Consider the following 55363-nt stretch of genomic DNA (forward strand, 5'->3'; position numbering starts at 1 on the left):
GGGCCGGACCGACGTGCCGAAGTTCGTTGACTGGTACATGGACGGCAAGATCGAGATCGACCCGATGATCACCCACAGACTCAAGCTCGAGGAGATCAACCACGGCTTCGATCTCATGCACGAAGGCAAGTCGATCCGCGCGGTGGTCGAGTTCTGATCGCTCCGGACCTCCGGCATGAAATTTCTCCCAGCAGGCGCTTGGCTTGCCGGGAGTTCGACACATCCTTCCTATCCGGATATTCGGAGCCGAGCGCGTTCTCCGGGCAATGTGCCCATTCATGCGTCGCTCTCATGAGTGCCTTCCATTCTGAGCGGATTATCCGGTCGGGCGGTCTCGCCTAAATACCGGGTCATGAAGCGGACAGGGCCGGTGAGGCGTCAGCGACGTCTCGTCGGCTACAGCTGTCCGGGAACCCGGAACCGGAGTGACACAGATGATCCTCGAAGAAACGTTCACCCTGCCCAATGGTGTCGCCATGCCGAAACTCGGCCTCGGCACCTGGATGATCGAAGACGATGTCGTGGCCGAGGCCGTGAAGGCGGCCATCGCGATGGGCTATCGCCACATCGACACCGCTCAGGCCTACGGCAACGAGCGCGGCGTTGGCCAGGGCATCCGCGAGAGCGGGGTGGCCCGTGACCAGCTGTTTCTGCAGACCAAGCTGGCGGCTGAGGTCAAGGACTACGATGGCGCCAAGGCGGCGATCGACGGCTCGCTCAAGACCCTCGGGCTCGATTATATCGATTTGATGATCATCCACAGCCCGCAGCCCTGGGCAGAGTTCGGCGGCGAGGACCGCTGCTTCGATGGCAACCTTGCCGCGTGGAAGGCGCTGGAAGAGGCCTACGACGCCGGCAAGATCCGCGCCATCGGCGTGTCGAACTTCAAGCAGGCCGACCTGCAGAACCTGCTGGATAACGCCACCGTCAAGCCGATGATCAACCAGGTCCTCGCGCATATCAGCAACACGCCGTTCGAGCTGATCGACTTCTGCCAGCAGAACGGCGTGATGGTCGAAGCCTATTCGCCCATCGCGCATGGCAAGATCCTCGACAATGCCGAGATCAAGGCGATGGCAGAAACATACGGCGTCACCGTCCCGCAACTCTGCATCCGCTATGTGCTGCAACTGGGTCTCGCGGCGCTGCCGAAGACCGGCAACCCGGCGCACATGAAGAGCAACGCCGAGCTGGACTTCGTGATCTCGGACGCGGACATGGACGCCCTGAAGAGCGCCGAGGAGATCAAGGACTACGGCGACGCCAGCATGTTCCCGGTCTACGCCAAGGGCTGATCCGCAAGGGCGAAGCGGGACGCTTCGTCCCGAGAGACGTCGCGCCATTGGCGCGGCGTCGTCGCAGGTTCGAGGCGGCAGTCAGGAACGCGCGGACCCTTAGCGCGGCCGGTTCGGAAATCGCCGGGTGCCGAACGGGCCGCAGGGCCGGTCGGGGTCGCGGCGATCAAGCGCCGGTGGATCGGTCTGCCGGGGAGCGCTCGTCGAGCGTCAGCTGCAGGAAAGCGAGGTCGAGCCAGCGGCCGAATTTCGTGCCGACGTGGCGCAGCAGCCCCGCCTGTTCGAAGCCAAGTCTTTCGTGCAGGCGGATCGAGCCGATGTTGCCCGCCTCGATCCCGGCGACCATCACATGCTTGCCGGCGGCACGCGCGCGATCGATCAGGGCCGTCATCAGGGCCTTGCCGATGCCGGCGCCGCGCTGGTCGCCTTGGACATAGACGGAATGTTCGACGGTATGGCGATAGCCCTCCCAGGCGCGCCAGTCCCCGAAAGAGGCGTAGCCCAGCACCTCGCCTTGCGCCGAGATGGCCACCAGCACCGGATATCCGGCCGCTTGCCGATCCGCGAGCCAGGCCCGGCGGTTGTCTATGCCGACCGTGGTTTCGTTCCAGATCGCGGTCGTATGCGCGACGGCATCGTTGTAGATCGCCGTGATCCCTTCGAGGTCACGATCCTCGGCGTCGCGAATTTGCATCTTCGGCTCCGTTGTCGGCACTATGTTGGCCGCGATATCCAATATACTGGATATGCCGTCAATATGCCTGAGCCGACGCGAGGCCGGGTTACCCGTCCCTCAGCACTGCCACGACATAGGTGCACGGCGGATGCCCCTCGTTTCGGAAGACGCAGTCTTCGGGCGCGCCCAGATGGAGGCAGTCACCGGGGTGAAGCTCGTGGCGGACATCGCCTTCGACAAAGACCAAGACGCCTTCCAGAACCCAGATCATTTGCCGGATGAAGGCATAGGCCGATGCTGGCATGGCAACTTCCTTGCCGCCGGGAAGGGTGACCTGCACGAGGTCGAGCGGCATCTCGGACTTCGGCGAGACCTGACGGCGGATGTACCCGGTTTCCGGATCGGTCCAGACCGGCTGGTCGTCCCGGCGCAGGAGCGCGCCGCCCGCGGCCTCGGCGCGGGCGAGCAGGGTGGACATGCTGAGTCCGAAGGCCCCGGAGAGTTTCCCGAGTAAATTGGCGGTCGGCGAACTGTCACCGCGTTCCACCTTGTGGATCATGGCCCGAGAGACCTGAGCCCGCGCGGCAAGGTCGGTGAGCGACCAGCCCCGGCTTTCCCGCTCGGCGCGGATGCGGGCGCCCAGTCTGATGTCGATGTCTGCATGCGTCATCGTGATAACATAGTAGACATCTCGCGGATCCAGCAAGATCATGTTGGACGCTGGGAAACGCGCGCCTTCACCGATGCACGGCAGTGGCGAGGAGAGGGTGGCTTCCGCTCAAACAGAGTTCCGGCGCGGGCTATGTCAATCGGCGCGGCGTGTCCTGGTAGTGATGCTGATCATCCTCGGCGTCACCTAGAAGCCCCCGACCCAATGTCTCGCGTGTTTCCACGGCCTCAAGCTCGCAGACCTGAAGCTTTCTGAGGTCGCCCAAAGAGGAGCCCTCGCGAGATGTCTCGGGTATCAGAGGCAGAGCGCCGGACTCCGCTGCAACGGCCTGGTGAGCCATCTGGGCATGATGACAGGCGTGTTCATGACGCGAGGCAATCAGGGCCGCTTCCGTGCGGTTCTTCGCGCCGAGTTTGCGGATCACCTGACGCACCTCCAGTTTCACCGTCGCCTCAGAGGTGCAGAGAACCTTGGCAATCTCCTTGTTCGACCGGGCTTTTCTGAGGTTCATCAGGACGGCAGATTGACGTTCTGTCAGCCCCTCCAACTGCGGTGCGCCATTCTGCACGGAAGCCTTTGCGCGCGGCATCAGCAACTGGCCATTGCGTTTGGTGGGGGGTGGCCCGCTGGGCGTGGTGTCCGTATCATCCGGAGAGCCTTCGGGCTCTTCCCGTTTTGCGGTAGGGGCGTTCAATCGAGGAACGCTGTTGCCCTGTTCCAGCACGGACGGTGGAACGACGATGCCTCCATGCAGCAGCAGTTCCAGCGAGCTCAGAACCTGGCTTGGGTCCATGGATGCCGGAATGACGCCGCGCGCGCCGGCCCGAAGGGCGGACTGGACGAAGTCTGCGCTCGCGGTGTTGCAGAGCAGCAGGATGGGCTCGATGACTCCGAGGCGATTTATGTCCCTGACGATCGCGAACCAATCCATTTCACAGGCATTCGTCCTGGCATTTATGATGCACATTCCGCGCTGAAAAATCTGATCGATGCATCCTGAAGCGCTGGGTTGGACTTCTTCTATCCGCATGTTGTGAAGCTGCGCGAACCCCGCAAGGAAGTGAGAAAGCTGCGCTCTGGTCAGTGGCATTTCGTCCACAAGATACAGGATGCGATCCTTAGCTCTGGAAAATCTCATCCTTCCCCCCTTTCGATAAGTCCGGGCCGATGCACGACGGCCGCAATTCTTCGTAAATTCGCGTCTCACAAGTGTTTGAAAACCCTCCGGTTGATTGCGCTGAACCCAGGTGGACCGACTTCGGGTCCTTGGGAAAATGGCTTCATGGTGATCGCTATCCTTCGCGCATGCCGTTCTGCAAAAGAGCCTCGAAGGGCTCCCAGAGGTAGCTCAATACCGATCTCTCTCGCGTTACGACCAGGACACTGACCAGCATCCCCGATCTCAGTTCAATGTTGAGGTCCGAAAGTTCAGAGGCATCGACCTCGACGCGGATCGGGTAGTAGGTCGTATTCGAATTCTCGGCACGCGCCGTGTCGGCGGACACCATCGTCACCGTGCCGACGATCTGCGGCATGCTGCGCCCGGAGAATGCCGAAAGACGGATGTTCGCGGGCATTCCAATCTCGACGGCGTCGATGTCATTCGGCGAAATCCTTGCGTCGATGAGCAGGCGCTCCCGCGCGGGTACAACATCCAGGATCGCCTCACCGGGTTGGATGATCGCACCGGCGTTTCTGATCCTGATATTCGAGACGATCCCATCAACCGGAGAGCGCAGCTGTTCGCGACCAAGCACAGCGTCGAGCGCCAGAAGCGACTTCTCTATTTCCGCGATCTCGCTGCGGATTTGCACGGCGCGCACTGCGAGCGTCTCCACGTCCTCGGCCTCGCGGGCCTTGAGGTCCATTTCGATTTCCCCGATTTCCTTGCGTGCTTCCGCCACCGCCGTGACCTGGCTGCCGCGCAATCCCTCCATGTCGGCAATGGCGCGGCGCAGCCGGAGCACCTCGCCCTTGGCGGCGAGCCCCTTGCCCAGCAGAGCAAGCTTGTCCTCCAGTTCCTCGTGCATGAGCGCGAGTTGCTCGGCGGCGCTGCGCACCTGAAGCGAATGCCCCGAAATGGTTTCCTCGAGTTGCGCAATGCGTTGGCGAAGCAGGCGCTCGCGCAGGTTGCGGAAGTCGAGCTTCGCGTCCAGGGCGCGTTGCTCGACCTGGAAGGCGCTCGCGACAACCGGGTCCTGCGGGCTGAAATCCTCGGGGATGGCCAAGGCCTTTGAGCCGGCGATCTCCGCCGCGATCCGCGCCTGTTCGGCGATCCGCGTCAGGCGCCGGTCTGCAAGTGCCTCTGCCTCGCTTCTACGCGCGGTCACGTCGAGCGTCATCAGGACGTCGCCTTCGTGGACAGTGTCACCGTCGCGGACAGTGATACTTTTGACCAGGCCCCCTTCGAGGTGTTCAATCGTCCGCACGCCGCTGTCCGGGCTGATCTGGCCGGCAGCAATTGCTCCGCCCGAGAGCGGGGCGAGCGCGGCCCAGCCCCCAAGACTCCCGAGGAAGGCGAGGAGAACGAGGAAGCCGAACCGTCTTGGGGCCCGAATTGCGTCGGAGATCGTGCCGTGGGGGTAGGGCGCGTGCGCTTGCCCCGGTCGATTTGGCCAAGCGGCACCATCCGAAGCGAGCTGGGGGGCGCGCGGCGCATTGCGAGGGTTGAGAGTATGCAGGGTGTGTCCGGCAGCAATCGACATCTTTTCAGGTTCCCCCGGACTCTGCGCGCCCCGAATCTGGGACGGGCCGCTCCCCTTCGGTTGAAGACGACTGGGCCTGCGCCCTGCTGGCAGCCGTTGCCTCGCGCATTCTGCCAAGCACCTCCTGGCGCGGTCCGAATGCCTGTACCATCCCGCCTTGGAGCAGCAGCACCTTGTCGCTTTGGGCGAGCGTTGACGGGCGATGCCCCACGATCAGCAGCGACGCCCCGGCCTCCTTGAGTTCCAGAACCGCGGCCGACAGCGCGGTCTCACCGGCCTGATCCAGATTTGCGTTCGGCTCGTCCAGCACGATCAGGGCCGGTGACCGGAAAACGGCCCGCGCGAGGCCGACGCGTTGCTTCTGTCCGCCCGAGAGGCCGGCACCGCGCTCCCCAAGCCGGGTTTCGTAGCCCTGTGGCAGCTGCGATATCATCTCGTGGACATGGGCGCGCCTGGCGGCGGACACCACCTCCTCCGGCGTGGCCTCGCCCATGCGCGCGATATTCCTGCGGACGGTCCCTTCAAAGAGGCCCACTTCCTGCGGAAGGAACCCGATGTGGGGCCCCAGAGCATCCGGGTCCCAATGTTCGATCCTGACACCGTCGAGGGAGATCGTGCCCGAGTTGGGTTTCACAAGCCCGACGATCGCGCGGCAAAGCGTGCTTTTGCCTGCAGCAGATGGGCCGATCACCGCAACGACCTCGCCCGGCGAGATGTCAAAGCTCACGCGGGCAAGCTGCGCACCATTCGGACCGATCACCGTGAGGTCCTTCACCTGGAGTCGCCCCGCGGGGGCCGGCAAAGCCATCCGCACCGGGTCACTCGGGAAGGCGCTGACCAGGTCTTTCAGCCTGCCATATGCGAGCCGGGCTCCGGAAAAGTTCTTCCAGGCTGACATCGCATGATCGACCGGGGCGAGGGCCCGGCTCAGGAGGATCGATCCGGCAATCATCGAGCCGGGTGTCGTCAGCCCCCTGATGACCAGGAAGGCACCTGCGCCAAGCATCAGGCTCTGCGAGAAATACCGCAGGAACTTCGCCGCGCCGGTGAAATAGCTGCTCAACTCGCTGGCACGAAGCGTTTCGGTCAATGTCTGGGCATTCTGGGTTTGCCAGCGTGCGAGCATCGCGCCGATCATTCCCATGGCCCGGACCACCTCGGCATTTCCGATCGTGCCTTCGGCCAGGGTGTTTCCCTTGATCTGGCTGGTGTTCGCGGATTTCAAAAGACTGCGTGTGGCAAGTTCGTTTCCCAGGCTCAGCATCAACAGAAGCACAGCCGCGCTGAGGGCGATGGTCCCCAACAACGGGTGCAACAGCCAGGTCACGACAATGAAGAAGGGCGTCCAAGGCAGGTCGAAAAAGGCTGTCATCGCCGGGCCGCCCATGAATGACTGGACTTGCCCGAGGTCGCGAAATGCCTGCCCGCCTGCGGATTGGCCGCTGAGCTTGGACTTCAGTCCGACGCGCAGGAGCTCCGGTCCGAGGGTCTGGTTGAACCACACGCCGATCCGCAACGCGACCGCGGTTCGGGCGGTCTCTAGCATGGCCATTGCGAGCAGGGCGACGCCAAGAATGCCCGTCAGCAGGAACAGCGTCTCATTTCGCCCGCTGCTCAGGACCCGGTCATAGACCTGAAGCATGTAAAGCGGCGAGGCCAGCATCAGAAGATTGATGGCGAGGCTGAAGACTCCGATCGTCAGGAATCCCCCGCGGCACTTTCGCAATGTTTGCACGAGAATGTTGCCGGGCTCAGAACGGCGATGGGACGACAGTGCCATGGGTGCGCGCTCCTCGGTTCAGACCAGGTAGGTGCCCGGATCGCTGAAGAGGAAGAAATCGATGAGGTTGGCGCGTTCTTCGGCAAGATCGTCATCGGCGGTTCCCATGATGACCCAGGTTTCCTGCCCGCCGGTCTCGAAGACCAGCGCATGGCTGCCGAACGCCGCGTCCCATCGGTAGTCCCAGTCGGAATGGATGCCGATGCTGTCCTGCCCGCCGGTCGCGGTGAAGTTGTAGTCGATGATGAGGTTTATGCCGGACACACCGATGAATGTATCGGAGCCTGTCTGGCCGTACATGTAGTTCACGCCGCCATTCCCGACCAAAAGGTCATCGCCGGTGCCCCCCGCCATCGTGTCCTGGCCAGCTCCGGAGATCAGCTTCTGGTTGCCGTCCTGGCCGATCAGGCGGTCGTTGAACGCGCTGCCCTCGATGCCTTCGACCGAGACAAGCACGTCCCCAACCGCATCACCCGTGCCGCCCTGCTGGTAGATCGCGGATTCCGACAGGGTGACGCTGACTGCGGCCGAAGAGGTCGCGTAGCTGACCACATCGAAGCCGCTCTGGCCGTAGATCAGATCCGCACCCTCGCCGCCGGCCAGGTAATCATCCCCGCTGCCGCCATCCAGCGTGTCGTTGCCCAGGCCGCCGAAAAGACTGTCCTCTCCCGCACCGCCCCCAAGCGTGTCGTTTCCGGCCATCCCGTAGAATGTGTGGTTCCCGATATCGCCGACCAGATAGTCGTTGTAGGCGCTGCCGATCGCGCCGTTGATCTCCTCGTAGAGATCACCCAGGGCGCCGCCTCCGCCGGCGGTGCGACCGGCATCGGTCAACTCGACAGTCACCGCCGAGGCGCTGGTCTCATAGGTGACAAAGTCATAGCCGGTATCGCCGCCGCCCAGGTCGCCATACATGAGGTCGCCGCCGCCGCCGCCGTCGATCGTGTCATTCCCCGACCCGCCGTAGATGAAATCGTCGCCAAGCCCGCCGTTCAGGACATCATCGCCGGCATCGCCGACAAGCGAGTCCGCGCCTTCGCCGCCGCTGACCGTGTCATTGCCGCTGCCGCCAAAGCCGAGATCGTTTCCTGCGCCAAGCACCAGCTCGTCATCGCCCTGGTCGCCACTGGCGAAGTCATTGCCGCCGCCGGTGAGGATCGTGTCGTTGTCCTCGCCACCTTCGGCGAAATCCTCGCCGCCCGATCCTTGCAGCATGTCATCACCGGCCCCGCCCATCAGATAGTTGCTGCCGGTTTCCCCGATCAGGGTGTCGTCGCCGTCGCCGCCGTAGAGCGTGTCGTCGCCCGACGAGCCGGACAGCGTGTCCGACCCTGCGCCGCCAATCATCGCGTCATTGCCGCGCCCGCCAAGCAGAAGATCGTCACCCGCGCCGCCATCCATGCTGTCGTCGCCGTCGCCGCCATCGAGCGTGTCATCGCCATCGCTGGACGCCTCGGAGCGGGGATCGTTGAAGTCCGCCCGGCCAACGTCTCCGTAGAGCACATCATTGCCGGCATCGCCCCTGAGCAAGTCAGAGCCAGCACCGCCGACGGCCGTGTCGTCGGTTCCGGCCGCCATGACGGTATCGTCGCCATCGCCGCCATCGAAGTAGTCGGCCAGATCACCGGCTGCGTCGCGGCGCGAGACGTAAACGCGTAGAAAATCATTGCCGCCGAGCCCAAGAATTCGATACGCGCCCGCAGTCCTGATATACAGGGTGTCATTCCCCCCGGTGCCAATCTCGTCCATTTTTATCTCCTAATGTTTGGTGCGTGGCCGCCATATTGAGTTTTTCGAAATGTACAGAAAGGCTGGGCGCATTTCTTGGGTGTGGACTTTGAGAGCGGAAGTGGCGAGCGGCCAAAATAAGCCGCTCGCCATTCTTGTTCAGTCTACGGCCGAGGTAATGCTGCCGGTAATGCTCGACAGCTGATCCTCAAAAGTGAGAACCGAGATATCCAGCGACGTGAAGGTATCGGTCCCCACCGCTTCGATGTCGAAAATGACATCAGCGGTGTTGCCTTCAATGCAAGTGACCGCCGTGACATAGGAATCGATGTTGGTGGTGTCCGTATGGGTGGTCGTCGATTCCGTGGTGAGCGTCACGTCGACAGTGACGTCGATGTCCTTGTCGAAATCGACATCGATGCTCGGAGGGGCGGGGGGTTTCGGCTTGGGAAACATGATCTTCAACTCCTCTGAATTCGTTGGATAAATTTATTTAATTGCGCCAAGTCATCTTGACGTGAGTAGACGATCAACCAGGACTAGATGGAAAACAACAGATATATTGGATAATATCCATAAGATCTTGGAATTTATTCTCAATCCATTTTCATGGTTACCGTCAGGGTATCTTTCTTATTCTATCCTGGCGTATGGCGCTATTGGTCTCGGCCTATTTCGGGTGTTGAGATTATATGAAGTCCAGAAAGAACGAATATGTGAACTGGCTGGGCGCCGCGTCCGATTCCACGGATTCTTCGGTCGTGGGCGGGGTGACAATGCCCGATCGGGACTGCACCTTTATGCTAAGATGCGCTTCGAAAAATCCTTCGTTTTCACCTGAGCCGACCTCTATCGTATTTGAGATATAGAGTTCCTGAGTCGCATCATCTCCGGTCGCCAACTCAAGTTGGGAGCGCCATGTTGACTCAGTTTCATCTATGGAAGTGATTAATTCTCCATCCGCGGGGGAGTCTTCGCTCCAGTCGGAAAAATCCAGAACATTCCTCGCCCTTATCCCCCTGATGCCAAAATCGAACACATCCTCGTATTCCAGGATATCCAGACCCTGTTCGTTTGGCCATTCAATGGGAACTTTGGTCTCTTCGAGCACCTCTGGTGAACTGGAAGAGGTCGAATATGCGCTCAAGTTAAGCATTTTGTCCTCCTGCGTGTGTGTATATTCTACACCCGATCGATCCCCCGGAGGGTTGAAATTGCGATACCTATTCCTTTGGTGAAGAATTCGCATGGCACGTGGCGACAGGGGGATCACCGAAAGCGCGCCGCATCCAAAATTTCGCGAGTCAGGTCAAGGCCGTGCCGGCGGTCCGATAGAGCTATCCAAAGGAGCGGGACGCTCGGTCAAGGGAGTCCCTTGTGGGGATTGCGATAAACTGCATGCGGCGTTCGGTTGCGGCAAGAGCAAGAGCTGGTCACAAAGCGCTGCAAACGCAGACGCGAAATGAGATGCGATTATTACCTAGTTTTTTCAGGAGTTTGGTGGTGTGAAGTCAAAAGTGCTTATCCATTTTTGCGCCTGGCGTCGCGAGCTGAAGAGGTGAAGCAATTTCGAGATCGGGGCGGCGTCCAGGTGGGCAAGGATTTCTCGAAAGGATGGCGCCGTGTTGCTGTCCACGCCCCCATGCGAGGACAACTGGTCAGTTGGGGTGCGGTCCCAAAACCCTCATGGCTCTGTCGTGACGGGTGCCCGACGTGTCGTGTGAACCAACGGTCGGGCGCATATGCGCGTTTGAAACATGGCTGCGCCCCATATCACATCCCTAGAGTTGACTTGAATTCGATGTTGACGTCTGGCGAGTATCCTCTCTTTCTCAAAAAAGGTTAGGCGCGCCATCGGCGCGCCGCGAAAAGTGAAGAGCCAGAAGCGATGGTCGTCAGGGTGCTTGATCCAACTATGATCCGTGTCCTGCACTCCATTCAGTGAAAGTATTTGGGACCAAATGGGACGTAACTTCAGCCGATGGCCAGGAACGCATCAATTGCCGATCCGGAGTATGTGTCCTCGATGGCGAGCACCCCGGCGTAGACATCTACAAGTGAATCCTCGGCATTTGCCGTCACGTCGAATTCTGCCGTCGCGACGTTTCCGTCTGCGACGTTGTGATAGCTGTGCGTGTGATGGTCCGAGTCCGGCGCGACAATAACCGGTTCGTTGCTCTCGTAAAATGCGAAATCGACGGCAAGAACTTTTGTGGTGGTCGTCTCCCAGTTTTTTCCGGAAGTTGTGCCGGTCCAGCTGAGAACGAAATCCGCGCCACTCACATTGCTATAGGCGTCCGTCGTCACGAATTCGGCCCCACCTTCGGCGGCGGCTTGAAATGTCGCGTTGCCGACGGCGATAGACGCGTTGTCTGTATCGGTAATTTCTGCGCTGAGGTCAGCGCTGGCAATAGTGTGTTCTCCGGCCGCTTGAGCGCTGCCTCCTATTTCCATGTCGATGGCGGAATCAAATGGTCCGCTATACCCATCATTATCGCTTATCCTGCCAGATAGATGCTCTACGCGGTCGGCGAGCCTCTCCAGCATGTCCACGGCCCGATCCATCATTCTGTCGGACCAGTTGTTGCTATTGAGCATCTTGGCGATGCTGGAAATTTGGGAATAAATAAATTTCGACAGCATGAACCTGCCTCCGCCCTTGATGAAAGACTGTATTGGGGTCACGTGGGTAATGGTGGCATTTTTCACAGAAGAGGCACAGGTCTCCTTAGATACACTGGCGGCCTAAAAGGGGTGCATTGCTAAGCGGTCGTGGAGGAAGGGAAATATCCTTCGGATATAGATATCACATCTGGGGTTTCTCGGTAATTGATAAGAGTGCAGCCCATCGGATATGCCTTGGATCCGGAATCACTCATCTTGGGTATTCCGCTCCAATTAAGTCGCGCCCGGTGGGACCCATCGCAGGAACTGCGCCTTGCGCCCTAGACACGCAAAGCAGGAAAGCCGTGCAATCTGCGCGATTTTCAGGGCCCCCGTGGCAATCGTGGCAATCGCGGCAATCGCGGCAGGCGGCGCGGCGTCACACTCCGGTGACACGAAGAAAGCCGGTTTCCAAAAGCTGGTGCTGCAGGTAAGCACATCGCCACGGCCACAGGGCCGCTGGCAGCTGACGGACTCGCGAGAGCAGCAGCCAGAAATCCTCCGTCGCTTTGCCCGCAGCCTCTCAACCTGACAGTCTGACCATGATCCCATCCGCCCGCCTTCAAGCCGCCCTAGAACTGCTGGGGGACGTAGACAGTGCCGCACGTCCCGCGGATGCCGTCATTTCGAGCTGGCTGCGCTCCAGGCGAAAGATGGAGGACAGCGACAGGGGGAAAGTCCTTGACCTGCTGGCCGAGTTGCTGCGCGCGCGGGCGCGGCTGGATTGGTGGCTGGACAGGCTGGGGCGGAGCGATACGTCGCGCAACCGGCTGCTGGCGTTCCTCGTCCTCGCGGAGGGCAGGACGCCCGAGCAGGTGAAGCGGCTGTTCAATGGCGGCAGGTTCGCGCCCGCTGCCCTGACAGAGCGCGAGCATGCGCTGCTGGTCAAATTGAGGGGCAGCACGTTGGTCCATCCCGCCATGCCCGACGACGTGCGCCTGGAATGCCCCGACTGGGCGTCTGAACCGCTGCGTCAGCGTTTCGGAGACAGTTTCGAGACCGAGATGGCGGCGCTCCTGAGCCCGCCGACGCTCGATCTTCGGGTCAACACGCTCAAGGCGAGTCGCGACGGCGTGTTGCGCGAGTTGACGGACATCGGGGTCCGGGCGGAGACCTCGACGCGGGCGCCGCAGGGGCTGCGCGTTCGGGAAAGCCTTTCGCTCGCCCGTCTGGCACCGCTGAAACGCGGCGAGATCGAGATTCAGGACGAGGGGTCTCAGCTGGTTGCCCTGCTGGTCGATGCCCGGCCCGGCGATCGCGTGGTGGATTTCTGCGCCGGGGCCGGGGGCAAGACCTTGGCGATTGCCGCCCAGATGAACAACAAGGGCAGGATCATTGCCTGCGACGTCAGCGAAGGCCGTCTGAAACGCTCTGCGGAACGCTTCCGCAAGGCGGGCGTGCACAATGCAGAGACCCGGCTGCTGGCCAGCGAAACGGATCGCTGGGTCAAGCGGCACAAGGGCGGCTTCGATCGGGTTTTGGTGGATGCGCCGTGCAGCGGCACGGGCACCTGGCGCCGAAACCCCGATGCGCGCTGGCGCGCGACGCAGGAACAGGGGCTGGACGCGCTCGTGGCTCTGCAAGCTCGCATCCTGGCCAGTGCGGCGCGCCTCGTGAAGCCGGGTGGTCGCCTCGTCTACGCAACCTGCTCGATGTTGTCGCGGGAGAACGAGGAGCAGGTGGCAGCCTTCCTCGCGGCCCATCCGGATTTCGAAGCGCTGCCGCTGCGCGACACCGCTCCGCATCTTGCGACTCTGGCCGAGGGCGACCACCTGTCGCTGACGCCCGCGCGCCATGACACCGATGGCTTCTTCGCGGCCGTCTTGCAGCGCGCGGAAACTGCCGCGACACGGCACCCGGCTCAGGAGCCCGCCTGATCATTCGGGCGGAGCGCTGTCTCAGCCCTACCCGGCCGTGATCGGCGTCACTCGGCAAGGAGCGCCACCGGCCGGCAGCAGCCAGCAGAACCTCGAGCGACCTTGATCGGGAGGCAGATGACCTCGAAGCCGTGGTCCGGCAGCAGATCCAGGCTCGCAAGCTTTTCCAGGTGGCAGGAGACCGTCTCGGCCCCGGCCTTGTGGCCTTCCCGGAAGCTCTCCCGTTTCACGGCGGCCTTGGCCCTCTCCGCCACCGCCTTCAGCGGTGCGTCCCAGCTCCAGGCGTCGGTGCCGCAGTAGGCAGCGATTTAGCCGGGCTGGCCATGGACGCCGGCGCCTGTGTCGACCAGCACGATCTTTCCGGGCTGTAGATCGTGCTCGAGACGGGCGAACTCGGCCGCCATCTTGGCGGCGCTGACCACGTGGCCGTCGGGCAGGTGGCGGAAGTCAAGCTTCACGCCCGGTCCCATGCACCACGCGAGCGGCACCTCGTCGATGGTGATGGCGCGCTCGCCGTGGTTCATCGTCGGGCGGCAGTGCCAGGGCGCGTCGGGATGGGTGCCGTTGTGGGTTGTCAGCGGCAGCCGCCCCACCGCCGCAGCCGCGCCGTCCATCTGGTGCGCGACCGGGATGCCGATCATCTGCTCGTCGTCGCGCGCGCCGCCCGAATGCTCCATGTACTCGATCTTGGGACACATGCCCGGCGGGTCGGCGGGCACCTCGTCCGTCAGCGTGACCGATAGGTCGATGATCCTGCGGCTCACGTGCGGCCTCTCTTGGTGACCTGCTGGTCGATGGCGCCGAAGAGCGCCGCGTGATCCCGGCTGCGGGATTCCATGAACGCCCGGTCGCCGTAGCCCATGTAGGGCGTGCGCGGCGCGCCGTCGTCGAGCAGCTCGATCGCCCGGCGCTCGGCAAGACAGGAGGAGTCGACCTCGCGATAGCTCTCGTTCGATACGGTGCCCGACCCGAGAACCGTGCCCGCCACCAGATCGCGCGAGCGCGAGGGCGCGCAGCGACCAGTCGTTGATCTGTACCACGAGGCGAATGCGCGCGGCGGCCTCGGCGGCGGTGCTGCCCATGGCGACGTGATCGCAGATCACCTCGAACTCGCCCTCGAAGTTGATGCCGTCCGCTTCCGTTGGCAGCGGCACGTCCTGCGTCGCGCCGAGGAAGCGGTCCGACATCCCTTGGTACATCAGCGGCCGACCCACGGGATTGGGCTCGAGCCCGAAGACCTCCCGCATCAGCTCGCCGTGGCTGCCATGGGCAGAGCCATCGAGCCATTGCCTGGCGCGGGGCAGCGTGGCGTATTGCTCTTCGAGGGCCGGGGCGAAGGTGTCTCGGTCCTCCATCAGAAGGCGCAGGCTCTCTACCCCCTCGGCCGGGGTGCAGCGCGTGTTGTTGCGGGAAACGAGGTGCGGTCGTCCGTCGGGGTTGCGACCCGGAAGCGTGGCGAAGCGCATCTCAGCCCTCCGCCTTCAGCCGACCGCCGAGCGTCTCGGCGAACCACTCGGCGATGAAGTTCCGGCCGCAGGTCATGTTGTCGGCGCCCACATGCTCGACCCCGCCCTCGCGGTCGGTGAAGATCTTCAGCGCGCGGCGCGCGGAGCTCACCAGCAGGTCGTAACTCTGGTGCGCGTGGTCGAGCGCGATCTGCCGGTCGTTCGCGCCGTGGGTGACGAGGAAGGGGACCTTGATCTTCTCCATCTGCCCGTCGAGGCAGAAGCCCGCCGCCTTGCCTAGGAAGTCGTCCATATCCTTTGCGCCGGAAACCCAGATGATGTGGTTCCAGTAATCTGGCACCGGGTTTTCGCCCTCGCGCTTGAGGCGCTTCTGCTGCACCTCGGCCCAGTTGTGGTTGGCGCCCCAGACCGCGCCAGAGGCGAAGCGCGGTTCGTTGGCGCAGACCCGCGGCGCGTAGTAGCCGCCGAGCGAGATACCAGTGACGCCGATGCGCGCCGCGTCCACCTCCTCGCGCGCGGCGAGCCATTCGTAGACCGGGGTGCCCCATGCCTCGCTGTCGAAATGCGCGGGCAGGTCCTGCAGGCGCAGGCTCTCGCCGGTGGCGGGCTGGTCGACGCAGAGCGTGGCGATGCCGCGCTTGGCCAGCGCGTGCGGCAGGTAGGACCAGTAGAGCAGTTCCTTGCAGCTATCGAGGCCGTTCAGGTAGACCACCGCCGGGGCCGGACCCTCGACGCCCTCGGCGGGGGTGTAGATCACCGGGATCACCTTGCCTTCATAGGGGAACTCGAAACGACTCACGCTCTCGCCGGAATACTCCGTGCCCGTGAGGAAGTTTGCGAGACCCTTCCGTCAGGACACCATCCGCTCGGGATCGCCCCGGCCCAGCATACGCTCGGCAAGGATGTAGTACAGCGCCGCGCGCTTGAGCTTGCCCCCTGCCGAGAAGAGCTTGCCCTCGGCTTTTTCCTCGGTCGCGATCGCGGTCAGCTTGTCGGCGACCCGCACCCATTCGACCATGAAGTCGCGGGTGCCCGCATCCTCGCCGTTCTTGTCCTTCTCCAGCAGCGAGTGGCACATGTCCATGATCTCGCCGATCTCGCCGATCTCGACACCCGAGGCCAGCGCGATGGAGACCGTCAGGTTCCAGACGTAGTTGGGGAAATGGTTGAACATCGCCATGCGAAGGCTCCTTGGATCATCGGGAACGTGCCGGGGCGGAGGGACCCCCGGACGGAGAGGAAATGGGCGCTGACCCATTCGGAAAATTGAAAGGCATGATCCCGGTCATCCATGCTTTGAATGACCGGGACAAAAGTCAGCACCGGCCCATGTCTTCGCCAATGACCGCCTCGTTCGGGCCGGTGTCTCCGATGTAGAGGATCGAGCGATCCGGAGTGTCGAAACGCAGCGCCGGGGACTCGTATTTCTGGTCCATGTCGGTGCCGTGGGCGAAGGAGGTGTGCGTGTTCTTGACCGCTGTGACGGCGACGTCGCCGCGCGTGACGACATCGCCGCCGCGCATCTCCTGGACGGTGCAGAGCGATTGCGGCGCGATCGGATCGGTGCTGTCCAGCCCGTAGGCGGCTTCCATAGCCGGTCCCATGCCCGCGATGATGCCTTCGACCAGGGCGGTTGTCCCCGGCGGTCCGTAGATTGCGACGGGCCTGCCAGGGCGGGTCTGGAAGCGCAGGCCGAGCAGCGCAAACAGCCCGCCGACGTGATCGAAATGCGGGTGACTGATGAACAGACTGTCAAGGTTGGCTGTCCTGACATCGGCTCCAGCGAGGCGCCCGGCGAAGCCGTCACCGACGTCGACCAGAATATTCAGATCGTCCACCTGCAGTAGGTTCGCGGGCTGCGAGCGGTCGTAGGTCGCGATCGGCCCTCCGCGCGTGCCGAGTGTCGTCAAGGCGGTCTCGGCCAGCGCCGGCAGGGCGGTGCATGACAGCCTCGCCAGCGTGGCTGCCGAACGCTTGAAGTTTGTCTTGAACATGTGGGTCTCCTCCTCAGTGCCGGGTCCACCAGGAGGCGGACCCCTATTTCAGTTCACCGTGCGCCACGGGTGCCGGGGGCGAAGCAGGTCACCGAAAGCCCGGCGATCAACACCGCCATGATCCCCAGCGCCCCGATGGAGAAGCCCTCGATCAGGACGCCGTCGACGATCGGGTCGAGTGCCGAGCCGATCATCAGCATCGCCGGGGTCGCGGCGGCGGCTCGGCCGGAGCGATCCATGCGGGCCAGCAGGCCGAAGGCGAAGGTGTGGGTGAAAACCTGCACCGTCGCGAAGACCGTCGCGACCGGGGCCCAGACACTGAAGGCGGTGGCGAAGGTCAGCGCCAGCGCCAGAACGGCCTGCACCTCGGGGCCCGCCATGACGACGCGGTGTGCAGGCGGCCGTCTCTCCAGCCGCGCGGCGAGCGGGGCGGGGCCTGCGGCGCGCGCTCTGGCGTCGGGAAAGGCCAGCAGGGTTGCCAGCGCGGCCACCGCCATGATCGCGCCAAAGCCGAGGAACAGCGCCGCACCGCCATGCTTGATCAGCAGCGGTGGCACCGTGCCCATGTAGATCGCCCCAAAGAGCCCGAGCCCGGCACCCGCGATGGCAAACAGACGATGCGGCTTGCCCGAGCGGCCCATGGTGCCATGCACGAGGCTCAGCGCCACGCCGTTTGCCATGCCGCCCAGCAGGTGCAGCACGGCCAGCGGCAAGAAGGTGCTCTGACGTGTGGCCAGCACGAAGACCAGCGCCGGCAGGGCGAAGCCCGCTACCGTCAGCGCCTTGCGCGGCAGGCGGGTAAGGTTGCGCGCGGTCAGCAGGCTCGCCAGCACCGCGCCGATCAGGAAAAGCGTGACCTGCGCCCCGGCCTCGCGCGGGCCGAAGCCGAAATGGGCGATCAGCGCGCCCACCCAGACCGGCAGTGCGCCTAGATCGACGAGGCCCGCGCACTGCCCGACCACCAGCGCGGCGGCCCCGGTCCGTGCCATCTCTGTTCTTGCCGTGCCCGGCGCAGCGCTCACCGCCGCCAGAGATGTTCCGGTATCACTCGTCCGCTGTTCTTCTCCCTTTGGGTCAGCTCCCCCGCCGGCCCTTGAGTGCCCTGTCCCTGCGGGGACAGGTTTTTTCCACGCTCAGACCGGCTCGGTCACGGTCCCGGCGCGCAGCAGTTCCTCGGCGATGACCAGCCCGTCCACCATGCCGATGCAGGCCCAGGCGCCGAGATGCGGCGTGGTGGCGTGCACCGCGTCGCCGATCAGCATCACCCGGCCGACGTGCCAGGGCTGCGGCGGCAGCTCGGCGTCCACGACCCAGTCGTTGCTTGGGCGGTCCTCGGTGACGAACATGCAGCTGCGCCCCTCGATGATCGGGTTGATCCCGGCCTTCAGCCCCCTGCCAAGCCACATGTTGAGCGTCTCGACCCCTTCCGGCGTAGGAAGTTCGGCGCGCCAGACGGCTTGGCCGACATAGGCAGGTATCGGGGCGTCCGGCATCAGCCTGGCCCGGGTCTTGGAAAAGAGCCCGTCGGTGCCGATCACCGCGTCGTTGCGGCCCGTGCTGCCATCGGTGAAACTGACGGTGACACCGCTTTCATCCTCGTCCAGCCTCTCGAAGCTGCATCCGAGCTTCACCGCGACGCCCGCCGCGCGGGTGGTCTTTGCAAGGTTGCCCGCCAGCGACGGGCGCATGATCGCGGCATTTCCCGGACGGCCGGTGCCGGGCATCGGCGGGGTGGGGGTGGCGACGATCACTTGGTCGCTGTGCGGCATGCGCACCACCAGCCCGTCGGTTGACGGGCGGGTCTGCTGGAACATCTCGAGGATGCCGAGCTGCGCGAACACCCGCAGCGTCGCGCCATGCAGGCCGGTCCCCGCGCCCTAGCTGCGCCAGCCCGCACTGATCTCGACGAGGTCGGTCTCTACGCCGCCGCGCGCCAGCATGATCGCCGCGGACATGCCTGAAAAGCCGCCGCCGATGACCAGAACCTTCTGTACCGCTGCCATGATCAGCCCTCTCGTGCTGCGCGTCAGGCAACCTGTGCCGGGACGCTGATGGACCCGTCCTCTGCCTTGGTGAGAGGCACGCGGGTCAGGCTTCTTCTCAAGCAAGGGCCCGACACGCAGGCCCCTCTCTCGATTTCGAAAAGTGCCCCATGTGCGTGACAGGCGATGAGCGTTCCATTGCCTTTCAGGTAGGCGTCGCTGTGCCAGACCATCGGCGTGCCGCCTCGGCTCACCACGATCGCGTTGCGCGGGGCACCGGTCAGGGGCAGGAAGCCGCGGGCGGTACCCTCGGGAATGCCGTCCCGATGGCACTGCCCGCGGCTGCCCCGCGCTCATGGCGTGCCAGGTGCGCTTCCCGGACCGCCCTCGGGGCCGCCGCCGGGGGCCCATTTCTCGCGCCACTGCAGCAGGAACATCTGGCGCGGCTCCGGGGCCGTTCAGCGCCTCGCGCGCGACCCATGTGTCGTCGTGCTTGTCCATGCCGGGCACGAAGAGCATCACGTGGCTCAGCGAGCGGGGCGGGGCGGGCATGTTGTCGGTGACGCCAAGCTCGTTCGGCGCGGGCAGCTTGGGGCCGCCCTTGGGTCGGGTGATGACGCCGGTGCCGTCCAGGGTCTCGAAGAGCCTTCCGGACGCGTCGAGCTGGACCGGCTTCGGGCCGAAATCGGTCAGATAGGTTATCGATCCCTCCAGATCGTCCACCCCGAACACCGGGTCGTCGGGTCCGATGATGCGCATGGCAAGGCGCCTCGGTCTGCCGGCACCCAAGGCGAAACCGGGTGAGAACCTTGCTCGCCAATCCTGGAGCTTTGGCAGGGGCATTTAAAAAATTGTTTCGATGAATGGCTGACGTTGATGCGGTGAATGCGTGGGGAGGAGCCCATACGGATCAACAAGCTCGACATGAACCTGCTGGCGGCGCTGGACATTCTGCAGCAGACCCGCAGCGTGACGCGGGTGTCGGAGGAGATGTTCCTCACCCGGTCGGCCATGTCGAATGCGCTCGGGCGGCTTCGGACCTTCTTCGACGACCCGCTTTTGGTACAGGTGGCGAGGGACGTGGAGCTTTCGCCGCTTGCCGAGACGCTACGGAAGCCGGTGCGCGAGATCATGATGCGGGTGGAAAGCGCCACGCGCATCCGCCCGGTCTTCGATCCGCTCACCGACGCGCGGACCTTCAACATCGTCATCTCGGACTATTCTATGGCGGTGCCCGGCGCGCAGCTGTCGCGCCGGGTGGCCGCGCAGGCGCCGAACATCCGGCTCAATCTGCGCCCGCAGCACGCCGATCCGAGCAGGCAGGTCGACCGGGGCGAGACGGACTTGCTGATCGTGCCCGACTACCTTGGGGTCAGCGACCAGGAGCACGAGATCCTCTTCGAGGACGAGCTGGTGGTGCTGGTCGACGCCAGCGGCCCGCACGTCGGGGTGGAGATGACGCTCGAACGGTTCGCCGCCGCGCCGCAGGTGCTGATGGAGCCGCTGACCGGACAGGAGAGCTATCCCGCCGTGTCGATCCGCAATGCCGGGATCGTGGCGCACAAGGTGCTTTGGTCCTTCCTCTTTTCCTCTGTCCCAGAGCTGATCCGCGGCACCGATCGGATCAGGTTCATCCAGCGCCGCCTCGCACAGCTTGCCGTCGCACGGGGGGCATGAAGATGCATCCTGCACCCTTCCCGGTGGCAGCGTTGCGGCAGAGCACCCGCTGGCATAGGCGCCGCACCCGCGATCCGGGCTGATCTGGATGCGGACGCTTCTGGAAGCCTGCGTGGTCGGGAGCGAACAGGCGGGATGACCGGGGAACGTTCGGCCATCTCGCGGACGTACCGCGGGACACTGCGTCCGGCCACAAGACGGCGGGACTCGCGGGGCGTCCTCTTGCCTGAAGGACGGCGCCGCTGCGCGCCGAGTACCCCCGCCGGGCCGGAGGACGCCCAGCACCCCACGGCAGCCTGTGGCCCGCCGCCCCTGTCGATCCGTGTGCTGGCCAACATGGGCCGCACCGGACTTTTGGGGATCATGTCCTCGAACGAGCGCGACGGCGCGGTGCAGTCCCGCGTCGCCTTCGGCCGCGGCATGTCGGCGCTTCCGGGCCGTCCCAGGCACGGCTCCACCGACGGCGTGAGCGAGCTGCTCACCCCACTGAGTGCCATCGTCCGACTGAACACCGGTCCGAGCGACAGCGCTTCTTACCTGCGCTTTTCCCAGGACAACGGCTGGTCGGATGCCTGCCGTACCGAGAACGCCGGTACCGAGATGGAAAACGGCAGCGAAGCCCACGGCCTTGGCGCGCAGTATTTCTACGACCCGAATGCCAATCTGATGCTGGGTCTCGGGGTCGCGATGAACCGCAACGAGGTCGAGATGCGCCACAACGACGGCAGCAGCGAGGTCGAGTTCTGGGCGCTGCGGGCCGATGTGCTGAAGGTGGTGAACGAGACCCGGGGTGTCGCCCTGCGCGTCGGCTGGTTCAATGAAGCCGCCGAGACCGGCATCCCGCTGCCCTTTGCCACGATGGAATCCGAGCAAGGGGCGGAGCGACTCTACCTGCAGGCCGACGCCGTGGGCACCTTCCCCAGGGCCGACATCGCTGCGCTGCCGGAAAGCTGGATCGCGCGTTCCACCATCGGCGCGGGCTGGCAGAAGATCTGGTTCGACGAAGTCACCAACTCGCTGGGCGCGACTATCAAGGGGCCGCGGGGCGAAAGCACCTAGGACTACGGATCGGTCCATGCGAAGGCGGCGCTGCAACAGGTGGGACCGGGCAAGCTCCATCCCTACGCGGCGCTCGGCATCGACGTCGAGTTCGTCAATTCCTACGACAGCGATGAGGATGAGACGGCCTATCTGAACAGTTTTGCAGAAGCGCGGATCGCACTGTCGCGTTCTGCGATGATCAATGTCAGCGACGGGCGCTACGACGGGTTCACTGGCAATCGCACCAAAGAGCCGCTGGTCGTGGCGCTTGGCGTCACCTTTCGACAGGGCGCATGCCCCGGAACCTCCGAGGCATGCGACTCCCACGGTTGGTCGACCATCGGGCGATGTGTGTTTCCAGACCGCATATGAGGGGTGCGCTGGGCAGCGACATCGACGCACAAGAGAGTCTGCACGCCCGGCAAGGTCGCCCGTAATTCTTGATAATTTCCTTCATGTTTGCCACAGGAGGCGGGATCGCGGCTTCGCGCCGCGGGTCTTTGCAGGTTTCTTGAGGATCGAGCCAGTGACAAAACGCGACTTCTGTTCCGACGCAAGTCGTGCCGTGGGCGAGCCGCTGGCGGGAACCGCCAAGCATCCGGAGCGTCTGCTGCTGATCCGCTGGCCGAAAGGTCGGTGGAGCCGGAACCTCGCGATCGCCCAAGACATGTCGCCGGAGCTTGTCGATGTCATCGAAGCGCTGCGTGCCGACGGGCGGAGGGTCAACCTCATCGACCGCAAGCAAGAGGCCGGGGGGCGCTGCCGCCTGCGGCTCTATCCCGAGCAGCTGGGCTGCGACGTCGATTGGGCGGAACTGCCGGGGGTGCTGCAACGGCTTCGAGACGGTGATGTGACGGGCTGGATCGCGCTGGACAGGCCGGTGATGCTGGTCTGCACGCATGGCCAGAAGGATCGCTGCTGCGCCCTGCACGGCTTCGCGCTCTACCAAGCGCTGCATGAACACGCGCCGGACTTCGAAGTCTGGGAGAGCACCCATCTCGGCGGGTGTCGGCTTTCGGCAGGGGCGCTGGTGCTGCCGGCTCTGCACAAATACGGCAGGCTGCTGCCGACCGATGCAGCGCCGCTGCTCGAGGCGGAACGCAGCGGCCGGCCTTGGGCCGAGAAATGGCGGGGTCCGTGCGACCTTGTGCCGGAGGCGCAGGCGGTGGCCGTGGCGGCTGCACGCGCCGGGCTTGTTGATCCCGGTCTCGACAACCCGCGTCCGGGTATCTGGCGGGCAACGACGCTGGCGGACACAAGGTGGTTCGCCACCGCGCGCGATCAGGTAACCCGCCCCCCCACGTGCAGCGATCTCGACCTTGGCTGTTCTGAGGAAGCCGAGGTCTATCACGTGCGGGAAATCGCGGGGCCGCTGGTGGCTATTTCCTGACTGCCAGCCGATCGAGCCGCAGCCGGTGCCGGGCATCCGTCACCCGCTGCGCCATGGCGTAGGTCGCACCAAGCGTGCCCAGGGCCGTCGCGCCGGCGAGCAGGAACATCAGGAACATCTGCAGGCGCGCGGCACCGAAGACCTCGGCACCGGCCAGCAATTGCCCGGTCATCATGCCGGGAATGGTCACGACGCCAATTGCCGCCATCGCGTTGATCGTGGGCATCATACCGCGCGTGACGGCTTGGCGGATCACCGGCCGCAGGGCCTCGTTCCGCGTCGCGCCGAGGGCAAGCCGCGCCTCGATCCCGCGTGCGTCCCGCAGCACCCCCTGCGCGAAGGTATCGAGCGACAGCGAGACCCCGGTCATCGATGCACCGGCCACCATCCCGAAGATTGGCAGGGCAGTGCGTGGATGCCACCAGGAACCGTCGTCGCCCAGCAGCAGCAGCGCGGGAAGCGTTACCGCAAGTCCCGCCGTAAGCATGGCGGTGACCCCGACCAGTCCGGTCCACAGCCGCCCCGGAGGCTGTTCCTGCCGGGCCACCACCTCGGCGCCCGCAAAGCCCGCCATCACCACCATAGCGGCAAGGGTGACAAGAAAGGTCTCGGTGCGGAACAGCCAGCCCAGAACGAAAGCAAGGCCGACGAGTTGCAGAACCATCCGCAGCGCCGAGATCAACAAGGACCTGCCAAAGCCGAGCCTTAGCAGCCGTGACAACGAGGCGCAGAAGATCACCAGGCTCGCGGCGGCCAGGATTTCGCCCGCGTTCGGGGCGGTCATCGGTGCAGCCTCAGCCGTGATGTTCTAAGCCGCTCGGCCTGGTCCTCGTCGTGTGTGACCAGCACTATGGCGCCGCCCGAGCTCAGGAACGCCTTCAGGAGCGCTTCCACGAGCGCGGTGCTCGCGGCGTCGAGCGAGCTTGTCGGCTCGTCGAGCAGCAGAACGCGCGGTGCATCCTCCATCGCGCGAAGCAGCGCTCCGCGCTGCCGTTCTCCGGAAGAGAGCTGAAGGATCGGCGCATCCAGCCGGTCTGGCCTCAGCCCCACCGCGGCGAGATCATCCGCCGTGGGCGGCACCGAGAAATGCGCCCCCAGCGTCGGCTCCCAGAAGGCAGCCTCGGCGGCGAGGTAGCGGATGTCACGGCGCCAGTCAGGGGCGGCGAAGCTCTCGCAGGGCCGGCCGTCGAGGCTGATCTGTCCCTGCGCGGGATCAAGATCGGCAATGGCGCGCAGCATCAGCGACTTGCCGGTTCCCGACGGCCCGGTCACGGCAAGGCAGCATCCGGGCTTTAGGTCAAAATCCGGCACCTGGCCCGCGGTGGTCACCAATTGGCTGACGGATAGCATGGCGTCCTCTCGCAAGATCGCGGTCTTCCTGCCGCAAGCGGGGTTCTGCGACAACCACTTCTTGCGCCGCGTGCCAAGTGGCGCTTTACCAGCTGGAATTATCCGACTATTCCACTCGGACAAATCGGGACGCTCCGGGAGGAATTGCAATGCGCACCATCTTGTCTGCACTGGCGATCATCGGCATCTCTGCGACCGCAGGATTTGCACGCGACGTGACCCATGCGCTTGGAACCACCGAGGTGCCCGATGCTCCGCAGCGGGTGGTTGTGCTGGAGTTCTCCTTTGTCGATGCGCTGAGCGCCGTGGGTCTCGCGCCGGTGGGCATTGCCGATGACAACAAGCGCGACCGCATCCAATCCGTCCTCACCGATGTCATCGGCGATGACTGGACCAGCGTCGGTACCCGCAAGACCCCGAGCCTCGAGGTCATCGCCTCGCTTCAGCCGGATCTGATCATCGCCGACAAGACGCGGCACGAGGCGATCTATGACACGCTGGGGCAGATCGCGCCGACGGTGGTCTACGACAGCCTCACCGGCGACTATCAGGATGTGCTGGAAGAGGCGACGCGCATTGGCGAAGCGGTCGGTCGCGCCGAGGAGATGGCGGAGTTCCAGCGCGCGCATGCGGCCCGTATGGAGGCCATTCGCGACGAGGTCGCGGACTCCGTCGTCGGGCGCGCCGCGCAGTTCGGGGTGATCAATGCCAACGGCTTCTGGCTGCACAGCCCGCAATCCTACGTCGGCAGCCTGCTCGACTATTTCGGCTTCGCGCCCGTCATGAGCCCGTCCGGGGACGACAGCTATGGAGAGCTTTATCAGCAGGTGACGCTCGAGCAGGCCTCGGAGCTCGAGCCCGCGGTGCTGATCCTGGGCAAGATCGAGGGCGAGCATACGCTCGACCTCGACTGGGCGGACGAGGCTCTTTGGCAGCAAATCCCGGCGGTCCGAGACGGCAATGTCTTCGACGTGTCCTCGAACCTCTGGTCCCGCTCGCGCGGAATGCTGACCGCAGAGGCCACGGCACGCGACATCCGCGAGATCGCGCAGTCGCTGAAGTGAGGCAAGTGCTGGCCCAGGATCGTCCGCTCGGAGAGGGGGCCGCGGTCTTGCGCCGGGCCGCACTCCCTTGCCTTGCGCTGCTTGTCGTGCTCGGCGGCTGTGCCCTGTCGCTGGCGACCGGCGGCCGCAGCGATGTCGGTCTCGCCGACCTTTCCGGGCTTTTCGCCGGATCCGGAGCGACGCTTGCGGAACAGACCATGCGCGACATCCGGCTGCCACGCACGCTCTGTGCCGTCTTCCTGGGCGTCAACCTGGGCCTTGCCGGGTTGATCCTGCAGGCGGTGACCCGCAACGCGCTGGCCGCGCCGGGGCTGCTTGGCATCAACCAGGGAGCAGCGCTCGGGATTGTCCTCGGGCTCATCGTGCCGGCGCTTGCAGGGGTGCCGCAATCTTTGCTCGCGGTGGTCTTTGGCCTGCTGGCAGTCGCTGCGACCTTCGCGATCTCCGGGGCCTTTTCGGGGCGCATCGAGTCGCTGCGCCTGATCCTCGGCGGCATTGCCGTCGGGGCGCTCGGCTTCGCCGCCGTGCGTCTGGGCTACACGCTCGAGGATGACCTTGCGCGGCAGGTGGTGCGCTGGACCGTGGGCGACATCGGCGGCGTGCGGATGCCCGAGGCGCTGCGTCTCGGGGCCACCGCGCTGCTTGGTATCCTGGCGGCCTTCGGCCTGGCGCAGCGGTTGAACCTGATGGCTCTGGGGCAGGCCGCGAGCCACGGGCTCGGGGCGGATCCGATGCGCACGCTGATGCTGGGCGCTGGTGTCGCCTCGGTGATGACCGGGGTCTGCGTCTCTGTCGCGGGGCCGATCGCCTTTGCCGGCCTGGTCGTGCCGCATCTCGCCAAGGCACTGGCCGGCGCAGACCATCGCCGGCTGGTCTTGGTGACAGCCACGCTCGGGGCCGGGCTGATGGCCTGGGCGGATGCGGGCTCGAAGCTCTGGCCCGGCTTTTCCGAGATCCCAGTGGGCGTTATCGTCTCGATCATCGGCGCGCCCTGGTTTCTGGCCATCGTCCTGACGCGGAGGGCGAGTTCGCATGGCTGATGCCTCGACCCTGCAGAGCGGTCCGGGCCGCCGTCTCCGGACCCCCGCCGTTCTGGTCGCGCTGACCTGCTGCCTGCTTGTCGTGCTCGCGCTGGGACTTGGCCTGGGCGCGGTGCGTGTCCCGGCCGCGACCTTGCTCAACACGCTGCTGGGGCTGGACGGTCCGAGGCAGGATTTCATCGTCCTCGGCTCGCGCCTGCCGCGGACGCTGCTCGGGGCCCTTACCGGCGCCGCGCTGGGTCTGTCAGGTGCGATCATCCAGTCGTTGCTGCGCAATCCTCTCGCCAGCCCGAAGATCGTCGGCATCAATTCGGGGGCGGCCTTTGCCGTGCTGCTCTGCGCCTTCCTTCTGCCGGATGCGGCCGCGCGGCTGACACCCTTCGCCGCCGCCGTCGGGGGCGTGGTGGCGGGGTCGGTTGTGTGGCTCATGGCGGGTCGTCTCGCCCTCGATGCGGCGCGGCTCACGCTCGTGGGGATTGCTGTCGGCTTCGTCATGGAGGCCGGCGTGGAATTCCTGCTGGTCACGCAGACCGGCCCGGAGTTCTCTGCGCCGCTGGTCTGGCTGACCGGCAGCCTCTGGGGGCGCGGCTGGACGCATCTTTGGTCCGTGGCCCCGGCGCTTGGTGGGTTGATGGCGCTGGCGTTGCTGATGTCCTTCCGTCTCGATCTGCAATACCTGGGGCCGCAGCGGGCCGCCGCGCTGGGTGTCCGGCTCGGACTCGAGCGCGGGATGCTTCTGGTGATCGGCGTGCTTCTCGCGGCGCTGTCGGTGGGCGTGGTGGGGGTTGTCGGCTTCATCGGCCTGATGGCCCCGCATATCGCGGCGCGGCTTGTCGGCGGACGTCATCGTGCGCTGCTGCCCACGGCGGCGCTCGTCGGGGCGATCCTCTGCGCCGGCGCAGATGTGGCGGGACGCGCGCTGATGCCGCCGATCGAGATTTCTGCCGGTATCCTGACCGCGCTGCTTGGCGCGCCCTTCTTCATCTGGCTCCTCCTGACCGAGGGGCGCCGTCCGGGAGCACCCCGATGATCCATCTTGAAGCCGTGGCAGCGGGCTACCGCACGTTCCGTCTCGCGCCCGCGACGCTTTCCTTTCCGGCCGGCACGCTGACCGCGCTGATCGGTCCCAACGGATGCGGCAAGTCGACGATGCTGAAGGTGATGTCGCGTCAGCTCCGGCCTTCGGCGGGGCGCGTGATGCTTGGCGAAGAGGACACCGCCGGTCTTGCGCCCCGCGCGCTGGCGCGGCGCCTCGCGCTCTTGCCACAGGAGAATGCTGTGCCGCCGGGGGTCACGGTGGTGGAGCTGGTCGGCTATGGCCGGGCACCGCATCAGAACCTGCTTGGCATGCAGACCGGCGCTGACCGCGAGAAGGTGCGGCAGGCGATGGACCGGCTCGATCTTTTGGCGCTGGCCGACCGCGAGGTCGGCACGCTGTCAGGGGGGCAGCGCCAGAGGGTCTTCATCGCCATGGCGCTGGCGCAGGACGCGCCGGTCATGCTTTTCGACGAGCCGACGAACTGGCTCGATATCCAGCATCAGGTGGAGGTCCTGCGCCTGATGCGAGACCTTGCCCGCGAAGGAAGGACCTGCGTCGTCGTCCTGCACGACATCGCTCAGGCCGCGCGCTACGCCGACCGGCTGGTGGTCATGAAGGCGGGCAGTGTCATTGCGACCGGCGCGCCGAAGGCGGTGCTCACCGCCGATCTCGTGCGGCAGGTGTACAACTTGCAGGTCGAAGTCCATCCCGATCCGGTCACCGGCACGCCGGTGCCTGTGCCGCTTGAGCCGGGACGGGACCGCTGCGTCGAGCCCGTCTGAGCGCGCTTCACTGACCTCGGCCTGCAACCGCAGTCGCGCGGGCCTGCCTGTGCGCAAGTCGCGAGTCCTGAGTGGGGGGCCGCGATTCTGTTCCTGTTGTGCCAGTGGGCCCGAGTCCATGTGACCTCGGTCAGCGTGCGCGCGACGGAGGAGGCAACCTGCCATTGCCGATGGCTGCTCTGGCCTGCGCATGCGCCGAACACCCTCTGCCGGGGTCGGTTTGGAAATCGTGTATCCGAGATATACCTTTTTTGCCGATCAATCCGAAAGTTATTGCGCCACTCTTTCAGGGTGTGAGGAAATTGCAAATCTGTGTCTAAATAATCCCGGTCCGGGATCTAACGCGGGATCGGGAGGTGAATTTCTGGACAAAGTCCCGCTCGTATTACACAGGGTGAGGCGTATGTTTATTGTTATGTGTGTTCAGAGTTGTGTACATGAAACTCGTGAAGCTATTGGCGCTTCTGTGCGGTCTTGCGCCGTTCCCGGCGCAGGCAAAGGAAATCAGGCTCCTGTTGTTCGATGCGAAGACGCATGAAAACTTTGCCGGTTGCCTGAACTGCGACAAGAGCGATCCCGAAGCCGTCTGCAACGACTACGGGGCCTATGGGTCGCGTCTGATGACCAACAGCATCTGGAACTTGCACGGGACATTCGGCTCGAAGTTCAGCGACGACAGCCCTTGGTCCGCGGGCGGTGAAGGGCTGGTCGTCATCGATGACAGCGGCAAGTTCTACGGCCATTTCTCGAACAACCTGAGCATCAACCGCAACCAACCGACCCTTGCGAATGTGCGCTACCTCTTGAAACTCTACGCCACTTATGACGATCTCAGTATTGTGCGCGATCTGCTTTGCGAAAGGTGAGGGCGCGTTGCGATGGGCGCAACAGGCATAATTGAGATGCGCTTCGGTTGGCTGACGTTTTGCAATTCGCTCAGATGTCCCGGATAAAATTCAAAGTCCCGAGAAATTAATCAAGCGCAGTGCATATGCTTCCTGCGCTCCGAGAGTCCCTCAGGCCGCAGCTCTGGCAGGAAAAGCCGAACCGAGTCTTCCATCAATGCGCCTTGGCGCCTCGCGGCGGCCAAGGCGGAAGTTGATGAAATGTCATGCGACGCCACCACTCACGGAAACTCGTGAAAACAAGCACTCATTAACTGACGTTGCGTCGACTCGGTAGCACGGTCCGAAGCGGGCTCCAAGAGTTTATCATTTCGATAATCTCGTTTCGGGCCGAAGCGTGACATTTGTTGACGGCGGGGGCCGTCTGTAGGAAGACTGAGAACATGGACAAACTCAGCTCAATTCTCCAACTCCGCGAGATGCTCCGGCAACTCGAGCGTGACGTCGGCCTCGAAGACCTCAGTCGCTTCGAGCGTGATGTCCTGCTTGCGGCGCATGGGCTGTGCAAGCGTCCGGGAGATGTCATCAGCTCGGAGCAAATTCGAGAGCACGCGCTGGTCCGTTCCGCGGCGCAGGCGACCTTTTACCGTGCCCTTCGGGTTCTGCTCGCGCGCGGGTTGCTCGAACGGGCGGCGGAGTCCAAGGCGAAATCCTACATCGTGCGCAGTGATCTGGTCGGCACCCCGCTGCCGTTGGGCTGACGCAGGAAGCGGAAGGCAGCCGTGGAGAAGGCGATCCCAGTCGGGCAGATTTCCCCGAGGCGCGCGTGAGTATCCTGCGCAACATGGCCATCGTGGCGGTGGCCTATGTCCTCGCCCACGGGCTGACGGCGCTGCTCATCACGCCGCTGCAGGCACGCCTGCTGCCCGATGTGACCGCCTTTGCAAGCCTGATGTACCTGCCTCATGGCGTGCGTGTCCTCTCGACCTGGCTGATGGGGCGATTGTCGGTCATCCCTCTCGGTCTGGGGGCCTTCCTGTCGGAGGTGCTGTTCACCCCGGTCGAGGTCAGCAGCGCCACGGACCCGGTGATCCTGTTGTCGATCGCCGTGGGCGGGGTTTCGGCGCTGCTCGCCTTCGAGCTCATGGGCCTCGTGGGCCATCGCATCTACGCCGGGCAAAACAAGCGCATCCATTGGAAGTGGCTGTTGCTGGCGGGCATGCTGGCCTCGGTGTTCAATTCCCTCGGACAGTCTCTGGTCTTTTCCGGCAAGGTGCTGCCTGATCATGCCATCGCGGTGCTGGCGGTCTACGCGGTGGGCGATCTCGTCGGGCTGGTGGCGACCACGCTGGTGCTGATGTTCGTCTTTCGCTGGATACGTGTCTTCCTCGCGCGTTGAGCGAGGCGAGAGATCGCGCGCCGAAAACTTCCGGCTCCCAATGTCCGAGATCGCAGAATTCAGGGCGGAGCGGCACGTCCTTCGGCTATATCGATGGACCTCGGAAGGCGCCTTCGCAAATCCGCAATGAGCAAAAAAGCGTGCGTATGCTGTTTCAGGTAATATCCGCGTTTCTGAATGAAATATTATTTTGAGTTTGGTTGGTTTTAGACTGGTGCCTCGGAAGCAGGTCTTTTTTTGGGGGAGGCTGTGGAACTCGCCAGGAGTGGGATACTCCCTGCATGCATCGGTCTGATCGTGGTGGTTTCGGCGCTTTCGCTGCTGGATGACGATGACCACCCCTGAAGCTGTGAACTTGTCGGTTTTTCTATAATTTTCAAGTCCGTGAAGCGGTTTCAGGATTGGCCATCGGAGCAGGGCCAGACGCGCGACCTGCGCCGGATGAGCCGCACGCGTTCCAGTGGAAGGCGAAGCGAGCTGATTTGGCGTGTATTCGCAAACATATTTCCGCTATCGCCTCTCTCTTTCATCCGTTTTTCCGCGATGGGAGCCTCTCTCTTTCGTGGGAAATTTGACAAGCCCCGGTGCCCCTTCGATGGTTCGGGATGGCAATATTCAACACATATTCTTCTCGAAAACGGCCGGGGCAATTGGCCATGCCCCGGCGTTTCAGGTCAGTTCGGTGATGCTGCGAGATACCAGATCGCGCAGCCATCGGTGCACGGCGGAATGGTGGGTCCGCGCGGTCCAGACCATCTTGACCTCGATCGATGCGGAGACCGGGCAGTCGACGATGGCCAGCGACGGGTCGTCGAAGGTCGCCAGACGTCGCGGGATCGTCGCCACCAGGTCCGAGCCAGCCACCAGCTTGTCGATCCCGGCGGGGCTCGGCACGCGCAGGGCGATCGACAGGCGGTGCCCGGCGCTCTCGATCTCGCTGACATAAGGCGAGAGCCAGCGGCCTCCGTAGGTGATGAAGATGTGCTGGAACGCCAGGTACTGCGCGAGCGTCGGCGGCGCGCCGGCTGCGGGATGCGCCCGGTCCATCAAGCACACGTAGCCATCGGTCATCGCCATGCGTTCGTAGAAGGATGCGTCCTGCCGCCGGTAGGGGCCGATGAGCAGGTCGGCCTCGCCGTCCAGCAGGCGCTGGTGACCGTGGCCCGAGGCATCGACCACCTCGATCTGGAGGTGCGGGGCATCACGGCGCAGCTTGCTGATGATCACCGGGATCATGAAGCTGCGCTCGTAGTAATTGCAGGCGATGGTGATGCGGTCGGTGGCGGTCGCCGGGTCGAACTCCGGCCGGGCGCGCACCGCGTCGAAGCCGGCAATCAGGTCGAGCGCATAGGCCACCACCTCCTCGCATCGGGCGGTGGGATAGGTGCGTCCCGCCTCGCGTACGAAGAGCGGGTCGTCGAAGACCTTGCGCAGCTTCTCGATGGCATAGCTGACCATCGACTGGCTGATCCCCAGGGCTTCGGCGGCGCGGCTGAAGGAGCGCTCGCGATGCACCACGGTCAACACGTGGAAGCTGCGGAAGTCGAGCTGCTGCGGGTCGGTCATCATGCCTTCTGCCGGCGGTCTGCGATTCCTCCCGCGTAGCATCATCTGATTTTTCGATCAATTGTATCGGACTGATCGGGTTGTGGGATGGCACGCGCCATGTCCTTTATCCCCAAGCACGTTCTTTGGGAGGAGGCGTCGACATGCCACTGGCACCTGTTGATGAGACAGTCGCAATCGGGGATCTCGTTCGCGATCCCTATCCGATCTATCGCCGCATGCGGGCCGAGACGCCCGTGGTGCGCGTTCCCGCGGTGAAGCGCACCTTCCTGACCAAGGCGGCCTACACCAAGATGGTCAAGGATGATGTCGTTCTGTTCAGCTCGAACGATCCCACGACGCCGATGGAACCCGCATTCCGCGCCCACACGCTGATGCGCAAGGACGGCGAGGAGCACCGCCGCGAGCGTATGGCGATGCAGAAGGCCTTCACTCCCAAGGTCATCAAGACCAACTGGGCGCAGCTCTACCGCGATATCACCGACCGATATCTCGACCGGCTGCCGCGTGGCGAGACGGTGGATCTCTACAGCGCGATCTGTGCCCCGGTCTCGGCGCGTATCCTGACCCATATCCTCGGGCTCGACGGGGCCAGCGACGAGGAGATGATGCGCTGGTCGCAGCAGCTGATCGACGGCGCGGGGAACTTCGCCTGGGATCCCAAGCTCTTCGAGATCACCGACAGGGCGAACGAGGAAATGGATCTGCATATCGCCGCCTGCGCCGAACGGCTCCGGGCCGATCCCGACGACTCGGCGCTGTCGCTGATGGTCAATGCCGCAGACCCCATCCCCTGGAGCCAGATCGTCGCCAACATCAAGATCGCCATTGGCGGCGGCATCAACGAACCGCGCGATGCCATGGCGACGATTCTCTACGGGTTGTTGACCAATCCCGACCAGCTCGAGGAGGTGCGCCGGCAGGAGGCCTGGGCGGCCGCCTTCGAGGAGGGCATCCGCTGGGTCGCGCCGATCCAGGCCTCGTCGCGGCTGGTCATGGAGGACACGGTGATCGGCGGGATCGACATCCCCAAGGGCGACATCGTGATGAGCATCCAGGCCTCGGCAAACCGCGACGAGGACCTGTTCCACGAGGGCGAGGATTTCCGCGTGTTCCGCGACAAGAACCCCCACCAGTCCTTCGGCACCGGGCCGCACCATTGCGCCGGGGCGCATATCGCGCGGCGCACCGTGGGCGAGATCATGATGCCGGAGCTCTTCGAGCGCTTTCCCGACATGCGGCTGCCGGACCCGGAGGCGATCGTCTGGCACGGCTTCGGCTTCCGCGGCCCGCTCAGCATGCCCGTGACGCTCAACTGAACGCGGTCTTTTCCAGGGAGGAGAACAATCATGGTCAAGGTGACCTACGTCGCGGCCGACGGCACGCGCACCGAGGTGGATGCACCGCCTGGCAGCAACGTGATGCAGACCGCGCTCGACAATGACGTCGATGGAATTGTCGGTGAATGCGGCGGTGCCATGATGTGTGCGACCTGCCACTGCTACGTTGACGAGGACTGGAGCGATGCCACTGGCGCCCGCCGGGACGGCGAGGACGACATGCTCGACTGCGCCGCAGACGAGGTGCGGCCGAACTCGCGCCTGTCGTGCCAGATCCGGCTGACCGAGGGTCTCGACGGGCTTGTCGTGCACCTGCCCGAGGAGCAGGTCTGAGCGATGCGGGAGATCGTGATCGTTGGCGCGGGGCAGGGTGGTCTTCAAGCGGCGATGTGCCTGCGGCAGGATGGCTTCGCGGGCCGGATCACCCTGATCGGGGCCGAGGCAGGGCTGCCCTACCAGCGCCCGCCGCTGTCCAAGGCCTATCTCAAATCCGGCGATGCGGGCGCGCTGCAGCTGCGCCCGGCGAGCTTCTTCGAGAAGAAGGACATCACGCTGATCACCGGCACGCGGGTGGACAGCATCGACCGCGCGGCGCGCAGTCTGCGGGCCGGCGGGCGGGACCTGCGCTATGACCACCTGATCCTCGCCACCGGCACCCGCAACCTGCGTCCGCCGATCCCCGGCGCGGACCTGGCGCTCGATTTGCGCACGTTGGAGGATGCCGCGCGCCTGCGTGCCGCGCTCGATCGACCAAGGCGCTGCGCGGTGATCGGTGGTGGCTTCATCGGGCTGGAATTCGCGGCGGTGGCGCGGGCTCTGGGCCATGAGGTGACGCTTGCCGAGGCGGCGCCCCGGCTGATGGCCCGCGCAGTCTCGGCCGAAACCTCGGCGCGGTTTCTTGGGCTGCACGAAGGCATGGGCACGCGGGTGCATCTGGGCGATCCGGTCCGCGAAGTGTTTCCGGGCGGCATCCGGCTCGCCAGCGGAACGCGGATCGAGGCGGAGGTGGTGCTGATGGCCGCGGGGGTCACACCCAACACCGAATTGGCCGCGGCGGCGGGGCTGGCGGTGGACAATGGCGTGGTGGTCGATGGGCGCCTGTTGACTGCCGATCCGGCGATCTCTGCGCTTGGCGACTGCGCGGTCTTTCCTGACCCGGTCAGCGGCCGTCCGGTGCGGCTGGAGTCGGTGCAGGCGGCCACCGACCATGCGCGGCTGATCTCGCGGCGGCTGCTCGGCATGGCCGATGACCGCTATGACGCGGTGCCGTGGTTCTGGTCCGATCAGGCCGACAGCAAGCTGCAGATCGCCGGGCTGGCCACGGCGGGAGACGAGACCGTAACGCGCGGCGATGGCGCCATCTTCCGCTTCAACGCGGGCCGCCTCTCGGCGGTGGAGACGGTGAACGATGCCCGGACCCACATGCAGTCGCGCAAGCGTCTGGCCGGTGCGCCGGTGCTGCGGCGGCACCTGGAAGCGGCGGGCTTCGATCTCGCCGCTGTCTGAGCGTCCGCGCGGCGCTAGGCCGAGCGCTGTGCCGGAAGCACCCGTCGCACATGGCTGAGAAAGGCCTGCGCCGAAGGCGACAGCGATTGCCCGGAGCGGCGCACGAGGCCGATGCGGCGCCGGGCACCGAACCCGATGATTTCGCGCTGGACCAGCGCCTCGGTGCGCAGCACCGGCAGGGTGAGCGTCGGCAGCGCGGTGATCCCCAGCCCTTCGGCCACCAGCGCACCCGCCGTGGCAAGATGCGCCACCTCGAAACGCGGGGCGAGGGTGTGGCCGATGCGTAGGCAGGCGCCGTCGATCAATTCGCGCACGCTGGTGCCCTGCGCCATGGCGATGAAGGGCATCTCGACCAACTCTTCCCAGCCATAGTCACGCGCCGCGCGCAGCGGCCCGTCGGGCGCGCCAACCGCGACGAAGCGGTCGTCCATCAGCGGCTGAAACGTGAGGCGGCTGCGCGCCGAAAGCGTCCCGGCGGTGAACCCGATCTCGGCCACCCCCGCCTCCACCGCCTCGATCACGCTGCCCGAGAGCGCATCGACGATGCGCAGGTCGATATCCGGGTGTTCGGCCGAGAAGCTGCGCAGCAGCCCCGGCAGCAGGCCCGCGGTCACCGAGGGCAGCCCGGCGATGGTCAGCCGGCCATTTCGCGCCGACAGATGCGCCTCGAATTCCGCCATGCCGTCTTCGGCGGTGTTGATCATTCGCTCCGCCACGCGCCCGAACGCCAGCCCCGAGGCGGTCGGCGAGACGTTGCGCGTGTCGCGGTCAAAGAGCCGTGCGCCAAGCCGCGCCTCCAGCCCGGTGATCTGCCGCGACAGCGCCGAGGGCGAGAGTGCCAGCACCTCGGCGGCGGCGCGGAACGAGCCGCAGCGCAGCAGCACGAGCACGGCGTTGAAATCGGCAAGCGACGGATTGGTGCGTTCCATGCATGAATAGTGCCTAAATTCGCACTTCAAGCAACAAACATCTTGGGCCAAGGTGCCCCCCAGGACCCGACCAGGGGTTCAAGGGAGGACATCATGAAAAAAACGCTTTACGCCCTCATGGGCGCAACCCTGCTTGCCGGGCCGGCGCTGGCGCAGGAGAAGGATCTGCTCATCGGGTCGACCTCGGCCTCGTCGAGCCACTACGGGTATTTCGTCGCCGTCGGTCAGCTGATCAACGAAAAGACCGAGGGGCTGAAGGCCTCGGTTGTCGAGACCGGTGCCACCATGGACAACATCCGCCGCATGTCGCGCGGGCAGGTGGATCTTGGTCTCGTGACCACCAACACCGCGCAGCACGCGGTTTCGGGCACCAATGATTTCGCGGGCAATGCGCAGGATCTGCGTCTGCTCTGGGTCTACACCAACGCGCCGCAGAACGTCATCCTGCGCAAGGACGCGGGCGTCGACAGCCTCGAGGGCCTGTCGGGCGTGCGCTTCAATCCCGGCATCAAGGGCTCGAGCACCGAGTCGACCACCGAGGCAGTCTTTGCCACGCTTGGCCTCGACGCCGATTACGTGCGCGGCTCGACCACCGACATCGTCGGCGCGATCAAGGACAACCGCGTGGCGGGCTACGTGAAATCGGGCTCGGGGCTGAAACTTGACGGCTCGACCATGGACATCGCCACCTCGACCGACATCGCCGTCGTCGGCCTGTCGGAGGCCGAGGCCGCGACCCTGCGCGAGAAGATGCCCGATATCTCGGTGATCGACATCCCCGAGGGCGCGGCCGAGGGCGTCCCGGCCTATACCACATGGAGCTTTGGCGTCGGCGTCGCCGCGACCGCCGCGATGGACGACGAGACCGCCTACAAGATCGTCTCGGCAATCATGGCCGACGACAGCGCGCAGGCCAACGCCATGTCCAGCCTCAAGGGCGCGGATCTGGCGCAGATGACCCTCGACTACGGCACCATCCCGCTGCATCCGGGCGCGGCGCGCTGGTTCGAGGAACAGGGGCTCGAGATTCCCGCCAAACTTCAGCCGGGGAGCTGACATGACCTTGGAGCGCGTCCAGAAGGGGCTGGCGATCCTCGTCGGTGTCTTCGTCTTCTACACCGCCGCGACCGGCCCCTTCGAGGGGCTGATCCAGCGGGCGATCTTCCTCGCCCTTGTCGCCTCCCTCGGCTTCGCGCTCTACCCGCTGGGCGCCGGGAAATCCTGGCGCCCGCTCGGGCTTGCCATCGACCTCGCGCTCTGCGCGGTGACGGTGGCGGCCTGCGGCTACGTGGTCTGGAACTACGACGAGATCATGACCTCGCTGCCCTGGGCGAGCACGCTCGACATGGCGCTGACCGCCGGGCTGGTGCTCTCGGTGCTCGAGCTTGGGCGGCGCACGGTCGGGCTGATCTTCCCGGTGCTGGTGCTGATCGGCATCGGCTACGCGATGTTCGGCAACCTGCTGCCCGGCGCGCTGGGGCATCGCGGTTTCGACGCGGCCTTCGTGACAGAGACCATCTTTCTCGGCGATCTCGGCATCTGGGGGATGCTGACGGGGGTCGCCGCAACGGTGATCGCGGCCTTCGTGCTTTTCGGCGCGCTGCTGCTGCACTCGGGCGGCGGGCAGGCGTTCATGGACCTCGCGATGCGCCTCGGCGGCCGCCAGCCCGGCGGCGCGGCGAAGATCGCCACCATTGCCTCGGGGCTCTTCGGGATGATCTCGGGCTCCGCCGTGGCCAATGTCGCCACCACCGGCAATTTCACCATCCCGATGATGATCCGCCTCGGCTACCCGCGCCCCTTCGCGGCGGCGGTCGAGGCCGTGGCCTCCACCGGCGGGCAGATCGCGCCGCCGATCATGGGCGCCGCCGCCTTCGTCATGGCCGAGATCCTCGGGGTGCCCTACACCACCATCATCGTCGGCGCGATCCTTCCGGCGATCCTCTTCTACGTCTCGGTTTTCGTGACCGTGCATTTCGTCGCGCAGCAGCGCGGGCTTGCCGTGGTGCCCGAGGACGAGATGCCCGACTGGAAGACCATCACCGCGCCGCGCCGGGTGCTGCCGATCCTCGCCGCGCTTGGCGGGCTGGGCCTTGGCATCTGGCTGGGCCGGTCGATCGCCACCGCCGCCTTCTACGGCGTCGTCGGGCTGCTGATCGCCTTCGTCGCCACCCAGGCCGGGCGGCTGAACCCGCGCGAGATGGCGGGCCGGGTGATCGACGGGCTCGAGGACGCGGGCAAGGGCATGGTGATCATCGGCGTGCTGCTGGCCGGTGCGCAGGTGCTGGTCTCGATGATCAACCTGACCGGCATCGGCGTGACGCTGTCTTCGCTCATCGTCACCCTGGCCGGGGACTCGGTGGTGCTGGTTGCGATCATCGTCGGGCTGGTCTGCCTGATCATGGGCATGGGTCTGCCGACCACCGCCGCCTACGTGCTTGTGGCCGCCGTGCTCGCCCCGGCGATGACCGCCGTGGGGATCGACCCGCTGGCGGCGCATCTTTTCGTCTTCTACTTCGCCACCATCTCGGTGATCACCCCGCCGGTCTGCGTCGCGGTCTTCGTCGGCTCGGGCATCGCGAACACCAACTGGCTCCCCGCTGCGGGCGAGGCGGTGCGGCTTGGCGCGGTGACCTACCTCGTGCCCTTCCTGCTGCTGCTCTACCCGGGCATGACCATGTCGGGTGGCATTGTCGGCATCATCGAAGCGGTGGCCGCGGGCATGGCGCTGGTGTTGGCGGTGCCGGCGCTGCTGAGCGGCGCGCCGCTCACCGGGCGCAAGCCGCTGGATATCGTGCTGCTGCTGGCGGTCATCGCGCTGGCGATCTGGCCGATGCTGATCACGCCGTTCCTGGCGCTGGCGCTCTTCTTCGGGGCCCGCGCTGTGGGTCGCGCACAGGGAAGGGCGATGGCATGAGCGTGGTTCGCATTGGCACCGGCGCGGGCTTCCAGGGGGACCGAATTGCCCCCGCCGTCGATCTCGCGGAACGGGGCGAGCTGGACTTCCTTGTCTTTGAATGCCTCGCCGAGCGCACCATCGCGCTCGCACAGCAGGCGCGGTTGGCAGATCCGGCGGCGGGGTTCGACCCGCTGCTCGAGCGGCGGATGCGCGCGGTACTGCCCGCCTGCGCCCGCAACGGAACGCGCATCGTGACCAACATGGGCGCGGCCAACCCACGCGCCGCCGCCGAGCGCACACGCAGCGTGGTGCGCGAGCTCGGCCTGTCCCTGACCGTGGCCGCGGTGATCGGGGATGACGTGCTCCACCTCGTCGGCGACTGCATCCTCGCAGAGACCGGCGCACCCGCACGGGCGCTCAAAGACCGGCTGATCTCGGCCAACGCCTATATCGGTGTGGCGGGGATCGTCGAGGCGCTGGACGCCGGCGCCGACATCGTGATCTGCGGCCGCGCCTCGGACCCGGCGCTGTTCCTTGCGCCGCTGGTGCACCGCTTCGGATGGGCGATGGACGACTGGGAGCGGCTTGGACGCGGCACGCTGGTCGGCCACCTGCTGGAATGTTCGGCACAGATCACCGGCGGCTATTTTGCCGATCCGGGGGTGAAGGACGTGCCGAACCTCGCCGAGGTCGGCTTCCCGCTGGCCGAGGTGTCGGAGGATGGCACCGCGGTGATCACCAAGCTGCCGGGCACCGGCGGCATGGTCACCCGCGCCACCTGCACCGAACAGCTGCTCTACGAAATCCACGACCCCGTCCGCTACATGCAGCCCGATGTGGTGGCCGATTTCTCGAAGGTCGAGCTGGACGAGATCGGTCCGGACCGGGTGCGCGTCACCGGCGGTTCGGGGCAGCCTGCGAGCGGGCAGCTCAAGGTCTCGGTCGGCTATCGCGACGGCTGGCGCGGCGAGGGGCAGATTTCCTACGCCGGGGCCAATTGCGTGGCGCGCGGCCGGTTGGCGGCGGACCTGGTGCATCAGCGGCTAGCCGAGCTCGGCGACCGGATCCTCGAGGAAAGAGCCGAGCTCATCGGGCTCGATGCTGTGGCTCCGGCTGTGGCGCGCGGCGCGGCTGACCCCGCCGAGGTGCGCCTGCGCGTCGCGGCGCGCTGCGCCGACGCCGAGACCGCGGAACGGGTCGGGGAGGAGGTCGAAGGGCTCTATCTTTGCGGCCCGGCCGGGGGGGGCGGCGTCAGCCGCGCGAGCCGCGAGATCATTGCCGTCGTCTCGACGCTCATCCCCGCCGCATCGGTTTCGGTGCGTGTCGAACTCACCGAGGGGGTCGATGCCTGAGCGCCTCGCGCCCCCGGTAGCCGAAGGAAAAGCCATGAAACTGCACGAGATTGCCCACGCCCGGACCGGCGACAAGGGCGACACCTCGAACATCTCGGTGATTGCCTACCGGGTCGAGGACTGGCCGCTGATCGAACGCGAGGTGACCGCCGAACGGGTCGCGCGGCACATGGGCGGCGTCAGCCCGGCAGACGTGACCCGCTACGCGCTGCCGCAGCTGCACGCGCTGAACTTCGTGATCCGCGGAGCGCTCACCGGCGGCGTCACCCGCTCGCTGGCGCTCGACGCGCATGGCAAGTGCCTGGCCTCGGTGCTTCTGGAAATGGAGATCTGAGGCACCGGGTCAGGCAAGCGCCACCGGGGGGCGATGTTAGTCCACGCGCTCCGGGGTTCCGCAGGGCGCGTCTTCGACACCGCCAATTACTGCGCGCTCCTGCAAGGCGCGCAGCGCGTCGTCGGAATAGCCGAGTTTCTCTCGCAGCACCGCGGCGGTGTCTTCTCCCAGCAGCGACGGCGGCCGCATCGTCGCCGCGCCCGCGCCGTCGAAACGGATCGGGCTGCCAACGAGGCGCAGCGGGCCCAGCTTGGGATGCTCGACGCACTCGATCAGACCCTGTGCCGCGACATGCTCTTGGTCGAGTGCCTCGGCGATGGACAGGATCGGGGCGTTTGGCACGTCGAATTCGGCCAGCCTTTGCAGCCAGTACGCGGTGGTCTGGCGCCCCAGCGCGGCAAGGATGATCGGTTCCAGCTCCAGCCGGTGTGCCAGCCGCGCTTCGTACCGGGCAAACCGCGGGTCGTCGATCAGCTCGGGTCGTCCGATGCAACGGGCGAAATTGTGCCAGAAGCCTTCGGTCAGGCAGGCCACGATGACATGGCCGTCGGAGGTGGCGAAGGACCCGTAGGGCACGATACTGGGGTGCTGGGTGCCGACCGGCTGCGGCGTCTCGCCGGTGACGAAATAGAGCTGCGACAGGTACCCTTGCAGTGCGATCAGACTGTCGAGCATGGCGACCTCGACGTGCCGGCCGTGGCCGGTGACATGCCGCTCGTGCAGCGCCGCCAGCACCCCGAAAAGCGAGAAGATGCTGCCGGCCATGTCGCCGAGCGGCAGGCCGAGCTTGTTCGGCGCCTGACCCGGTTCGCGGTTCACGCTCATCACGCCCGAGAGCGCCTGCGCCACGATGTCGAAGGCGGGCTTGTTGCCATGCGGGCTGTCCTTGCCGAAGCCGGTGATCGAGCAATAGACCAGCTTTGCGTTTTCGGCCTTCAGCGCGGCATAGCCGAGGCCGAGCCGGTCCATGACGCCGGGGCGGAAGTTCTCGAGCACGATGTCGCTCTGCGCGGCGAGTTCCCTTGCGATGCGGATGCCCTCGGGGCTCTTGAGGTCGAGTGCGACGCTTTTCTTGCTGCGGTTGAGCGCGATGTAATAGTGGCTGAGGCCCCCGACGAAGGGCGGGAAGGCGCGGGTCTCGTCGCCGCGGCCGATGGGCTCGATCTTGATCACCTCGGCGCCGAGATCGGCAAGCACCATGCTGGCATAAGGCCCCGACAGGATGCGCGAGAAGTCGAGCACGCGGACGCCGGAAAGCGGGCCGCGGCTGGTGTCGGTCTGGGGGGCACTCATGCGTCTGCTCCTGCTCTTGCAGATATCTTCATCACCGCCGTGGCGGTCGCGATCGGAGTGTCGCCGCGCAGCACCTCGCCGTCGACGAAAATCAGCGAGCGGGTCTGGTGGCGGATTTCGGCGCGTGTCTCGAGGAAATCCCCGGCTTTCGCCGAGCCAAGGAAGCGCGTGTCCATCTGCACGGTGACCGTGGGTTGGCGGTCGGCCACCGTCCAGGCGGCGATGGCGATCACCTGGTCGAGCAGCGTGGTGAGCACGCCGCCGTGGATGGAGCCGATCGGGTTGGCATGCATCTCGTTGGTCTGGAGGCCGAAGCGGGTGCGTGCGTCGCGCTCCACCGGCCGCAGCAGCGGGCCGACAAGGCTGGCGAAGCCCTTGATCTTCGCGATCTCCCAGCCGTCGAGAGAGAGGGGGGCGTCAGTCATGGTTCAGGCTCCCATCGCGATCTGGCTGTCCTGCAGCTCGTCGCGGATCTGCTGCATCGCGCGTACAAGGCGCGGGATCTCGCCGTCCTTCAGCCGCTCGGAAATGCCGATGGCCACCAGCGAGCGGATCATCCGACCGTCTGCGCCGAAGACCGGTACCGCGACGACCGTAACCCCGGAAATATACACGCCCTGGTCCACCGCGAAGCCCTGCGCCTTGGCCTCTGCGACCTGTGCCTGCCAGTCCTCGAAACTGGGCGGATGGTCCCAGACGAGGCGCGAGAATTTCTCCCGAAGCCGCGCGTCAGGACTGTCGCTGTAGGCGGCGAAGAGGCGGCCCGTGGCGCTGATCAGCGCGGGGAAGCGGCTGCCGAGATCGACCTGCAGCCGGAAGGGCATGCTCGACTGCGAGAGCGCGACGACCACCATCTGCGACGGCTCCGAGAGCTGCGTTGCGATGCCGGTGACGCCGAACTCCAGCGACAGGGACGAGAGCCGGGGCTGCACCAGCGCCGAGAAACTGTTGCGCTGAAGCGCCGCGCGGGCCAGCGGCAGGATGCCGATTCCGATCGAGTAGCGCTTCGTCGCCGAATCGAAATCCACCAGTCCCTCGTCCTGCAGCACGCGCAGGATGTGCAGGCAGGTCGAGGGGATCAGACCCAGCTCGCGGGCGATGGGATTGACCCCGACGGGCTCGGGAGAGCGGCCAAGAAACCTCAATATTGCAATGGCTCGGGTGACGGCGGGCACCTGCCTCTTGCTGCTTGTCTTGCTGTCGTCCTCGGCCATCTGGCCCTCCCGTTTCGGCGGCATATTGTTGTCTATATACAATAAGAATAGCGTATTGACAATAATTCATCCCGATCCCTACCCTTGTCAACAAGGGGGACGCAAGAACCGCGGCCCGCTCGGAGGAGAGGCTGGGAGGCAGGATCGAATGACCCGACTGACGGATTTCACGTCCTACGCGGAGGCTCAGAGGCAGTACTCGAAAGAGGGTCTTTGGGAGCTGTTCGACGGCACGCGGGAGCGGTTCAACATTGCGCATGAGTGCATCGACCGTCACGTGAACGGCGAGGCGGTGGCGCTGCGGATCGCCCATGCGGATGGCCGGGACGAGATCGTCAGCTTCGCCGAGATCTCCCGCCGCTCGTCGCAGGTCGCGCATTTCCTGAAGGCGCGCGGCGTGCAGAAAGGCGACCGCGTTGCGGTGATGATCGAGCCTTCGCTGCCCTTCTACTGCACGCTCTTCGGGGCGATGAAGGCCGGGGCGGTGGCAGTGCCGATGTTCACGCTCTTCGGTCCGGACGGGATCAAGCTGCGGGTCGCGGATTGCGAGCCCTCGGTGTTCTTCACCAACGCCGACAAGGCCCCCGAGGCCGAGGAGGGCGGGGCGCGGAAGGTCATCGTTGCCGACCGGGCGTTCCTTGACACCCTGGAGACGCTGCCCGCGACCTTCGACTGGGACACGGCGGGCGATGATCTTGCGGTGCTGCAATACACCTCGGGCACGACCCGGCTCTTGCCCGCGGCGGTGCACCATTCGCACCGTTCCATCGTCACCTTGATGGTCGCCGCGCTCTATGCCACCGGCATCCGTCCCGGTGATCGTTTCTTCTGCCCCTCGTCCCCGGCCTGGGGGCACGGGCTCTGGCACGGCACGCTCGCGCCGCTGGCCATGGGGGTCTCGACCGGCACATTTTCTGGCAAGTTCGACCCTGTGCGGCTGCTGAAGGCGCTGCACGACTTCGGGATCACCAATCTCACCGCCGCCGCGACGCACTACCGGATGATGCGCAATTCCGGCGAGGCGGAGAATTACGCCTACGCCTTCGACAAGCTGTCGTTCACCGGCGAGCCCATCGACAGCGAGACCGCGACCTATGTCGAGCGCGTCTTCGGCACCAAGGTGCGCTCGATGTACGGCACGACCGAGATCGGCGTGATCATCGCCAACTATCCGGGCGCCGAGGACCTCGAAGTGCGCGACGGTGCCATGGGCAAGGCGGTGCCGGGGGTCGAGGTCGAGGTGCAGCGGGACGATGGCTCGCGCTGCGCGCCGGGCGAGACCGGCGAGCTGATGGTGAAGAAGGGCGGCAAGTGGTTCCCGACCAAGGATTTGGGCCGGGTCGACGCGGACGGCTATTTCTACCACGGCGGCCGCGCCGACGACGTGATCATCTCGGCAGGCTGGACCATCGGCGCGGTCGAGGTTGAGGACGCCATCCTCAGCCATCCGGCGGTGGCCGAATGCGGGGTGATCGGCGCGCCCGACAGCCTGCGCGGGCAGGTGGTCAAGGCCTACATCATTCTCAAGGGCGCGCCCGAGGAAGGGCTCGACAAGGCGATCCAAGAGCACGTCCGCGCCCGGCTCGCCCGCCACGAGTACCCCCGCCAGATCGAATTCGTCGCCGAGCTGCCGAAGACCCCGGCCGGCAAGGTGAACCGCAAGATCCTGCGCGATTTGCAGGCTGAAACACTCGCGGCCGCCGGCTGACCGGCCCGCCGCACCGTCATTCGAGGAGGAAAAAGATGAACGACATGACCCGCAAGTTTCCGAAGATCACCGAGGAGGGGCTCGACGATCTGCGCCAGCGCATCGGCGTTAAGATCGAGAAGACGGTCGAGCCCTGGTGCTACGAGGCGACCCGCGACAACATCCGCCACTACGCCCATGGCATCGGCGACGACAACCCGCTGTGGTGCGATCCCGAGTACGCGAAGACGACGAAGTACGGCGACGTGATCGCCCTGCCGAGCTTCCTGTTCTCCACCAGCCGGATCATCTCGGGCTATGTCGGCGGACTTCCGGGCGTGCACGCCATGTGGTCGGGTGCCAACTGGACCTGGCACAAGGTCATCCCGCGCAACACCGAGTTCCGCACCGAGGCCTACCTCAAGGACCTCGTCGAGCATGACACGCGCTTTGCCGGCAAGGCGGTGCAGCAGATCTACCACGTCGATTTCTACGACGCGAAGACCGGCGACATGCTGGCCGAGGCTGACAGCTGGTGCTTCCGCACCGACCGCGATGCCGCGCGCGAGAACGGCACCAAGTACACCGAGGCCAAGGCCAAGGGCCGCCGCGTCTACACCGAGGAAGAGCTGCGGGAGTACTACAAGTACTACGAGCAGGAAGAGATCCGCGGCGCGCAGACCCGCTACTGGGACGATGTGACCGAGGGCGACGCGCTGCCGACCATGGTCAAGGGCCCGATGACCGCGACGGGTTTCATCGCCTACGCGCAGGGCTGGGGCGGGCTCTACATCCGCGCCAACAAGCTGGCATGGCAGTTGCAGCAGAAGCACCCCTCGGCCGGGATCAAGAACCGCTTCGGCATTCCCGATTGCCCCGAGCGCGTGCATTGGGAAGAAGAGTTTGCGCTCGAGGTCGGCGCGCCCGGTGCCTATGACTACGGCCCCGAGCGGACCTCGTGGCTGACGCACCAGGTGACCAACTGGATGGGTGACGACGGCTTCCTTCGGCAGGCGAAATGCCAGGTCCGCCGGCACAATCCCGAGGGCGACATCATCCTGATCCACGGCTCGGTGGTGCGCAAATACGAGGAGGACGGACGCTACCTGCTGGAGATCCAGCAGCGCGCCGAACAGCAGGACGGCGAGATGTCGGCGATCGGCTCGGCCATCGTCGAGCTGCCGAAACGCTGAGGGCCGCGCGCCCGCGCCGGGACACCCCTGCGTCAACCATCTGGGAGGTAAGGTTGCACGTCATCGGTACAATCCTGAGAAAACTCGAGGACACCCTGCATCTGCTGGGGTGCCTCGGCCTGCTGGTCGTGGTCGCGCTGATCAACGCGGACATCCTGATGCGGCTGGTCCTGCACACACCCGTGCAGGTCCAGTTCGAGCTCACCGAGCTCTACCTGATGCCCGCACTTGCCACGCTCTCGCTGTCGCGGGTCTTCCGCGACGGCGGGCACCTGGCGCTCGACTTCGTGCCGGAACACCTGCCCGGAGGTCTGGGGCTGGTCGTCGACAAGCTGCGCCTGCTGCTGCCGGCGCTGTTCTTCGGCCTTGTCACCTGGATGTCCGGGAAATTCGCGCTGCATGCCTTCCAGAGAGGCGAGGTCGAATACGGGGTGGTCGATTGGCCCCTCGGCTGGGCCTACGCCATCGTGCCGCTGGGATGCGGCGTGCTGGTGCTGCGGCTGATCTACGACGCGCTGACGCGGGAGGCGCCGGCGCAGGTCTGAGGAAGATCTGATTTTGTCTATAGGGAGGAGGACAAGATGAAGATGACGAACAAGGTGGTCGCTGCCCTGATCGGGGCGTTTGCGCTCGCAGGCAGCCATGTCAGTGCCGAAACGCTGCGGCTCGGGGATTTCCAGTCCACCAGCCACATCGTCTCGGTCGAGGGAACGGCGAAGTGGATGGCCGCGGTCGAAGAGGCGACCGGCGGCAAGCTCACGTTCCAGCATTTCCCTTCGGAGCAGGCGGCAAAGTCCAAGGCGCAGCTCGACGCGGTGAAGAGCGGTATTCTCGACGCCGCGCTGCTGGGCACCACCTACCACACCGACGAGCTGCCGCTGAACTCGGTGGTTGGGCTGCCGGGCTATTACGGCTCTGCCGAGCAGGGCACGAATGCGGTGCAAGCGATGCTGGCCGAGGGGCCGATGCGCGACGAGCTGCTGGCCGCGGGGGTGACCCCGATCTTCGGCTTCGTGCTGCCGCCCTACCAGGTGCTGGCCAAGCAGCGGCTCGGCATGCCGAGCGACTGGGAGGCGCTGGACGTGCGCACCTCGGGCGCAACGCAGGCGATGACCGCACGCGGCCTCGGCGCGGTGGGCATCTCGATCCCCGGACCGGAGGTCTATACCGCCGTCGAGCGCGGCCGTCTCGACGCGGTGCTGTTCCCGCTCGCCTCGGTGCCGGGTTACAAGCTCAACGAGGTGGTCAGCCACATTTCCACCAATGGCTCCTTCGGCGGCTACAGCTTCGTCATGGTGGTCCGCAGCGATCTCTATGACAGCCTTGCCCCCGAGGTTCAGGAGGCGATGAAGACCGCCGGTGACGAGATCGCCCTGCATGTCGCCAAGGCACAGGACGACAGCGTCGGCGAGCTGATCACCGGCTGGCAGGCGGACGGCATCGACACCTACACGTTCACCGACGAGGAACTTTCGGCGCTGCGCGCCGGCATGGAACTGGTGACCGAGGATTGGGTGGGCCGCATGGGCGGCGAGAAGGGGCAGGAGATTTTGGATCGCTATACCGAGCTGACCAGTCAGTAAGCTTTTCGCAAGTCCCAGGAAATACCGGGGTGGTCGGCCCATGGGTCGGCTGCCCCTCTCAGGAGCCCATCCCCGCTTCATGCTGACATTCTTTGCCATACTCGTGCTTCTGGCCCTGTTCATGGCCATGCGCATGCCCATCGCCTTCGCCATGGGGCTCACCGGCTTCATCGGCCTTGCCATTCAGCTCGGCCCGCGCCCGGCGTTGGCGGTGCTGGAACGCACCTTCTTCGACAGCTCGTCCTCCTTCATCCTCGTCGCCATTCCGCTGTTCATCCTGATGGCCGAGCTGCTGACCGCCGGCGACGTGACGCGCCGCGCCATCCTCGCCTGCCAGGGCTGGATCGGCCATGTGAAGGGCGGGCTCGCGATGGCCACGGTCGGCGCCTCGGTGATCCTTGCCGCGCTGGTCGGCAGCTCGACCGCCTCGACCGCCGCCATGGCCGCCTCGGCCTTTCCCGAGATGCGCAGCCACAACTACTCGCAGCGCCTCGCCGCCGCCGTGGTCTCGGTCGGTGGCACGCTCGCCGTCGTGGTGCCGCCCTCGATCGTGCTGGTGGTCTACGGCGTGCTGACCGAGACCTCGATCGGCAAGCTCTTCATCGCCGGGATCGTCCCCGGTCTGCTGACCGCCACTGGCCTTGCCGTGGTCATCAAGCTGATCGCCCACACCACCGACCAGGCACCCAAGGGCGCGCCCTTCGAGCTTGGCAAGGCGGTGAAGGCCAGCCGTCACGTGCTGCCGATGATCCTGCTGATGGTGCTGGTGATCGGCGCGATCTACGGCGGCATTGCCTCTCCGTCGGAAGCGGCGGCACTTGGCGTCATGGGCTCGCTGATCATCGTGATATTCCAGCGCTCTCTGTCGTTCGTGAACTTCAATCGCTCGGTGTCGGGGGCGATCCGCGCAACGGTGATGATCGTCGCCATCGTCGCCTGCTCGGCGATCTTCTCGAACTACCTCGCCTTCACCCGCATCACCCATTCGCTGCTGGAGTTCGTCGCGACCACCAGCCTGCCGCCGGCGGTGATCATGGGGTTCATCGTGCTGATCCTGCTGGTCATGGGCATGTTCATGGACCAGCTGGCGATCCTGTCGCTGGCCATGCCACTGGCCTTCCCCACGGCGATGGCCCTGGACTTCGACCCGGTGTGGTTCGGCATCGTGGTGACCAAGACGGTAGAGATCGGCCTGCTGACGCCGCCCCTAGGGCTCAACGCCTATGTCGCCTCGGCGCAGACCGGGGTTCCGCTGGGCAAGATCTTCCGGGGCATCCTGCCGTTTCTTGCGATGGAGATCGTGATCCTGATCGTGCTGCTTTGCGTCCCGCAGATCACCCTGTGGTTGCCGGGCCTGATGCTGCGCTGAGGCCGGGGCCCCTCAGAGACTGCTGAGACGGTGGGTCCTCAGAAGCGCGACCAGCATGTCCTTGGCGTATTGGCGGTGGGCATGGTGGCGGGTGGCGGCGTCTTCGGCATCGCCGCGGCTGATCGCTTCGAACACGGCGCGGTGATCCTCGTTCGACCGGGTCGGGGCGGGGCGCATATAGAGCGTCGTGTTGCGGGCGCGGGCGACCTGGTCGCTCATCGTCTCGCAGATCGTCATCGCACGGCGGTTGCCGCCGAGCCGCACCAGTTCGCGATGAAAGGCGTCGTCCGCAGCAGCCCAGGCCTCGCGGTTTTCTGCCGCCAGCGCCGCATCCATCTGGTCGAGAGCGCGCTCGAGCCCGGCGAGCGCCCGGGGACCGGGGTGTCGCTCGGCGGCGCGGCGGGCCGCCAGCGTCTCGATCTCGGAGAGGATGTCGTAGATTTCCTCCATGTCGGCAGGCGACACCGGCAGGATCCGCACGCCCTTGCGCGGGCGCACTTGGAGAAGACCGCGTTGTTCGAGCGAAACACAGGCCTCGCGCACCGGCGTGCGGGACATGCCAAGGCGTTCCGCCAGTTCGCCTTCCAGATGATCCGTCCCTGCCGCAAGCTCGCCCGACACGATCATCTCGCGCATCCGCTTGAGCGCCTGCTGCGCGTTGGATGGAGGCGGGGAAGGCTGCGCTGCGGGCTTCAAGTCGGACATAGGAGACCCTTCTGGCCGGGATATGCCGCATGGTATAGCGGTTCACCGATTTCGAGAACAGCACGGTCTTCGCGCGCGGTATTTTCGAGCCGGGCACGCGGCCAGCGGCGGGGCCCTGAAAGACCCAAGGGACCTTGCTGCGCCCATGGGAGGATCCGGACCTCGTCTGGTCCGCGTCGCGGGTGGGCGGTCACCCTGTTGGGCACCCCGTGGCCATCGACGAGGCACCGTTCCGCCGCGACTTCGCCCGAGGCCGCGGCGGAGTCGCGTGATACGCGGCACTGCTGTAGCCTCCGGTCAGGGCTTTGTCGGCTGCCGCTCGGCCTTGCCCAGGCTGGCCCGACCGGAAGGAAAGTGCATGAGCGACTGGGAGATCTTCGCGCTTCGCTACGCGACGCGCGCGGCGCGGACCCGTGCCGACAGCTTCATCTTCGACGACGATCACGCGGCGCCGCATCCGATGGATTATTTCCTGTGGGTTCTGCGCCGGGAGCACGAGGTGGTCCTTGTGGATACCGGCTATGAGGCGGACGAGGGCGCGCGCCGCGATCGCCCGATCCTGCTTGACCCGCGCGAGGCGCTCAGGCCGCTGAACATCCGGGCCGAGGACGTGGGCAGGGTGATCGTCACGCATCTGCATTACGATCATGCTGGCGGGCTGCATCTATTCCCGAACGCGACGCTACACATGCAGGCAGCAGAGATGGCCTATGCCACCGGTCCCTGCATGTGCCATGCGACACTGCGTATGCCCTATACCGGCGATCATATCTGCGAAGCGGTCCGGCGGCTCTTCGCTGGCCAGCTGGTGTTCCACGACGGCGATGCGGAGGTGGCCGAGGGGGTGACGGTGCATCGCATCGGCGGTCATTCGCGGGGACTGCAATGCGTGCGGGTAAGGACCCAGTCGGGCTGGATGGTTCTCGCCTCGGATGCCGCGCATTACTACGAGAACCTTCTTCGGCAGAAGCCTTTCCCCATCGTCGTCGATCTCGAGGACATGCTGAAGGGCTTCGCCCGGCTCGAGACCCTCGCGAGCGAACGGCGGCTCATCTTGCCGGGCCACGATCCGCGGGTCACCCGGCTTTTCCCATCCGTCTTGGCACCGCATGTCTTCCGGCTCGACGGCGGGCCGGAGGGTGCCATCGAGACGTGACCGGAAGGAGAGGCGGGAGGGCGGTGCCACGCCCCCCCGCCGCGGTCTGTCTCAAGCGTCGCCGGTCAGTTCGCTGATGTCCACTGCGCGCTGCTCGGACATCGAGCGCTGCGCGGCAAGGCCCATGAGCACCGCCCACTTGCCATCGGCCAGCGAAACCTCCGGCCCGGCGCGCTCGCCGCGCACCAGTTCTAGGAAGCCGCGGTGCTGGTAGAAGGTCGAGCCGTTGTGATCGCCCGCTTCGAGGAGGGTCGGATCGACCGGGATCTCGCGCACCTCCGGCCCTTTCGGCTCGCGCGGCGAGACGATCACCTGCGGCACCGGGGCGGCGCCCAGATGCGCCGGCCAGAACCGGCCCGGTCCCGGCACCAGCGCCTCGATCTTGCCCTTCGGGCCGACCGCCGAGATCTCTTCCTGATAGCGCGCGCCCTCGGCGAACATGCAAAGCTCGAGCATGGCGCGCACACCGCTCTCGAATTCGACGATGACATAGCCATGGTCGAAGATGTCGGGTGTCTCGCCGGCGTAGGTCTCGGTCAGGTGGTTGGCCGCCTGACCACCCATCGCCATCACCCGCACCGGATCGGACTTCAGCGCGAGGCGCATGAGGTCGAAGAAATGGCAACACTTCTCGACGAAGGTGCCCCCCGTGTAGCGGTTGAAACGGTTCCAGTCGCCGACCTTCTCGAGGAAGGGGAAGCGGTGCTCGCGGATGGTCAGCATCTTGATGCCGCCGGTCGCCGCCTCGGCCTCTTCCAGCAACTTGGCGACGGGCGGCATGTAGCGGTATTCCATCGCCACCCAGACCGGCGCGGGGTAGCTTTCGGCAAAGGCGTCGATGGCGGCGGCGTGGCGCGGATCGGTGAAGAGCGGCTTTTCCACCAGCACGGGCAGGGGGCGCTTGCCGGCGATCTGCTGCAGCTGCTCCACATGGCGGAAGTTGGGGCTGGCGATCAGCAGGCAGTCGATCTCGGCCACGTCCAGCAGCGCCTCGATGCTGTCCACGAAGCGCGCGCTCGGGGCAAACTGCCGGGCATGGGCGCGCATCTCGGCGTCGGGCTCAAAGATCGCGCCGATCACGGTGTTCTCGAGCAGCGCGATGTTGCGCAGATGCTCCTGTCCCATCATGCCGCAGCCGATGATACCGTAGGTGATGGTCCGTGTCTCGCTGCGCGCGAGGGTCTGGGTCGTCATAGGGAAATCCTCCTCCCTTCAGATGAGGCGCTGGACGTAGAGCGCCTTTTGGGTGTCGTACCAGGTGCGTGAGAACTCGACCGCCTCGCTGCCCTGCGCCCAGGACAGGCGCTCGATGTAGGCGGTGGTGGTGCCGGGTTTCAGTGCAAAGACCTCGGGCGCCCAGTCGGGCACCTGACCGATGCCCACCCGGTCCTCGGCGCGGGTGATCCAGAGCTGAAGGGCGCGCTTGTAGGTCAGGTAGAGCGAATCCTGCACCAACTCGCGCGGGACCTTGCCCGCCCCGCCGTCGAGCCAGATCTCCTCGACCGCGATGATGACGTCGTCGAGGTAGCGCAGGCGCCGAAAGCGGGTGCCGTGGTCCGAGCTGCCATAGGCGGGCTGCTGCGAATCCTTTGGAAGGTAGTCGGCCGAGAGAATGTCTGCGGTGGGCAGGCCGCCGCCGCCCTCGGCCAGTTCGAGTCGGAACATCGAGTAGACCGATTCGACTTCGCCGCCGGCGCGCACGTAGTTTCCCGACCCTTGGCGGCGCTCCAGAAGTCCCTTTTTCTCAAGCTCGAGCAAGGCTTTGCGCAATGTTCGTACGGTTGTGCCATGGGCCTTCGCGAACTCGCGCTCGGGCGGCAGCTTCTGTCCGTCGACCAGACGGCCAGCGGCGATATCGCGGATCACCAGTTCGCTGATCTGCATGTAGATCGGCAGCGCGTCGGGCCTGTTGGCGGAATTCCTGTTTTTTTCCTGCATGTTTCCGCCTCCCCCTGCAGATGCTGCGAATGAAAAAATTGATACACCATTGATCTACATCAAAGACGCGGGTAGTGAAAGAGGAAGTTCGGAGGTTTTCAGGGAGGAAAACATGACGGTCGTACCCGTTACATCCGCCGATCTCGACGCGGTCGAGGTGGCCTGGTTCTCGGCGCTCTGCTCGGATGACTACCAGTTCCTCGGCGTGCCCGACGGCGACCTGCGCTCGTCGTGGGACCATTGCTCGGAGATCGTGAAGACCGCCGAGGCGCAGGGCTTCGGCAACATCCTGTGCCCCTCGTCCTACCAGGTCGGGCAGGACACGCTGAGCTTCGTGGCGGGCTGCGCGCCGATCACCAACGCCATCAACCTGCTGGCAGCCGTGCGCTGCGGCGAGATGCAGCCGATCATGCTGGCGCGCACCATCGCGACGCTCGATCACATGCTGCAGGGGCGTCTGACCGTGAACATCATCTCGTCCGACTTCCCCGGCGAGAAAGCCGAGAGCCAGTTCCGCTACCAGCGCTCGCGCGAGGTGGTCGAGATCCTCAAGCAGGCGTGGAACCGCGACGAGATCAACTACGAGGGCGAGGTCTACAACTTCACCGGCCTCACCACCGATCCCGCCAGGCCCTACCAGCAGGGCGGGCCGATGCTGTATTTCGGCGGCTACTCGCCCGATGCGCTCGACCTCTGCGGCCAGCATTGCGACGTCTACCTGATGTGGCCGGAGAAGACCGAGGACATCGCCGGGCGGATGCAGGCGGCCAATGCTGCCGCCGAGAAATACGGGCGCACGCTCGACTACGGCTTCCGCAGCCACGTGATCGTGCGGGACACCGAGGCCGAGGCCAAGGAGTATGCCCGCTACATCGCCAGCAAGCTCGACGACGAGCTGGGTCAGGCGATCCGCGAACGGGCGCTTGACGCAGGCAGCCTCGGCGTCAGCCACCAGGCGCGCAACCGCGAGCTGGCCGATCTCGAGGGCTATATCGAGCCCAACCTCTGGACCGGCATCGGCCGGGCGCGCTCGGGCTGCGGTGCGGCCATCGTCGGCTCGACCGACCAGGTCCTGAGCAAGCTCGAGGAGTTGCAGAAGATGGGCATCCGCGCCTTTGTCCTGTCGGGCTACCCGCACATCGAAGAAGCCGAACACTTTGGCGCGCGCGTGCTGCCGCAGCTGAAGACCTGCCAGCTCAACCAGGCGTGGGGCCGCGTTCCGCAAAGCCTTCCGAAGACGCCGCTCGGCGCAGGAGACCGCCGCTGATGGATACCGCAAGCATTTTTACCCAAGACCGCGTGACCATGGCCGAGGGGCTCAGCTTCTCGCGGCTGGTCTACGGCATGTGGCGGATCGGCGATGACGCCGACACGTCGGCGGGCCATGTGCGCGCCAAGATCGATGCCTGTCTCGCGCAGGGGATCACGACGCTCGATCAGGCCGACATCTATGGCGATTACACCGCCGAGGCAGTGCTGGGGCAGGCGTTCAAGGCCGACCCGTCCCTGCGCCAAAAGGTGGAAGTGGTCACCAAGTGCGACATCGTCGCGCCCTGCGGCAAGTATTCCGACGTGGCCTGCAAGCACTACGACACCTCGAAGGCCCACATCGAGGCGTCGGTGGAGAACTCGCTGCGCGATCTCGGCACCGATTACATCGACCTGCTGCTGATCCACCGCCCCGATCCGCTGATGGACCACGAGGAGACCGGCGCGGCGCTCGACGGGCTGGTCAAGGCGGGCAAGATCCGCGCCGCCGGCGTGTCCAACTTCCGGCCTTGGGATGTCGAGCTCTTGCAGAGCGCGATGGAGACGAAGCTCGCGACCAACCAGATCGAGATTTCGCTGGCCCGCACCGAGCCCTTCACCGATGGCGATCTGGCCTTCCACCAGCGCCGCAAGGACCCGGTGATGGCCTGGTCGCCGCTCGGCGGCGGCAGCCTGATGACCGGAGAGAGCGAACTGACCCGCCGCATGGATGCGCTGGCCAGCGAATTCGGCGTCGACCGCGCCGCCATTGCCGTGGCCTTCCTGCTGCGCCACCCGGCGACCATCCTTCCGGTGCTGGGCACCAACTCTCTGGAGCGGATCGCGAAAATTTCCGACGCCCGCAAGGTCGCACTGAGCCGGGTGCAGTGGTTCCAGCTCTACGAAGCGGCACTCGGCCGCGAGGTGGCCTGATGCAGATGGCGCAGCCCCGGAGTTTCCAGAGCTTCGTGCCGGACACGGCCAACGGACGGGCGCTGCGCGATGCCTTCGGGCTCTTCGCCACGGGAGTGACCATCGTCACCGCCTGCGGCCCCGAGGGTTGCGCAGCGATCACCGCCAACAGCTTTTCGTCGGTGTCGATGGACCCGCCTCTGGTGCTCTGGTCGCCGGCGCGCAGCTCGAGCCGCTTCGCGCTGTTCGCCGGGGCCGAGCACTACGCGATCCACGTGCTCGCGGCGGACCAGCAGGAGCTGGCGTGGACGGTGGCGAAGAACGGCGCGGCGCTTCTCGGCTCGGCGCTCGAGCAGAATGCCGAGGGCGTGCCGGTGCTCGAGCGCTGCCTCGCCCGCTTCGACTGCCGCCGCCACGCGGTGCACGAGGCGGGGGATCACGCCATCGTCGTCGGCGAGGTCTTGCGCGCCACCATGCAACAGGGCGATCCGCTGGCCTTCTTTGGCGGGCGGGTCGCAAGGGTCGAGATCAACTGACGGCGCGCCGCGGCCTTGGAGGAGGACGCGGCTTTGCGCGACGGGAGGAGAACATGGTGCTACTCGACGGGCTGATCCGGCCGCTGTCTTGGGTGAACGACGTGCTGCTGAAGATCGGCCGCGGCATCGGCGTGCTGGC

Annotated in this window: 57 protein-coding genes and 3 pseudogenes (1 of these 60 cut by a window edge); 31 read left to right on the plus strand and 29 right to left on the minus strand. The window is 65.5% G+C overall.

What is annotated here, in order from left to right; all coding sequences use genetic code 11:
- Together IQ782_RS05005 and IQ782_RS05010 are read left to right on the plus strand one after the other, a co-directional pair.
- Positions 1–157: pseudogene (locus tag IQ782_RS05005) on the plus strand (S-(hydroxymethyl)glutathione dehydrogenase); the annotation flags it as partial.
- A gap of 277 nt (positions 158–434) precedes the next feature.
- On the plus strand, positions 435–1295 hold the full coding sequence (locus IQ782_RS05010) for an aldo/keto reductase (RefSeq protein WP_194133537.1): 861 nt from the start codon (positions 435–437) through the stop codon (positions 1293–1295).
- Positions 1296–1461: 166 nt separating this feature from the next.
- Here IQ782_RS05010 and IQ782_RS05015 read toward each other — a convergent pair whose 3' ends face one another.
- The 9 genes from IQ782_RS05015 to IQ782_RS05055 form a co-directional block, all read right to left on the minus strand.
- On the minus strand, positions 1462–1989 hold the full coding sequence (locus tag IQ782_RS05015) for a GNAT family N-acetyltransferase (protein ID WP_194133538.1): 528 nt from the start codon (positions 1987–1989) through the stop codon (positions 1462–1464).
- Positions 1990–2077: 88 nt separating this feature from the next.
- Positions 2078–2641 (minus strand): helix-turn-helix domain-containing protein, encoded by a 564-nt coding sequence (locus tag IQ782_RS05020; RefSeq protein ID WP_194133539.1) that lies wholly within the window; start codon positions 2639–2641, stop codon positions 2078–2080.
- Between the two features lie 130 nt (positions 2642–2771).
- A complete protein-coding gene (locus IQ782_RS05025; protein WP_194133540.1) occupies positions 2772–3779 on the minus strand; it encodes a response regulator transcription factor in 1008 nt (335 codons plus the stop codon).
- Positions 3780–3933: 154 nt separating this feature from the next.
- On the minus strand, positions 3934–5346 hold the full coding sequence (locus tag IQ782_RS05030; RefSeq protein ID WP_194133541.1) for an HlyD family type I secretion periplasmic adaptor subunit: 1413 nt from the start codon (positions 5344–5346) through the stop codon (positions 3934–3936).
- 4 nt (positions 5347–5350) lie between these two features.
- Positions 5351–7126, minus strand: coding sequence for a type I secretion system permease/ATPase (locus IQ782_RS05035; RefSeq protein ID WP_194133542.1), 1776 nt, complete (start codon positions 7124–7126; stop codon positions 5351–5353).
- Between the two features lie 18 nt (positions 7127–7144).
- Positions 7145–8875: a calcium-binding protein gene (locus IQ782_RS05040; RefSeq protein ID WP_194133543.1), complete on the minus strand. Its 1731-nt coding sequence runs from the start codon at positions 8873–8875 to the stop codon at positions 7145–7147.
- Positions 8876–9013: 138 nt separating this feature from the next.
- Entirely contained in the window at positions 9014–9310 is a 297-nt protein-coding gene (locus IQ782_RS05045; protein WP_194133544.1) for a hypothetical protein, read from the minus strand.
- Positions 9311–9542: 232 nt separating this feature from the next.
- The gene (locus IQ782_RS05050) at positions 9543–10010 is read right to left on the minus strand and encodes a hypothetical protein (protein ID WP_194133545.1); all 468 of its coding nucleotides are present in this window, start codon (positions 10008–10010) and stop codon (positions 9543–9545) included.
- An 818-nt stretch (positions 10011–10828) separates the two neighbouring features.
- Positions 10829–11563 carry a hypothetical protein gene (locus IQ782_RS05055; RefSeq protein WP_194133546.1) on the minus strand — a complete coding sequence of 245 codons (735 nt, stop codon included), beginning with the start codon at positions 11561–11563 and terminating at the stop codon, positions 10829–10831.
- A 653-nt stretch (positions 11564–12216) separates the two neighbouring features.
- Here IQ782_RS05055 and IQ782_RS05060 point away from each other — a divergent pair.
- A complete protein-coding gene (locus IQ782_RS05060; RefSeq protein ID WP_240989106.1) occupies positions 12217–13395 on the plus strand; it encodes an RsmB/NOP family class I SAM-dependent RNA methyltransferase in 1179 nt (392 codons plus the stop codon).
- Positions 13396–13442: 47 nt separating this feature from the next.
- Here IQ782_RS05060 and IQ782_RS29665 read toward each other — a convergent pair whose 3' ends face one another.
- The 10 genes and pseudogenes from IQ782_RS29665 to IQ782_RS29685 form a co-directional block, all read right to left on the minus strand.
- Entirely contained in the window at positions 13443–13625 is a 183-nt protein-coding gene (locus tag IQ782_RS29665) for a hypothetical protein (RefSeq protein WP_240989107.1), read from the minus strand.
- 78 nt (positions 13626–13703) lie between these two features.
- Positions 13704–14159: a cyclase family protein gene (locus IQ782_RS30265; RefSeq protein ID WP_338092558.1), complete on the minus strand. Its 456-nt coding sequence runs from the start codon at positions 14157–14159 to the stop codon at positions 13704–13706.
- Positions 14156–14383 carry a hypothetical protein gene (locus IQ782_RS30270; protein WP_338092559.1) on the minus strand — a complete coding sequence of 76 codons (228 nt, stop codon included), beginning with the start codon at positions 14381–14383 and terminating at the stop codon, positions 14156–14158. Before IQ782_RS30270 ends, IQ782_RS30265 begins: the two co-directional genes overlap by 4 nt.
- A gap of 61 nt (positions 14384–14444) precedes the next feature.
- A pseudogene (locus IQ782_RS30275) lies at positions 14445–14861 on the minus strand (fumarylacetoacetate hydrolase family protein); the annotation flags it as partial.
- A gap of 1 nt (position 14862) precedes the next feature.
- Positions 14863–15666: pseudogene (locus IQ782_RS29675) on the minus strand (alpha/beta hydrolase family protein); the annotation flags it as partial.
- Positions 15667–15711: 45 nt separating this feature from the next.
- Positions 15712–16041 carry a hypothetical protein gene (locus IQ782_RS29680; RefSeq protein WP_240989109.1) on the minus strand — a complete coding sequence of 110 codons (330 nt, stop codon included), beginning with the start codon at positions 16039–16041 and terminating at the stop codon, positions 15712–15714.
- A gap of 136 nt (positions 16042–16177) precedes the next feature.
- Positions 16178–16855: an MBL fold metallo-hydrolase gene (locus tag IQ782_RS05080; protein ID WP_194133548.1), complete on the minus strand. Its 678-nt coding sequence runs from the start codon at positions 16853–16855 to the stop codon at positions 16178–16180.
- A gap of 53 nt (positions 16856–16908) precedes the next feature.
- Positions 16909–17844: an MFS transporter gene (locus IQ782_RS05085; RefSeq protein ID WP_194133549.1), complete on the minus strand. Its 936-nt coding sequence runs from the start codon at positions 17842–17844 to the stop codon at positions 16909–16911.
- Between the two features lie 144 nt (positions 17845–17988).
- Positions 17989–18696, minus strand: coding sequence for a Rossmann-fold NAD(P)-binding domain-containing protein (locus IQ782_RS05090; protein ID WP_194133550.1), 708 nt, complete (start codon positions 18694–18696; stop codon positions 17989–17991).
- Between the two features lie 36 nt (positions 18697–18732).
- Positions 18733–19596 carry a hypothetical protein gene (locus IQ782_RS29685; protein ID WP_240989110.1) on the minus strand — a complete coding sequence of 288 codons (864 nt, stop codon included), beginning with the start codon at positions 19594–19596 and terminating at the stop codon, positions 18733–18735.
- A gap of 126 nt (positions 19597–19722) precedes the next feature.
- Between IQ782_RS29685 and IQ782_RS05105 the strand changes: the two genes are divergently transcribed.
- From IQ782_RS05105 to IQ782_RS05120, 4 genes are all read left to right on the plus strand, one after another.
- Positions 19723–20514 (plus strand): LysR family transcriptional regulator, encoded by a 792-nt coding sequence (locus IQ782_RS05105; RefSeq protein ID WP_194133552.1) that lies wholly within the window; start codon positions 19723–19725, stop codon positions 20512–20514.
- Between the two features lie 222 nt (positions 20515–20736).
- Complete coding sequence (locus tag IQ782_RS05110; RefSeq protein WP_194133553.1) at positions 20737–21573, plus strand: hypothetical protein; 837 nt, start codon at positions 20737–20739, stop codon at positions 21571–21573.
- A 39-nt stretch (positions 21574–21612) separates the two neighbouring features.
- Positions 21613–21927 carry a hypothetical protein gene (locus IQ782_RS30280; protein WP_194133554.1) on the plus strand — a complete coding sequence of 105 codons (315 nt, stop codon included), beginning with the start codon at positions 21613–21615 and terminating at the stop codon, positions 21925–21927.
- A gap of 154 nt (positions 21928–22081) precedes the next feature.
- Positions 22082–22945, plus strand: coding sequence for a sucrase ferredoxin (locus IQ782_RS05120; protein ID WP_194133555.1), 864 nt, complete (start codon positions 22082–22084; stop codon positions 22943–22945).
- Here the strand turns inward: IQ782_RS05120 and IQ782_RS05125 are convergent.
- Positions 22935–23729 (minus strand): ABC transporter permease, encoded by a 795-nt coding sequence (locus IQ782_RS05125; RefSeq protein WP_194133556.1) that lies wholly within the window; start codon positions 23727–23729, stop codon positions 22935–22937. The two genes, IQ782_RS05120 and IQ782_RS05125, sit on opposite strands and share 11 nt — an antisense overlap.
- Positions 23726–24295: an ABC transporter ATP-binding protein gene (locus tag IQ782_RS05130; RefSeq protein WP_194133557.1), complete on the minus strand. Its 570-nt coding sequence runs from the start codon at positions 24293–24295 to the stop codon at positions 23726–23728. Before IQ782_RS05130 ends, IQ782_RS05125 begins: the two co-directional genes overlap by 4 nt.
- A 149-nt stretch (positions 24296–24444) precedes the next feature.
- Between IQ782_RS05130 and IQ782_RS05135 the strand changes: the two genes are divergently transcribed.
- The 7 genes from IQ782_RS05135 (at position 24445) to IQ782_RS05165 (ending at position 30464) form a co-directional block, all read left to right on the plus strand.
- Positions 24445–25359 (plus strand): ABC transporter substrate-binding protein, encoded by a 915-nt coding sequence (locus IQ782_RS05135; RefSeq protein ID WP_194133558.1) that lies wholly within the window; start codon positions 24445–24447, stop codon positions 25357–25359.
- A gap of 5 nt (positions 25360–25364) precedes the next feature.
- Positions 25365–26399, plus strand: coding sequence for a FecCD family ABC transporter permease (locus IQ782_RS05140; RefSeq protein WP_338092551.1), 1035 nt, complete (start codon positions 25365–25367; stop codon positions 26397–26399).
- Positions 26392–27429, plus strand: a complete 1038-nt coding sequence (locus tag IQ782_RS05145) for a FecCD family ABC transporter permease (protein ID WP_194133559.1) — start codon at positions 26392–26394, stop codon at positions 27427–27429. The genes IQ782_RS05140 and IQ782_RS05145 overlap by 8 nt, the downstream gene beginning before the upstream one ends.
- Complete coding sequence (locus tag IQ782_RS05150; RefSeq protein ID WP_194133560.1) at positions 27426–28220, plus strand: ABC transporter ATP-binding protein; 795 nt, start codon at positions 27426–27428, stop codon at positions 28218–28220. The genes IQ782_RS05145 and IQ782_RS05150 overlap by 4 nt, the downstream gene beginning before the upstream one ends.
- A 437-nt stretch (positions 28221–28657) precedes the next feature.
- Positions 28658–29086 carry a hypothetical protein gene (locus tag IQ782_RS05155; RefSeq protein ID WP_194133561.1) on the plus strand — a complete coding sequence of 143 codons (429 nt, stop codon included), beginning with the start codon at positions 28658–28660 and terminating at the stop codon, positions 29084–29086.
- A 422-nt stretch (positions 29087–29508) separates the two neighbouring features.
- Positions 29509–29826 carry a hypothetical protein gene (locus tag IQ782_RS05160; protein ID WP_194133562.1) on the plus strand — a complete coding sequence of 106 codons (318 nt, stop codon included), beginning with the start codon at positions 29509–29511 and terminating at the stop codon, positions 29824–29826.
- Positions 29827–29891: 65 nt separating this feature from the next.
- Positions 29892–30464 carry a hypothetical protein gene (locus IQ782_RS05165; protein ID WP_338092552.1) on the plus strand — a complete coding sequence of 191 codons (573 nt, stop codon included), beginning with the start codon at positions 29892–29894 and terminating at the stop codon, positions 30462–30464.
- A gap of 669 nt (positions 30465–31133) precedes the next feature.
- Here the strand turns inward: IQ782_RS05165 and IQ782_RS05170 are convergent.
- Positions 31134–32030: a LysR family transcriptional regulator gene (locus IQ782_RS05170; RefSeq protein ID WP_240989112.1), complete on the minus strand. Its 897-nt coding sequence runs from the start codon at positions 32028–32030 to the stop codon at positions 31134–31136.
- 143 nt (positions 32031–32173) lie between these two features.
- Here IQ782_RS05170 and IQ782_RS05175 point away from each other — a divergent pair, with 143 nt between their 5' ends.
- From IQ782_RS05175 to IQ782_RS05185, 3 genes are read left to right on the plus strand one after another with little or no spacing between them, the layout of a single operon-like run.
- On the plus strand, positions 32174–33349 hold the full coding sequence (locus IQ782_RS05175; protein WP_194133564.1) for a cytochrome P450: 1176 nt from the start codon (positions 32174–32176) through the stop codon (positions 33347–33349).
- A gap of 30 nt (positions 33350–33379) precedes the next feature.
- Complete coding sequence (locus IQ782_RS05180) at positions 33380–33703, plus strand: 2Fe-2S iron-sulfur cluster-binding protein (protein ID WP_194133565.1); 324 nt, start codon at positions 33380–33382, stop codon at positions 33701–33703.
- A 3-nt stretch (positions 33704–33706) separates the two neighbouring features.
- Positions 33707–34876: an NAD(P)/FAD-dependent oxidoreductase gene (locus IQ782_RS05185; RefSeq protein ID WP_194133566.1), complete on the plus strand. Its 1170-nt coding sequence runs from the start codon at positions 33707–33709 to the stop codon at positions 34874–34876.
- A gap of 14 nt (positions 34877–34890) precedes the next feature.
- Here IQ782_RS05185 and IQ782_RS05190 read toward each other — a convergent pair whose 3' ends face one another.
- Positions 34891–35805, minus strand: a complete 915-nt coding sequence (locus IQ782_RS05190) for a LysR family transcriptional regulator (RefSeq protein ID WP_194133567.1) — start codon at positions 35803–35805, stop codon at positions 34891–34893.
- A gap of 93 nt (positions 35806–35898) precedes the next feature.
- Here IQ782_RS05190 and IQ782_RS05195 point away from each other — a divergent pair, with 93 nt between their 5' ends.
- From IQ782_RS05195 to IQ782_RS05210, 4 genes are read left to right on the plus strand one after another with little or no spacing between them, the layout of a single operon-like run.
- Positions 35899–36861 carry a TAXI family TRAP transporter solute-binding subunit gene (locus IQ782_RS05195; RefSeq protein WP_194133568.1) on the plus strand — a complete coding sequence of 321 codons (963 nt, stop codon included), beginning with the start codon at positions 35899–35901 and terminating at the stop codon, positions 36859–36861.
- 1 nt (position 36862) lies between these two features.
- Complete coding sequence (locus tag IQ782_RS05200; RefSeq protein ID WP_194133569.1) at positions 36863–38722, plus strand: TRAP transporter permease; 1860 nt, start codon at positions 36863–36865, stop codon at positions 38720–38722.
- A complete protein-coding gene (locus IQ782_RS05205) occupies positions 38719–40056 on the plus strand; it encodes an acyclic terpene utilization AtuA family protein (RefSeq protein WP_194133570.1) in 1338 nt (445 codons plus the stop codon). Before IQ782_RS05200 ends, IQ782_RS05205 begins: the two co-directional genes overlap by 4 nt.
- A gap of 34 nt (positions 40057–40090) precedes the next feature.
- Complete coding sequence (locus IQ782_RS05210) at positions 40091–40390, plus strand: AtuA-related protein (RefSeq protein ID WP_194133571.1); 300 nt, start codon at positions 40091–40093, stop codon at positions 40388–40390.
- 36 nt (positions 40391–40426) lie between these two features.
- On the opposite strand, the gene IQ782_RS05215 is transcribed toward IQ782_RS05210, so the two are convergent.
- Genes IQ782_RS05215 through IQ782_RS05225 form a run of 3 tightly spaced genes read right to left on the minus strand, consistent with a single transcriptional unit; the run spans position 40427 to position 42897 of the window.
- On the minus strand, positions 40427–41683 hold the full coding sequence (locus IQ782_RS05215) for a CaiB/BaiF CoA transferase family protein (protein WP_194133572.1): 1257 nt from the start codon (positions 41681–41683) through the stop codon (positions 40427–40429).
- Positions 41680–42108: a PaaI family thioesterase gene (locus IQ782_RS05220; RefSeq protein ID WP_194133573.1), complete on the minus strand. Its 429-nt coding sequence runs from the start codon at positions 42106–42108 to the stop codon at positions 41680–41682. Before IQ782_RS05220 ends, IQ782_RS05215 begins: the two co-directional genes overlap by 4 nt.
- A 3-nt stretch (positions 42109–42111) precedes the next feature.
- The gene (locus IQ782_RS05225; RefSeq protein WP_194133574.1) at positions 42112–42897 is read right to left on the minus strand and encodes an IclR family transcriptional regulator; all 786 of its coding nucleotides are present in this window, start codon (positions 42895–42897) and stop codon (positions 42112–42114) included.
- Positions 42898–43045: 148 nt separating this feature from the next.
- Here IQ782_RS05225 and IQ782_RS05230 point away from each other — a divergent pair, with 148 nt between their 5' ends.
- From IQ782_RS05230 to IQ782_RS05250, 5 genes are all read left to right on the plus strand, one after another.
- The gene (locus tag IQ782_RS05230; RefSeq protein ID WP_194133575.1) at positions 43046–44605 is read left to right on the plus strand and encodes an acetate--CoA ligase; all 1560 of its coding nucleotides are present in this window, start codon (positions 43046–43048) and stop codon (positions 44603–44605) included.
- 35 nt (positions 44606–44640) lie between these two features.
- Positions 44641–45777 (plus strand): FAS1-like dehydratase domain-containing protein, encoded by a 1137-nt coding sequence (locus IQ782_RS05235; protein WP_194133576.1) that lies wholly within the window; start codon positions 44641–44643, stop codon positions 45775–45777.
- A gap of 53 nt (positions 45778–45830) precedes the next feature.
- The gene (locus IQ782_RS05240) at positions 45831–46322 is read left to right on the plus strand and encodes a TRAP transporter small permease (protein WP_240989113.1); all 492 of its coding nucleotides are present in this window, start codon (positions 45831–45833) and stop codon (positions 46320–46322) included.
- A gap of 36 nt (positions 46323–46358) precedes the next feature.
- On the plus strand, positions 46359–47360 hold the full coding sequence (locus tag IQ782_RS05245) for a TRAP transporter substrate-binding protein (RefSeq protein WP_194133577.1): 1002 nt from the start codon (positions 46359–46361) through the stop codon (positions 47358–47360).
- Between the two features lie 79 nt (positions 47361–47439).
- On the plus strand, positions 47440–48729 hold the full coding sequence (locus IQ782_RS05250) for a TRAP transporter large permease (protein WP_194133578.1): 1290 nt from the start codon (positions 47440–47442) through the stop codon (positions 48727–48729).
- A 12-nt stretch (positions 48730–48741) separates the two neighbouring features.
- Here the strand turns inward: IQ782_RS05250 and IQ782_RS05255 are convergent, their stop codons facing one another.
- Complete coding sequence (locus IQ782_RS05255) at positions 48742–49434, minus strand: GntR family transcriptional regulator (RefSeq protein ID WP_194133579.1); 693 nt, start codon at positions 49432–49434, stop codon at positions 48742–48744.
- 358 nt (positions 49435–49792) lie between these two features.
- Between IQ782_RS05255 and IQ782_RS05260 the strand changes: the two genes are divergently transcribed.
- Complete coding sequence (locus tag IQ782_RS05260; RefSeq protein ID WP_194133580.1) at positions 49793–50590, plus strand: N-acyl homoserine lactonase family protein; 798 nt, start codon at positions 49793–49795, stop codon at positions 50588–50590.
- Between the two features lie 51 nt (positions 50591–50641).
- Here IQ782_RS05260 and IQ782_RS05265 read toward each other — a convergent pair whose 3' ends face one another.
- Positions 50642–51784: a Gfo/Idh/MocA family protein gene (locus IQ782_RS05265; protein WP_194133581.1), complete on the minus strand. Its 1143-nt coding sequence runs from the start codon at positions 51782–51784 to the stop codon at positions 50642–50644.
- Positions 51785–51802: 18 nt separating this feature from the next.
- Positions 51803–52528, minus strand: coding sequence for a GntR family transcriptional regulator (locus IQ782_RS05270; protein WP_194133582.1), 726 nt, complete (start codon positions 52526–52528; stop codon positions 51803–51805).
- Positions 52529–52640: 112 nt separating this feature from the next.
- Between IQ782_RS05270 and IQ782_RS05275 the strand changes: the two genes are divergently transcribed.
- The 4 genes in view from IQ782_RS05275 to IQ782_RS05290 are tightly spaced (at most 53 nt apart) and all read left to right on the plus strand, a layout consistent with a single transcriptional unit that may run on beyond the window.
- Positions 52641–53795 (plus strand): LLM class flavin-dependent oxidoreductase, encoded by a 1155-nt coding sequence (locus IQ782_RS05275; protein WP_194133583.1) that lies wholly within the window; start codon positions 52641–52643, stop codon positions 53793–53795.
- Positions 53795–54709 (plus strand): aldo/keto reductase, encoded by a 915-nt coding sequence (locus IQ782_RS05280; protein WP_194133584.1) that lies wholly within the window; start codon positions 53795–53797, stop codon positions 54707–54709. The genes IQ782_RS05275 and IQ782_RS05280 overlap by 1 nt, the downstream gene beginning before the upstream one ends.
- Positions 54709–55224: a flavin reductase family protein gene (locus IQ782_RS05285; protein WP_194133585.1), complete on the plus strand. Its 516-nt coding sequence runs from the start codon at positions 54709–54711 to the stop codon at positions 55222–55224. Before IQ782_RS05280 ends, IQ782_RS05285 begins: the two co-directional genes overlap by 1 nt.
- 53 nt (positions 55225–55277) lie before the next feature.
- A protein-coding gene (locus IQ782_RS05290; protein WP_194133586.1) for a TRAP transporter small permease crosses the window boundary here: on the plus strand, positions 55278–55363 show its 5' portion. Its footprint extends 502 nt past the window's final position; only the first 86 of its 588 coding nucleotides appear in the window; the start codon lies at positions 55278–55280; its stop codon lies beyond the right edge, outside the window.

This window comes from Salipiger mangrovisoli, from assembly GCF_015223355.1.
Lineage (GTDB): Bacteria > Pseudomonadota > Alphaproteobacteria > Rhodobacterales > Rhodobacteraceae > Salipiger > Salipiger mangrovisoli.

Excerpts from the sequence above, each read along its gene's own strand:
- IQ782_RS05010 (WP_194133537.1), top strand. The coding sequence starts at position 435 with ATGATCCTCGAAGAAACGTTCACCCTGCCCAATGGTGTCGCCATGCCG.
- IQ782_RS05015 (WP_194133538.1), bottom strand. The coding sequence starts at position 1,989 with ATGCAAATTCGCGACGCCGAGGATCGTGACCTCGAAGGGATCACGGCG.
- IQ782_RS05020 (WP_194133539.1), bottom strand. The coding sequence starts at position 2,641 with ATGACGCATGCAGACATCGACATCAGACTGGGCGCCCGCATCCGCGCC.
- IQ782_RS05025 (WP_194133540.1), bottom strand. The coding sequence starts at position 3,779 with ATGAGATTTTCCAGAGCTAAGGATCGCATCCTGTATCTTGTGGACGAA.
- IQ782_RS05030 (WP_194133541.1), bottom strand. The coding sequence starts at position 5,346 with ATGTCGATTGCTGCCGGACACACCCTGCATACTCTCAACCCTCGCAAT.
- IQ782_RS05035 (WP_194133542.1), bottom strand. The coding sequence starts at position 7,126 with ATGGCACTGTCGTCCCATCGCCGTTCTGAGCCCGGCAACATTCTCGTG.
- IQ782_RS05040 (WP_194133543.1), bottom strand. The coding sequence starts at position 8,875 with ATGGACGAGATTGGCACCGGGGGGAATGACACCCTGTATATCAGGACT.
- IQ782_RS05045 (WP_194133544.1), bottom strand. The coding sequence starts at position 9,310 with ATGTTTCCCAAGCCGAAACCCCCCGCCCCTCCGAGCATCGATGTCGAT.
- IQ782_RS05050 (WP_194133545.1), bottom strand. The coding sequence starts at position 10,010 with ATGCTTAACTTGAGCGCATATTCGACCTCTTCCAGTTCACCAGAGGTG.
- IQ782_RS29680 (WP_240989109.1), bottom strand. The coding sequence starts at position 16,041 with ATGGCGATGTTCAACCATTTCCCCAACTACGTCTGGAACCTGACGGTC.
- IQ782_RS05080 (WP_194133548.1), bottom strand. The coding sequence starts at position 16,855 with ATGTTCAAGACAAACTTCAAGCGTTCGGCAGCCACGCTGGCGAGGCTG.
- IQ782_RS05085 (WP_194133549.1), bottom strand. The coding sequence starts at position 17,844 with ATGGCACGGACCGGGGCCGCCGCGCTGGTGGTCGGGCAGTGCGCGGGC.
- IQ782_RS29685 (WP_240989110.1), bottom strand. The coding sequence starts at position 19,596 with ATGCGCATCATCGGACCCGACGACCCGGTGTTCGGGGTGGACGATCTG.
- IQ782_RS05105 (WP_194133552.1), top strand. The coding sequence starts at position 19,723 with ATGCGTGGGGAGGAGCCCATACGGATCAACAAGCTCGACATGAACCTG.
- IQ782_RS05125 (WP_194133556.1), bottom strand. The coding sequence starts at position 23,729 with ATGACCGCCCCGAACGCGGGCGAAATCCTGGCCGCCGCGAGCCTGGTG.
- IQ782_RS05130 (WP_194133557.1), bottom strand. The coding sequence starts at position 24,295 with ATGCTATCCGTCAGCCAATTGGTGACCACCGCGGGCCAGGTGCCGGAT.
- IQ782_RS05135 (WP_194133558.1), top strand. The coding sequence starts at position 24,445 with ATGCGCACCATCTTGTCTGCACTGGCGATCATCGGCATCTCTGCGACC.
- IQ782_RS05145 (WP_194133559.1), top strand. The coding sequence starts at position 26,392 with ATGGCTGATGCCTCGACCCTGCAGAGCGGTCCGGGCCGCCGTCTCCGG.
- IQ782_RS05150 (WP_194133560.1), top strand. The coding sequence starts at position 27,426 with ATGATCCATCTTGAAGCCGTGGCAGCGGGCTACCGCACGTTCCGTCTC.
- IQ782_RS05155 (WP_194133561.1), top strand. The coding sequence starts at position 28,658 with ATGAAACTCGTGAAGCTATTGGCGCTTCTGTGCGGTCTTGCGCCGTTC.
- IQ782_RS05160 (WP_194133562.1), top strand. The coding sequence starts at position 29,509 with ATGGACAAACTCAGCTCAATTCTCCAACTCCGCGAGATGCTCCGGCAA.
- IQ782_RS05170 (WP_240989112.1), bottom strand. The coding sequence starts at position 32,030 with ATGACCGACCCGCAGCAGCTCGACTTCCGCAGCTTCCACGTGTTGACC.
- IQ782_RS05175 (WP_194133564.1), top strand. The coding sequence starts at position 32,174 with ATGCCACTGGCACCTGTTGATGAGACAGTCGCAATCGGGGATCTCGTT.
- IQ782_RS05180 (WP_194133565.1), top strand. The coding sequence starts at position 33,380 with ATGGTCAAGGTGACCTACGTCGCGGCCGACGGCACGCGCACCGAGGTG.
- IQ782_RS05185 (WP_194133566.1), top strand. The coding sequence starts at position 33,707 with ATGCGGGAGATCGTGATCGTTGGCGCGGGGCAGGGTGGTCTTCAAGCG.
- IQ782_RS05190 (WP_194133567.1), bottom strand. The coding sequence starts at position 35,805 with ATGGAACGCACCAATCCGTCGCTTGCCGATTTCAACGCCGTGCTCGTG.
- IQ782_RS05195 (WP_194133568.1), top strand. The coding sequence starts at position 35,899 with ATGAAAAAAACGCTTTACGCCCTCATGGGCGCAACCCTGCTTGCCGGG.
- IQ782_RS05200 (WP_194133569.1), top strand. The coding sequence starts at position 36,863 with ATGACCTTGGAGCGCGTCCAGAAGGGGCTGGCGATCCTCGTCGGTGTC.
- IQ782_RS05205 (WP_194133570.1), top strand. The coding sequence starts at position 38,719 with ATGAGCGTGGTTCGCATTGGCACCGGCGCGGGCTTCCAGGGGGACCGA.
- IQ782_RS05210 (WP_194133571.1), top strand. The coding sequence starts at position 40,091 with ATGAAACTGCACGAGATTGCCCACGCCCGGACCGGCGACAAGGGCGAC.
- IQ782_RS05215 (WP_194133572.1), bottom strand. The coding sequence starts at position 41,683 with ATGAGTGCCCCCCAGACCGACACCAGCCGCGGCCCGCTTTCCGGCGTC.
- IQ782_RS05220 (WP_194133573.1), bottom strand. The coding sequence starts at position 42,108 with ATGACTGACGCCCCCCTCTCTCTCGACGGCTGGGAGATCGCGAAGATC.
- IQ782_RS05225 (WP_194133574.1), bottom strand. The coding sequence starts at position 42,897 with ATGGCCGAGGACGACAGCAAGACAAGCAGCAAGAGGCAGGTGCCCGCC.
- IQ782_RS05230 (WP_194133575.1), top strand. The coding sequence starts at position 43,046 with ATGACCCGACTGACGGATTTCACGTCCTACGCGGAGGCTCAGAGGCAG.
- IQ782_RS05235 (WP_194133576.1), top strand. The coding sequence starts at position 44,641 with ATGAACGACATGACCCGCAAGTTTCCGAAGATCACCGAGGAGGGGCTC.
- IQ782_RS05245 (WP_194133577.1), top strand. The coding sequence starts at position 46,359 with ATGAAGATGACGAACAAGGTGGTCGCTGCCCTGATCGGGGCGTTTGCG.
- IQ782_RS05250 (WP_194133578.1), top strand. The coding sequence starts at position 47,440 with ATGCTGACATTCTTTGCCATACTCGTGCTTCTGGCCCTGTTCATGGCC.
- IQ782_RS05255 (WP_194133579.1), bottom strand. The coding sequence starts at position 49,434 with ATGTCCGACTTGAAGCCCGCAGCGCAGCCTTCCCCGCCTCCATCCAAC.
- IQ782_RS05260 (WP_194133580.1), top strand. The coding sequence starts at position 49,793 with ATGAGCGACTGGGAGATCTTCGCGCTTCGCTACGCGACGCGCGCGGCG.
- IQ782_RS05265 (WP_194133581.1), bottom strand. The coding sequence starts at position 51,784 with ATGACGACCCAGACCCTCGCGCGCAGCGAGACACGGACCATCACCTAC.
- IQ782_RS05270 (WP_194133582.1), bottom strand. The coding sequence starts at position 52,528 with ATGCAGGAAAAAAACAGGAATTCCGCCAACAGGCCCGACGCGCTGCCG.
- IQ782_RS05275 (WP_194133583.1), top strand. The coding sequence starts at position 52,641 with ATGACGGTCGTACCCGTTACATCCGCCGATCTCGACGCGGTCGAGGTG.
- IQ782_RS05280 (WP_194133584.1), top strand. The coding sequence starts at position 53,795 with ATGGATACCGCAAGCATTTTTACCCAAGACCGCGTGACCATGGCCGAG.
- IQ782_RS05285 (WP_194133585.1), top strand. The coding sequence starts at position 54,709 with ATGCAGATGGCGCAGCCCCGGAGTTTCCAGAGCTTCGTGCCGGACACG.